This is a genomic window from Cellulosimicrobium sp. BMG9.22 (assembly GCF_059159975.1).
In genome coordinates, this window is the sequence record NZ_JBZGBY010000004.1 from 170736 (window position 1) to 225872 (window position 55137).

Below are 55137 nucleotides of genomic sequence, written 5' to 3' on the forward strand. Positions count from 1 at the left end.
TGCAGGTCGCGCTCGGTGCGGCCGTCGTCGGGCAGATGCACGACGCCCTGACCCAGGCGGCGGAGGCTGCGGAGACCCCGAAGCGCGCGCTGCGCGCGATGGTGGGTGTCTACCTCGAGATGATCGAGAGCTCGCCCAACGTCTACTACTTCGTCACGCGGACGAGCGCCGTCGCGGGCACCGAGGAGTCCGCCGCCCAGGCGGCGGCGACGGGCCAGGGGGCGAACGGGAGCACGCAGGCGCCGCTCGCCGCGTTCCTCGACTCCGTGATCGAGCTCGTCGCCGAGCCGTTCGCCCGCGCGACCGACGTCCCGCCCACCGACGCCGCCGCCTGGGCGGCGGGCGCCGTCGGCTTCGTGCGGGGCGCCGGCGAATGGTGGCTCACCCACCGCGACGGTGCGGACGTGCCCGACCGCGAGCAGCTCACCGAGCGCGTCGCCGCCTGGCTGTGGGCCGGGCCCGTCGGCGTGCTGTCCCACAACCCCGCTACCGCGTCCCGGCCGACGGACGTCCCAGCACTCGAGGAGATCTCATGACCGCCACGTCCGACCGTCCCGGCGTCCGCAGCGCGCAGGACGTGCCGCGCCTGCAGGCACCGACCTCGCGCGACGAGGCTCGCGTCGACGTCGCGCAGCTCGAGCAGGCCCTGCTCGGCCGGTGGGCCGACCTGCGTGCGTCCGCCCGCGCGACGGCGGGCGAGGAGGCCTTCTGGCGCGTCGAGGGCCAGAGCAAGGAGCAGCACCGCGAGCACGTGCTCGACCAGATGCACCTGCTCGCGGCCAAGGGCCAGGTCCTGCGCGCCTTCCCCGAGCGACTGGGCGGCATGGACGACCCGGGGGGCAACCTCGCCGGGTTCGAGGAGCTCGTGGCGGCCGACCCCTCGCTGCAGATCAAGGCCGGCGTCCAGTGGGGCCTGTTCGCCTCCGCGATCCTCCACCTGGGGACGCCCGAGCAGCAGGACCGGTTCCTCCCCGGGGCGATGGACCTCAGCGTCCCCGGCGCGTTCGCGATGACGGAGACGGGCCACGGCTCCGACGTCGCGAGCATCAGCACGACCGCGACGTTCGACCCGGAGACCGACGAGTTCGTGATCCACACGCCGTTCCGCGCGGCGTGGAAGGACTACCTCGGCAACGCGGCCGTGCACGCGACGGCCGCCGTCGTGTTCGCGCAGCTCGTCACCAAGAACGTCAACCACGGCGTGCACGCGTTCTACGTGCCGATCCGCGACCCGCAGGGCCAGCGCGACGAGCACGGCGCCCTGCCGTTCCTGCCCGGGATCGGCGGCGAGGACGACGGCCAGAAGGGTGGCCTCAACGGCGTCGACAACGGGCGCCTGCACTTCGACCACGTCCGCGTCCCCCGCACCGACCTGCTCGCGCGGTACGGCTCCGCCGCCGCCGACGGCACCTACTCGAGCCCGATCGACAGCCCCGGGCGCCGGTTCTTCACCATGCTCGGCTCGCTCGTCCAGGGCCGCGTGTCCCTCGACGGCGCCGCGGTCACCGCGTCGAAGCTCGGGCTCGCGATCGCCGTGCGGTACGCCAACGAGCGCCGGCAGTTCACGGGCGCGAGCGCGACCGAGGAGGTCGTGCTGCTCGACTACGGCACGCACAAGCGTCGCCTGATCGTCCCGATCGCGGAGACCTACGCGGCGCACTTCGCGCACGACCGCCTCCTCGACCTGTTCCACTCGGTGTTCTCCGGCGAGGAGGACACCCCGGAGCAGCGCGAAGACCTCGAGACGACGGCGGCCGCGCTCAAGGCGACGAGCACGCGGTTCGCGCTCGACACGCTCCAGGAGACGCGCGAGGCGTGCGGCGGCGCCGGCTTCCTCACCGAGAACCGCATCACGAGCCTGCACGCCGACCTCGACGTCTACGCGACGTTCGAGGGCGACAACACCGTCCTGCTGCAGCTCGTCGCCAAGCGCCTGCTCGCCGACTACGGCAAGCAGTTCAAGGGCATCACCCCGGGGCAGATGGCGCGCGTCGTCGTCGAGCGCGCGGGCGACATGGCGCTGCACCGCACGCCGCTCAAGCGCGCGGCCCAGGCGCTCGCCGACGTCGGCGACCCGCGCCGCGCCGCCGGCCACCTGCGCGACCCCGAGACGCAGCGCGCGCTGCTCAGCGACCGCGTCGAGACGATGGTCGCCGAGGTCGCGCAGGCGCTGCGCCCGGCCCAGAAGGCGGACGCGGAGACCGCGACCAACCTCTTCAACGCGCACCAGTTCGAGCTCGTCGAGGCCGCCCGCGCGCACGCCGAGCTGCTGCGCTGGGAGGCGTTCACGCAGGCGCTCGCGACGATCGAGGACGAGGGCACCCGCGACGTGCTCACCACGGTCCGGGACCTGTACGGCCTGAGCCTCGTCGAGCGTCACCTCGCGTGGTACCTGCTCAACGGGCGGCTCTCGACGCAGCGCGCGCGCACGGTGACGGGCTACCTCGACCGCCTCATCGACCGGCTGCGCCCGCACGCGCAGGACCTCGTCGACGCGTGGGGCTACGGTCCCGAGCACCTGCGTGCCAAGATCGCCTCGGGCGCCGAGAAGGTCCGCCAGGACGAGGCGCGCGACCACTACCGGCGCCTGCGCGCGAGCGGCGACGAGCCGCAGAGCGAGAAGTCGCTGCGCAAGGCGGCGAAGGGCGGGCCCCAGGCTCGCTGACGGCCCACCGTCCCCGAGACGTCCTCGACGCTGCAGGCGGAGCGGTACCGCTGTCGAGGTCAGGCCCGGGCGGCACGACGCCCACCAGCCGTCGTGCCGCCCGGGCCGTTGCCGTCCCCGGGACCCGCCGAACACGAGGTTGCTGTCGTTCTGAGGCTCAGAACGACAGCAAGGCCGTGCTCGACGGCGCGCGACGTCGTGCTCGTCGTGGTCCCGAGTCGGGTCGCTCAGGTCGGGTTGCAGCGCGCCGCCATCGTCGCGAGCAGCCCGACGTCGGGGCGCCACTGCTCGAGGTTCCACGTCTCCTTGTCGGGAGCGCCGACGGCGTGGCACACGAGCTGGTCGTGCATCGTCGGGGTGTCCGCCTCCGGCTCCGTGGTGACGACCTGCGCCCACACCAGCTCCTGGCCGGCCTGACCGGCGGCGCGCGCCCACGCGGACGCGTCGACCGCGAGCGAGCGACCGCCCTCGCGGTCACCCCAGTCGGTGCTGCGCACCGCCTGCGTGCCGAGCGACATGGCGACGTCCCACGTCGCGGTAGCGCCGTCGTCCGCAGGGTCGGTCGTCTCGTCGGCCGAGTCGGTCGTGTCGCCGGTAGTGCGGTTCGTCTCGCCGTGCGTCGTGCCGCTGCCCGACGCCGTCCCCGCCACCGGCTCGAGCGTCACCTCCGCGTGGCGCGAGTCGACGAGCTCGACGCGCACGGTCGGGTCCGCGACAGTGCCGGCGGGGCCGAAGCCGAAACCCGAGCCGGAACCGGAGTCGGTGCCGGGCTCGGTGCCGGTCGCAGCATCTCGCTCGCCGTGGCGACCGACGACGCGCGGCGCGGTGAGCCCGCCGACGGGCGCACCGCCGTCGTCCAGGACGGTGAGGGACCCGTCGTCGTGGCGCTCGAGCGATCCGCTCGCGACGGCGATCGTGGCCGCGCCCCCGGCGAGCGCGAGCGTCAGGTCGATCGCGCCCTCGTCGGCCGGGGTCACGACGACGGGCACCGTCGCGGCGCTGGTCTCGGGCGCCGTGACCTCGAGCGTCACCGGCCCCGACGTCGCCGCGACGGTCACGACGGACGGCGTGGCCGGGGCTGGCGCGGTCGGGCGCGGGCCGGTCTCGCCCGACGGCTCGGAGGGGTCCGTGGAGGCGGTGCCACCGGTCGGGGCGTCGTCCGGCGCACCGCCTGAGCAGCCCGCGAGCGCTGCCGCCGTGAGCGCCGCGGCGAGCGCGACCCGCAGGGCGCCGGCGGGTCGCGAGCCTCGGTGTCGCGTGCGCCGGCGTCGCGCGCCCGGGCGGCGGCGGCTGCTCACCGGCCGACGGGGAGCAGCCCGGCCCAGCGCCGGCCGAGGTCGACGAGGTCCACGCGGTCGAGAGCGTCGACCTCACCAGGGGTGAACCAGCCGACGTCGTCGGTCGACTCGTCCTGCTCGACGGTCAGCTCGCCGCCCACCACGTGGGCGCGGTAGACGATGCGGATGCCCTGCATCGGCCGGTCGCGGTCCTCGGGCCGGAGGCGGTCGGCCGGGGCGACGACGAAGCTGTCCACGCCGAGCAGGCCGTCGAGCTCGACGTCGTAGCCGGTCTCCTCCCGCACCTCACGGACGGCTGCGGCCTCGGGGTGCTCGCCCGGGTCGATGCCGCCTCCTGGGAGGGACCAACCGGAGCGGCCCTCCTCGCTCCAGTGCGGCAGGAGCATCCTGCCGTCCTCGCGGACGACCACAGCGTAGGCGGCGACTCGGATCTGCATGTGCCCATCCTGCCCGGGCGGCGCGCCGGAGCGCGCACGGACGACCGATGAGTACGGGTCGCGCAGGATGTCTAGGCGTCTGCACCCTGAACGCTCGAACTCCTGAGGAGCACAGCATGGCCGAGAACATGCGCACCGTCGTCGGCAACATCTCCGTCTCGTTGGACGGGCGCATCAACGGACCGGGCGGGGACCACGACATGGGGTGGGTGGGCAAGCACGCGGTGAGCGACGCCGCGTTCGGGCTCCTCCTCGACCTCATGCGCACCAGCACGACCGTCGTGCTCGGCCGCAAGAACTACGAGGGGTTCGGCGGCTACTGGCCCGCGGTCGCGGACGACGAGGGAGCGGACCCGCGCAGCCGCGAGTTCTCCCGCTGGCTGAACGACGTCGAGAAGGTCGTCGTCTCCCGGACGCTCACGACGGCGGACTGGTCCGGCGCGCGTGTGACCGCGCAGGACCCGGCCGACGTCGTCGCGCGGCTCCGCGAGCAGCCGGGCGCGGACGTGTGGGTCATGTCGAGCGCGTCCGTCCTGCGCCGTCTCGTCGCGGCCGGGCAGCTCGACCGCCTGAGCCTGCTGCTGTGCCCGGAGATCTCCGGCGGGGGTGACCTGCTGTTCGACGACGGCCTGACGCCGTCGAGCTGGCGCCTGACGGGCTCCGAGCCGACCGAGACGGGGGCGTTGCGGCTCACCTACGACCTCGAGCGCTGAGCCGAGCGCCGTCGCCCCGGACGGCAGGCGACGACCGTCGCACCCGGGTCGGCGACGGTCAGCGGTCCCGGGTGAGCGTGAACGCCGTCGTGCCGACCACGGCGAGACCGACGCCCCACCACACGAGCCCGGCGCCCGCGACCACCAGCCCGCCCACGACGAACAGCGCGATCTGCACGTCGAGGCGCCACGGCTGCGGGAGGCGGCGCTCGGCCGTGCGTGCGAGCCAGCGGCCCCACACCACGATCACCAAGCCGGGCAGGGCCACGGCGAGGATCACGGCGAGCGCGACGCCCGCCCCGCCAGACGCGGCGGAGACGCCCACCCGCCAGCCCACGACGGCGAGCAGCGCGAGGAGCGCGAGCTCGCACAGGAACGCGAGGACATCGGCCGGGCCGACGTGCTGCGCCCCGGGGGCACGGGGCGGATCGTCCGTTCGTCCGGTCATGTCGCGAACGATAGGTGCCGATCGCTGTGGCGTCGTCGTCGGCTCACTTCTCGTCGAGGTCGTCCTCGAGGCTCGCGACGTCCGTGAACCCGATCTCGCGGTGCCGCACCGCGCGGTTGTAGAGCCACGTCACGAACGAGAGCAGGATCCCGAGCGCGACGAGCGCGCCCGCGATGACGTACTGCTCCTGCTGGTCGGCGCTCCGGGCCCAGGGCCCGGCGAGGTAGGCGCACGTGAGGGCGCCGAGGACGGCGAGCCACGTCCGCGTCCGGAAGTGCGCGTGGTCCACGTGGTCGCGGCGCAGCACGAGCAGCGCGATGTTGACGACCGTGAACACGACGAGCAGGAGCAGCGACGTCGTCCCGCCGAGCAGCGCGATCGCGTTCGCGCCGCCCTCGGTCGCGGACTGGCGCACGACGTACGTGATCAGCGCGAACGCGATGGCGGTCGTCACGAGGATCGAGACCCACGGTGTGCGGCGGAACGGGTGCACCCGCCCGAAGGCGCTCGGCAGGACGCCCTGGTTCGCCATGCCGTAGAGCAGGCGCGACGCCATGAGCATGTTGATGAGCGCCGAGTTCGCGACGGCGAACATCCCGATGAACGGGAAGATCGTGTCGAACGGCAGGTTCGGGGCGCCGGCGGCGACAACCTGCGTGAGCGCGGACCCCTTCGACTCGTCGACAAGGTTGCCCACCGGCACGAGCGCGACGGCCGTGATCGAGACGAGCACGTAGATCACGCCGGTGATGGACAGGCCCGTGAGCATCATGCGGGGAAAGTCGCGCACCGGGTCCTTGCACTCCTCGGCCATGTTCACCGAGTCCTCGAACCCGACCATCGCGAAGAACGCGAGCGTCGTCGCGGCCGTGACGGCGAGGAACACGCCTTTGTCGTCCGGGCTCTCGAACACGACGACGCGTGAGAAGTCGGCGCGGCCCTGCGTCGTCGCCCACAGCCCCACGAAGATCACGAGGAGCAGGCCCGACAGCTCGACGAGCGACAGCACGACGTTGGTCTTCACGCTCTCGGAGACGCCCCGCAGGTTGACGATCGCGACGAGCGCCATGAACCCGAGCGCGATCCACAGCCGCCCCGCGCCGCCCGTCTCGAGCCCCAGCCCGAACCCGTCGGACAGGAAGCCCGCGAACGCGTTGGACGCCGTCGACGCCGACGTGATGCCCGAGCTCATGACCATGAAGGCGACGACGAACGTGATGATGTGGATGCCGAACGCCTTGTGCGTGTAGAGCGCGGCGCCCGCGGCGCTCGGATACTTCGTGACGAGCTCGAGGTAGGAGAACGCGGTGATCGTCGCGACGACGAACGCGAGCAGGAACGGCAGCCACGCCGCCCCGCCCACCTCGCCCGCGACCTGGCCGGTCAACGCGTAGACGCCCGTGCCGAGGATGTCCCCGACGATGAAGAGCAGCAGGAGCTTGGGCCCCATGACCCGCTTGAGCCCCGGCTGCTGCCGTTCCTGCGTGCCACCCGCGGTCTGGGTCATGAGAGGCTCCCTCGCGTCTCGGAGATCCCGGACCTCCATGGAACCCCTGACCACGACGTCCTGTCAGCGCGAACGGGCGCGTGTCGCGTCCTGCTCGTCGCCGGATCCCGTGCTGTCGACCGGAGACGTGCCGAACCTGGGGTTGTCCCCGGGTTCGGCGGTGTCTGGTGCGACAACCCTGGATTCGGCGTCGCCAGGGGGATGGGTCCGACGGCGGAGGACGCCGGTCGTCGTCGCGACGCCGAGCAGCAGCACCGCGCCGCCGGTCAGCTCGGCAGCGTTCGGCACCTCGCCGAGCACGAGCCATGCCGCCGCGATGCCGACGACGGGGACGAGCATCGTGAACGGCACGACGGCGGACGCCGGGTAGCGCGCGAGCAGCGTGTTCCAGATCCCGTACCCGACGAGGCTCGCGAGCCAGGCCGTGTACGCGGTGGACAGCAGCGGCGCGAGCGTGAGGTGCGTCAGGGCGTGCCCGACGGCGTCCGGACCGTCGACGAGCAGCGACAGCCCGAGCAGGGGGAGGGGGACGACGAGCGCCGACCACACCGTCATCGACAGTCCTTCGAGCCCGGGCCGTCGTCGGGCGGTCCGGTCGTCGGGTCCGGCGGTGGAAGCGGCGTCGGTGCTCGGGTTGGGGTGGCGGCGGGGGTCGGGTCCGGCGGTGGGGGCGGCGTCGGTGCTCGGGCTGGCCGCGCCGTCGCCCTGGCCTGCCGGCTGTCCGGTCCCGAGCGCGGCCTTGACGCCCTTCGCATCCGACGCCGCCCCCACCGCCTCTGCCGTCGGCTCACCAGGTCGCTTGTGGGGACGGCTACCTGAGCGGCGCATGACGACGTTCCCGATCGCCCAGGACGACGCCGCAGCGAGCGTGAGGACGAAGGCGAGGGCCGGCGTCGTCTCGCTGCGGCCGAGGCCGACGATCACGAGGCCGGCGGCGCCGACGAGGACGCCGACGAGCTGGGTGCGGGTCGGCACTTCGCGCAGGGCGGTCGCCGCGAACAGGACGGTGAGGCCGACCTGTGCCTGGAGCACGAGCGACGCGAGGCCGGCGGGCATGCCGAGCGCGAGCGCGGTGTAGAGCAGGCCGAACTGGCCGAGGCTCATGAACGTCCCGACGAGCAGGACGTCGCGCCACCGGGCGTTCGGGCGCGGCACGAGGAACACCGCCGGGACGAGCACGACGACGAAGCGGAGCGCGACGAACAGGGTCGGCGGCACGTCGCCGAGCCCGAGGTCGATGACGACGAAGTTGGCGCCCCAGATGACGGCGACGAGCACGGCGAGGAGGGACGGACGCAAGGGCATCCTCCGAGGATGCGCGACGCCATCGTGCACGTCCAGCGCACGGTCGTACACAGTTCTCGGTAGCCTGGCTGCATGATCGATCTCGCCGCCGTCGACGCGCTCCTCGCGGTGGACCGCACCGGCACGGTCCACGCCGCCGCGCGCGACCTCGGGTACACGCCGTCCGCCGTCTCGCAGCAGGTGAAGCGCCTCGAACGTGATCTCGGCGCGCGCCTGCTCGACCGCGAGGGGCGCGGCGTCGTGCTCACCGCCGCGGGCCGGAGGGTCGTGGAGGAGGGGCGTGCGCTGCGCGAGCAGGTCGAGTCCCTGCGCGCCCGCCTGCACGACGCCGGCGCCCGCCCCACGGGGACGGTCCGGCTCGGGTCGTTCTCGACGGCGGTGCGCGGCGTGGTCGCGCCGCTCGTCGCGCAGGTCCGGAAGGACGTGCCGGACCTGCGGCTCCTCGTCCAGGAGGCCGAGCCGTGGGACGCGGTCGCGGCCGTCGCGGCCGGGACGCTCGACCTCGCGCTCGTGCACCACTGGGAGGGCGTGGGCCTCGCGCTGCCGCCGAGCCTGCGCGGCGAGGAGCTGTTCCGCGACGAGGCCGACGTGCTGGTGCACGCCTCGAGCCCGCTCGCCGGCCGTGACGCGCTCACCCCGGCGGACCTGCTCGACGAGACCTGGGTCTGCACGCCCGACGGGACGATCTGCTACGAGTGGTTCTGCCACATGTTCGCCCGGCAGCCGCGCGTCCCGCGCATCGACTTCCGGTGCCTCGAGTTCGCGTCCCAGGTCGAGGTCGTCGCGCAGGGCCTCGCCGTCGCGCTCGTCCCGCGGCTCGGGCGCGGTCCGCTCCCGGCCGAGGTCGTCGCCGTGCCCGTGCGCGAACCCGTCCCCACCCGCCCCGTGACGGTCGTGTGGCGCGCGACCATGACCGACGCCCCGGCCGTGCGCTACCTGCGGGGCCGGCTGCGCGCCGTCGGGCACTGAGCTTCGCCGCCCGCCGCGCGGGCCGCCGTCCGCCGGAACTCCCCCGGGTCCCGGGCCGTTGGGTGAGGCGAGCGCACCGCGAGGAGAGGGATCGATGACCGAGCACGAGCCGACCAGGCGCCCTGTGGACCCGCGCGCCGTCACCATCGCGGGCCTGTCCACCCTCGCGTGGTACGCCGTGCCCGACGTCGTCCGGCCCCGTTGGGCACGGGCGCTCGCCAAGGCGACGATCGGCACGGCGGGCCTCGCGCTCTCGCTGACGTCGACGCGCGACGGTCGTGACGCAGGGGAGGGCGTGCGGTCCGTCCGTGACGCCGTGCGCGACGACGACCCGGACCGCGACGACACCACGTTCGTACCGGACGAGGCCGAGCCGCTGCCCGTCCGGCCCGGGGTGCTCGTCGCGGGAGCGCTCGGGGGTCTGGCGCTCGGGTCGACGCTCGTCGTCGCGGGGGAGAGGTGGGCGTACCGGCGCGGCGAGAGGCTCCGAGCCCGTGGCGCGCGGCTGCCGCACACGCGCGTCGGGCTCGCGATGGGCGCCGTCGCCGTCGCGCTCGCCCTGGTGGAGCCGTTCCTGGGCCGGGACGAGGGGCGAGTCGACCGGGTCTACCGCTCGTCGTGACCGACGGCGTCGGCGACGTCGCCCGGCGCGGTGTACTGCGCGTCGACGTCGCCGTCGAACAGGCGCCAGCAGAAGTCGTTCATCCGCGCGGCCGCGGGAGCGTGCTGGGCGAGGATGCCGGCGACCTCGGTCGGCACGTCCGGCGGGACGTCGCCGTTCGCGCACCGACGCACGTAGGCGTTGCGCGCGACAGGACCACCGTGGGCCGGCAGCGGCACCCCGCACACGGTGGTGACCAGCCAGTTCACCAGTCGCATCGCGGCGTAGTCGGCATCGTGGTCGACGTTACGAGCGACGAACTCCCGCTCGGCGTCGGACAGCTCGAACCGCGGCGACGTGGCCAGCCCGAGATCGACGAGGTAGATCTGGTCGTCGTCGGCCCGCATGTTGGCGAAGTGTCCGTCCATGTGCAGCAGCTCCCGGCTGCGCAGGAACGCAGCGGCCTCGAAGAGCTGCCGCTCGACCGTCTCCGCGTTGGCCACCGGGTCGTCCAGCCGGTCGTCGAGCCGGTCGGGGAGGTGCTCGAGGAAGAGCACGAGGCTGGAGCGCGCGTCGGCCAGCTCCTCGAACCGGGTCCGCACGGCGGGGTCGCCGCCGAACTGGGCGACGACCGCCTCGACGTCCCGGTGCTCGGACGCGACGGGAGGGCGGCCCGGCAGCACTCGCCAGTGGTGCAGCAGGGCGAAGGCGACCGACTCACCGGCGAGCACCCCCTCGGTGACGACGAGGTTCGCGGCCAGCTCGCGCCACGCTCCGAATCCGGGGCCGGCGAGGCGGTGCATGCCGTACTGGCACGACAACGGCAGGTCGAAGAGGTTCGCCGTGCTGTGCGGGTGAGCCAGCTCCCGGTCGGTGATCGGGACCCGCTTGGCGAACACCCGGACGCCGTCGACGTCGAGCACCGAGGAGCCGCCGCCCACTCCCACGGCGCCCGGTGGAGCGGCTCGGAGCAACGCTGCCAGCTCGTCGTCGTCGCGAGCGGCGAGCGCAGCCGACACGACCTCATGACGGACGCGTCGGGTGCTGAGCATCGTGCCATTGTGTCCGTCACGGAGACTGCCGCGCGCCGATCGCCGGACGGCGAGCACCGGGGTCTAGCCTCGGCTCATGCCTGAGCGCTTCGCTACCGTCGAGGAGTTCCTCGCCGCCCAGACGCCTGAACGGCGTGCCGAGGTCGAGTCGTTGCGCGGGCTCGTGCACGAGGCGGAGCCCGTGCTCACCGAGATCGTCAAGTGGAACTCGCCCGACTACACGCTCGACGGCGTCGACCGGCTCACGATCAACGCCGCCGGGAGAGGGCCGGTGCGACTCGTGCTGCACTGCGGTACCGAGCGTGCCGAGGACAAGGACGCTGCGCCGCGGTTCTCCGGTGACCCCGACGGGTTGCTCACCTGGCACTCGGACATCCGGGCGACCCTCGCCCTGCCGGTCGCCGCGGAGCTCCCGGAGCGTCGCGACGCGATCGTCGCGGTCATCCGGGCGTGGTTGGCGGAGGCGTAGCAGAAGCTCGCGCGACGGCGGCCGAACCCTTCGCTGCGCGTCGCCGGTAGACTGGGTGCGCGCCGTCGTGCGCTCCCCGCCAGCGCCCACCCGAGGGAACCGATGACCGCCCCCGCATCCCAGGCTTCTGCACGCCCTGCCGGCCGTTCCGCCGCTCGACCGACGCTCGACACCGTCGAGCACGCCGCCGCGACTCCCGACGAGGTCCAGCCGTACGCCGAGCTCGGCCTCAAGCCGGACGAGTACCAGCGCATCCGCGACATCCTGGGGCGCCGCCCCACGGCCGCGGAGCTCGCGATGTACTCCGTCATGTGGTCCGAGCACTGCTCCTACAAGTCGTCCAAGGTGCACCTGTCGACGTTCGGCAAGGCCACGACGGACGAGATGAAGAAGCACCTGCTCGTCGGCATCGGCGAGAACGCTGGCGTCGTCGACATCGGTGACGGCTGGGCCGTGACGTTCAAGGTCGAGTCGCACAACCACCCGTCGTTCGTCGAGCCCTACCAGGGCGCGGCGACGGGCGTCGGCGGCATCGTGCGCGACATCATCTCGATGGGCGCGCGCCCCGTCGCCGTCATGGACCAGCTCCGCTTCGGCGCGGTCGACCACCCGGACACGGCGCGCGTCGTGCACGGCGTGGTGTCCGGCGTCGGCGGCTACGGCAACTCGCTCGGTCTGCCGAACATCGGCGGCGAGCTCGTCTTCGACTCGTCCTACCAGGGCAACCCGCTCGTCAACGCGCTGTGCCTCGGCGTGCTGCGACACGAGGACATCCACCTCGCGAACGCGTCCGGCACCGGCAACAAGGTCATCCTCTTCGGCGCCCGCACGGGCGGCGACGGCATCGGCGGCGCCTCGATCCTCGCCTCGGAGACGTTCGAGGACGGCGTGCCCGCCAAGCGTCCGAGCGTCCAGGTGGGCGACCCCTTCATGGAGAAGGTCCTCATCGAGTGCTGCCTCGAGCTCTACGCGGCGAAGGTCGTCGAGGGCATCCAGGATCTCGGCGCGGCGGGCATCTCGTGCGCGACGTCGGAGCTCGCCTCCAACGGCGACGGCGGCATGCACGTCTGGCTCGACGACGTCCTCCTGCGCGACCCCACGCTCAACGCGGGCGAGATCCTCATGTCGGAGTCGCAGGAGCGCATGATGGCGGTCGTCGCGCCCGACAAGCTCGACGAGTTCCTCGCGATCACCGGCAGGTGGGACGTCGAGACCGCCGTCATCGGCGAGGTCAACGGCTCCGGCCGCCTGACGATCGACCACCACGGCCAGCGCATCGTCGACGTCGACCCGAAGACGGTCGCGCACGAGGGCCCGGTGTACCACCGCCCGTACGCGCGGCCGTCGTGGCAGGACGGGCTCAACGCCGACACGATCTCGGGAGCCGCCGCCGGCCGTCTTGCTCGCCCCGAGTCCGGCGACGACCTGCGCGCCACCGCGCTGCGCCTGCTCGCGTCGCCGAACCTCGCGTCGAAGGAGTGGGTGACGAACCAGTACGACCGGTTCGTGCAGGGCAACACCGCGCTCGCGCAGCCCGACGACTCGGGCGTGATCCGCGTCGACGAGTCCACGGGCCTCGGCGTCGCCCTCGCGACCGACGCGAACGGCCGCTACGGCAAGCTCGACCCGCGCACGGGCGCGCAGCTCGCGCTCGCGGAGGCGTACCGCAACGTCGCGACGACGGGCGCGCGCCCGCTCGCCGTGACCGACTGCCTCAACTTCGGCTCGCCCGAGGACCCCGACTCGATGTGGCAGCTCGTCGAGGCGATCGAGGGCCTCGCGGACGCGTGCCGCGAGCTCGGCGTCCCGGTGACGGGCGGCAACGTGTCGCTCTACAACGGCACGGGCGAGCCCGGCCAGATCGACTCGTCCATCCACCCCACCCCGGTCGTGGGCGTCCTCGGTGTGCTCGACGACGTCGCGCACGCCACGCCGTCGGGCTGGCGCGAGACGGGCGAGAGCATCTACCTGCTCGGCACGACGCGCGGCGAGCTCGACGGGTCGGCGTGGGCCGACGTCGTCCACTCCCACCTTGGTGGCGTCCCGCCCCGCGTCGACCTCGCCGCGGAGAAGGCGCTCGCCGGCGTGCTCGTCAACGCGAGCCGCGACGACCTCGTGTCGGCCGCGCACGACCTGTCCGAGGGCGGGCTCGCGCAGGGGCTGCTCGAGGCGTCGCTGCGGTTCGGCGTCGGCGCCACGGTGTCGCTCGACGCGCTCGTCGAGCGCGACGGAGTGACCCCGTTCGAGGCGCTGTTCTCGGAGTCGACGGCGCGCGCGCTCGTCGCGGTGCCGCGCGGCGAGGAGTCCAAGCTCGTCGACGCGTGCGTCGCGCGCGGCGTCCCCGTGCTGAAGATCGGCGAGACGGGCACCGAGCCCTCCGCTGCGGCGGAGTCCGGCGAGGCGCTCGAGGTCGCGGGCCTGTTCACCGTTCCGCTCAGCGAGGCGGACGTGGCCTATCGCGGCACGCTGCCGGCCATCTTCGGCTGACACCGCTCCACGACGCCCCGGTCACCGCTCTGGTGACCGGGGCGTCGTCGTCCCCGGGCTGCTGCCGGTCGCGCGGGCACGCCGAGCACGACCCTGCGCGCGGTCGACCACGGGATTGTTGTCGGAAAGCGCTCGAGAACGACAGCAACGTCGTGCTCGGCGGGTCGGTCCACCGGCACCGTGGAGTGACCCGGCCCGGTCAGCTGCGCGCGGGCTCCGGCTCCGGCGTCTCGACGTGGTGCGGGTGCCGGCGCTCGAGGGCGGCGCCCTCGACGTCGACGTCGGGCAGGATGCGGTCGAGCCAGCGGGGGAGCCACCAGGCCTTGTCGCCCACGAGGTGCATGAGCGCCGGGACGAGCAGCATGCGCACGACGAACGCGTCGACGAGCACGCCGAACGCGAGCGCGAACCCGATGGGCCGGATCATCGCGCTGTGCGAGAACACGAACCCGCCGAACACGGAGATCATGATGATCGCCGCCGCCGTCACGACGGACCGCCCGGCGCGCAGGCCCTGGACGATCGCGACGCGCGCCGGAGCCCCGTGGGCGTACGCCTCCCGCATGCCCGAGCCCAGGAAGAGCTGGTAGTCCATCGCGAGGCCGAACAGGATGCCGACGAGGATCGTGGGCAGGAAGTTGAGGATCGGGCCCGGCGTCTCGACGCCGAACACCCCCGCCAGCCAGCCCCACTGGTAGATCGCGACGACCCCGCCGAGCGCGGCGAAGTACGACAGGATGAACCCGAGCGTCGCGACGACCGGCACGAAGATCGACCGGAACACGAGGATCAGGATGATCAGCGACAGCCCGACGACGACCGCGAGGTAGACCGGCAGCGCCTGCGCGAGCTTCTCGGAGATGTCGATGTTGCCGCTCGCGGAACCTGCGACGCCGAGCGTCACCTCGCCGTCGAGCGGCTCGAGGGCACGGAGGCTGTGGACGAGCTCCTCGGTGGACTCGCTCGTCGGGCCCTCCGCGGGGACGACCTGGAACGCGGCGACCGTCCGGTCCTCGGACGTGCCGATCGGCGCGACCGCGACGACGTCGTCCTGCTCGAAGAGCTCCTCGGCGACGCGCACCTGGTACTCGAGCGCCTCCGCCTCGGTCGGCTCGCCGGGGAGGTCGGCCACGACGAGCAGGGGCCCGTTCATCCCCTCGCCGAACTGTTCGGCGATCGTGGAGTACGCGCGGTACTGCGTCGAGTCGTGCGCCTCCGACGAGCCGTCGGGAAGGTTGGTCCGCAGGTCGAGCGCCGGGATCGCGATCACGCCGAGCGCGACGATGCTCAGCAGCGCGGTCCCCACGGCACGCACCGTCGACATCGGCTGGACCGGCTTCACGGCCGGGGCGGCCGCCGTCGTGCCCGCAGCTGCGGTGCCCGACGGCGCGGCTTCGCCCGCGGCGACCGTCGCGCCGCCCGCGGTGGTCGTCTCGGCGAGCCGCGCCCGCTCGCGCTTGCTGAGGATGCGCATGCCGATCATGCCCAGCAGGGCGGGCGTCAGGGTCACGGCGATGAGCACGGCGATGGCGACGCACAGCGCGCCGACCGTGCCCATGAGCCCGAGGAACGGGATGCCGGTGATGTTGAGCGCGAGGAGCGCGATGAGCACGGTCGCGCCGGCGAACACGACCGCGTTGCCCGACGTGCCGTTCGCGAGCGCGATCGACTCGTGCACCTCGTCGCCCTGCTTGAGCTGGCGGCGGTGCCGGTTGATGATGAACAGCGAGTAGTCGATCCCGACGGCGAGCCCGAGCATGAGGCCGAGGACCGGCGTCACGGACGACATCTCGACGACACCGGACAGCGACATCGCGGCGAGCGCGCCGATCCCGACCCCGATGAGCGCGGTGAGGATGGGCAGGCCGGCACCCACGAGCGTGCCGAGCATGACGACCAGCACGACGGCGGCGACGACGAGGCCGATCGCCTCGCCCACGCCGAACACCTGCGGTACGCCCTGGGTGATGTCGGCCGAGAAGTCGGTCTGCACGCCGTCGACCGGGGCGTCGGTGAAGACGGCGACGAGGTCGTCCTTCGTCTGCTGCTCGATGCTCAGGTTCGGCTCGGTGAAGGAGACGCTCGCGACCGCGGCGCTCCCGTCCTCCGAGACCATGCGGATCTCGGACGCCATCTCGAGCAGCGGTGCCGAGAGCTCGAGCTGTGCGGACTGCTCCTCGAGCGTCGCGCTCTGGTCCTCGAGCGCGGTGAGCTGCTCCTCGATCGTCGCGGCCTGCGCGTCGAGCTGGGCGCGACCGGCGTCGAGCTGCGCCTGCTGGGCGTCGAGCTCCGGTGCGGCCTGCTCGGCGGCCCCGGCAGCCTCTGCCTGGGCACGGGCCTCGTCGAGCTGGGCCTGGCCTGCGTCGAGCTGTGCGCGGGCGGCGTCGAGCTGTGCCTGGCCTGCCTCGAGCTGGGTGCGCCCGTCCTCGATCTGCGTCCGGCCGTCGGCGATCTGGGTCCGTCCGCCCTCGACCTGGGCGGCCTGGTCGGCGAGCTCTGCCGACGTCGCGAACGGGTCGATCACCGTCTCGACGCCGTCGACCTCGCTCGCGTCGGCGACGAGGTCGGCGATCTGCGCCTGCTGCTCCGCGGTGAACGCGGAGCCGTCCTCGGTCGAGAAGACGATCGTTCCGCTCCCGCCCGAGGCCTCGGGGAGGGCGGTCTGCAGCCGCTCGGTCACCTCGGCCGTCGGGGTGCCGGGGATGGAGAAGCTGGTCGCGAGCGTGCCGCCGAACGCGGCGAAGGCCGCCCCGGCGAGCACGAGCACCGCGAGCCACGCGGCGAGGACGGTCCGTGCACGGCGGGCGCACGCGCGGCCGAGGCGGTAGAGGAGTTCAGCCATGAGGGTCCTTCGGTGGGAGGCCGGTGGTCGGTCGGGTTCTGAGCGGCGTGAGCCAGGTTCAGGCTGGGTCGGCGTAGCCGGAGCGCGTGCGGTCGACGAGCCGGTCGAGCAGCTCGGTCCACACGCGGCGCGACGCGTCGTCGTCGGCCGCGTCGGTGGCATCCCACCAGCGCCGGTGGATGACGAGGAGGCCGCTCATGAGCGCGCCGACGAGCATCTCGAGGTCGAGCCGGTCGACGTCGGGGTGGCGGCGCGCGGTCTCGGCGACGAGGCGTTCGGCGAGGTGGGTGAAGGTGCGCGCGACCATGGTCGTGACGTGCGGGCCGGGTGCGTTCGACGTGCCGCCGAGGGCGCGCGTCAGGTAGGCCATCGGACCGAGGAGGTCGGTGCCCTGGAGCGCTGCCGTGAGGTCGTCGAGCGGTGCGCGACGGAGGGCGCTCTCGTCCGTCGGTGACGCCGCGTTCGCCCCGAGGCTGTCCACGACGGCGCCCAGCACGTCCTCGCACACCTCGACCACGACGTCGTCGAGCGAGGCGAAGTGGTTGAAGATCGTGCGGCGTGCGACGTCCGCGCGGGCCGCGAGCTCGTCGACCGTGAACCGGTCGCCGCCCTTCTCCTCCATGAGCGCCGCCGCGGCGTCGACGATGGCCTGGCGGTGGCGGGCGCGCAGCGCCGCACGGCGGTCGGTCGCCGGGAGGGCGGGGGAGGCGGAGAGCACCTCACGACACTAGGTGCATCGATGCACTGAGTGCAAACTTGCCTCCGGCGAGGCCGGGTCGCATCGCGTCGACCGTGTCGCCGACCGGCACGCAGCAAGGGGAGGCGTGCCCCTGCGACGACGTGCCGTGGGTCAGGCACCGGCCGGGGCTACGACCCGGCGTCGCGCTCTGGCACCGACGAGCGCGAGCGCGAGCTGCGCGACCCAGAGCGCGACCACCGCGGGGCCGACGACGGCGCTCGCGACCTCGGCCGCGTCGTCACCCGGCGGGAGCGGGACGTCGTCGGCGCCGCGCATCCTGCCGACCCACGCGCCGAGCAGGGGTGCGAGGGCGAAGAGGCCTGCGATCGGGATCGCGGCCACGGCGAACGCGGCGATCATCAGCCCGCCGCCGGCGACCACCGCCCCGGCGAGCAGGGCCACGGGCACGAGGACGGCGGCCCAGAGCTGGCACCGAAGGCGACCGTCCTCAGCCGCGGTGCGATCGTCGTGCGCTGCCCCTGTCGTCGTGGCGCGCCACGTCCCGCGGCACCGCCGTCGTCCTGCATCGTACGGCCGCAGCGCACGGGCCCGAGGGTCTGCCGGGTGCGCCGTGGCTCGGCATGGAGCGTGGATCTAGACTGGTGGAGTCCTGTGGGTCCCCCGCGCAGAGGATCGGCTCCGATGTCGTGGCTGCTCATGATCTGGTGCGCGACGGCGTGCACGGTCGCCGCCGTGTGGTGGGTGCTGCGCGGTGCCGGACTGCGCCGTCGGGCGCCGGCTCCCGACCCGCTCGCGACGCTCGCCGTCCAGATCCGGCTCAGCGAGCTCGCGGCCGAGCTGCGGCGCATCGAGGCGGACCCGGAGGTCTTCGCCCGCGCCCACCACTACCTCGCGGTGCAGGGCGCGTACGACGCGCTGCTGCGCGAGGCGTGCCGCCTCACCGGCCTTCCCGTCGAGGACGCGCCGCTGCAGGCGGGCTTCCGCGCCGGGGACGACGAGCGGTTCCGCGAGGAGCTCGAGCTCAGCGCGCGCGGCTGGAGCTGGTGACCGGTCGCCGCTCTGGCGGCGGAGAGCGAGACGCGGGTACGAGTAGATCTGGCACAGGCGTACCGTCGAGGGTTCCGCCCGTGTCAGACGACCGCTACGTCGAGGCCGCCGTGCTCGAGCGCGTGTGCGAGCCCGACCGGCAAGGGCATCTCGTGGGGCGGCTCGCTCGTGCGGACCGAGGCGACGGGGGTGGCCGAGGGGGCGAACATGCCCACGACGCCCGCCGCCGTCGCGCTGCTCCAGGACGCGGGCGTGCTGTTCGCGCCGGGCAAGGCCGCGAACGGCGGGCGGCGTCGCGACGTCGGCCCTCGAGATGCAGCAGAACGCCTCGCGCGACGCGTGGACGTTCGAGTACACCGAGGAGCGGCTCGAGCAGATCATGACCGGCATCCACGACCGGTGCGTCGAGACCGCCGACGAGTACGGCGCGCCGGGCAACCACGTGCTCGGCGCCAACATCGCGGGCTTCACCCAGTTCGCCGACGCCATCATCGCGCTCGGGGTGATCTGAGCCGTCGTCTACCCTGTCCGACGGCCGCCGTCGTGCCTCCGTGCGACGGACGGGCCGGCCGCACCGGACGACGGGAGAGCGCAGTGACGACCACCCACACCGAGGGATCGACCCGGGACGCGCGGCGCGACGTCGCGCTCGAGCTCGCCGTGCAGGACCCGCAGGGCGTGCGGGTCGCCGCGGCCGTGGGCGCGCGCCGGGTCGAGCTGTGCGTCGGGCTCGGCGCGACGGGCGGCCTCACGCCGAGCGCCGGGCTCGTCGAGGCGGCAGTCGAGGCGGCCCGCGCGGCGGTCGTCGTGGTTCCCGGCCCGGGCACCGACGGCCGCCCGTGCGTCGAGGTGCACGTCCTCGTGAGGCCGCGCCCGGGCGGCTTCGTGCTCACGCGCGACGACCTCGACGTCCAGGTGCGCGACGTCCGCGCCGCGGTCGCGGCGGGTGCCGCGGGCGTCGTCGTCGGTGCCCTGACCGCCGACGGCGAGGTGGACGCCGACGCCCTGCGCGCGCTCGTCGCCGCTGCCGACGGCCGCGAGGTGACCTTCCACCGCGCGATCGACGTCGTCGCCGACCCGCTCGCCGCGCTCGACCGGCTCGCCGGTCTCGGCGTGGTGCGCGTGCTCACCTCCGGTGGCGCCCCGCGCAGCATCGACGGCGTGGACCGGCTGCGCGCGATGGTCGCGTACGCCCACGGCCCGCTCGGCGGAGCGGTCCAGGTCATGGCCGGCGGGGGAGTGCGGACCGAGGACGTCGGCGCGCTCGTCGCGGCCGGCGTGGACGCCGTCCATCTCTCCGCCAAGCGGGTCGTGGCCGACGACGCCGGGCCGGGGGGCGGGGGCGACTCCGGCTACGAGGTGACGGACCCGGAGGTCGCGGCGGCTGCACGCGCGGCTCTCGACGCCGCGCGCTGAGCCGCTCCGGACCGGTCATCGGGACCGTCCGTTGCGGGCATGTATCAGTTAGGTAACTTTCCTGTCGTATTCGGGAGCGGCTTGCCCGGAGTTAGTTAGTGTTCCTGCACACGCCCCAGGGCGCCACGACGAACGACGCGACGACGCGTCGTCCATGCGAAAGGACCGATGATGATTCCAAGCACGGCGCGCAAGCGTCTGCTCACGGCGGTTGCGCTCGTGACCGGCGTGACTCTCCTGGCGGCCGGCTGCTCCGGCGGCGGCAACGGCGAGGGCGACGAGGGGACGGGCGCCGAGAGCGGGCGAGTCCTCAACGTCTGGGCCGGCTCGCAGACCCCGATCGTCGCCAACTTCAACCCCTTCGCGCCCACCGTGCTGCACGGTGCGCTCGGGCCGGTCTACGAGACGCTCTTCGTCTACAACAAGGCCCAGGCGAGCGAGCCGACGCCGATGCTCGGCGAGTCGTTCGAGTGGAACGAGGACGGCACGCAGCTCACGGTGAAGATCCGCGAGGGCGTCACGTGGAACGACGGCGAGGACTTCACCGCCGACGACGTCGTGTTCTCGTTCACCAACGAGGCGTCCAAGCCCACGTACCTCACGTCGGCCGAGGCGACCGACGAGTCGACGGTCGTCCTCACGTTCGAGGGCCCCCAGTACACCAACGAGTTCGCGCTCATGGGCGCCTCGTGGATGATCCCGGAGCACGTCTGGTCGGAGAAGTCGGCCGAGGAGATGACCACCTTCACCAACGAGGAGCCGGTCGGCACCGGCCCCTACACGGTGAAGACGACGTCCGACGCGGCCTACACGCTCGTCGCCAACGAGAGCTACTGGGACGAGGGCAAGCCCGCCGTCAAGGAGGTCCGGTACCTCGGCATCGACGCGAACGCGTCGGCGGAGGACCTGCTCAAGGCCGGGGACCTCGACTGGGCCGGCATGTTCGTGCCCGACCCCGAGGGGATCGCGTCCTCCGGCGGCCCGAGCGGCTACATCAACACGCCGCAGGACCCGACGGTGCTCTACACGTGCGCCAACGCGGACCTCGGCTGCACCGGCCCGCAGACGGACGTCGCCGTGCGCCAGGCGCTCGACGTCGCGATCGACCGCGGGACCATCAACGACAAGGCGTTCGTCGGGCTCGCCGCGACGGTCTCGCCGACGTTCGCGCTCCTCGGCCGTGACGACCAGTGGATCTCGCCGGACGTCGAGAAGGAGTCGCCGCAGTCGGCCGACGCTGCCGCAGCGGGGGAGATCCTCGAGGCCGCCGGGTACACGAAGGGCGCCGACGGCATCTACGAGAAGGGCGGCCAGAAGGTCGAGCTGACCCTCACCTCCGTCGACGGCTGGACCGACTACAACGACGCCGCGAAGCTCATCGAGGAGCAGGCCAAGGCCGCAGGCATCGCCGTCACCGCGAGCACGGTGAGCTGGCAGGAGTTCTCCGACTCGCGCCAGTCCGGCAACTACCAGCTCATCATGGGCGGCATGATCGGCACCTCGGTGGCCGACCCGTTCCAGATCTACCGCGACTGGCTCTCGGGCGACTACACGCAGGCGGTCGGCACGCAGCTCGAGCCGGGCGAGTGGAACTTCTCCCGCTACGCCAACCCCGTCGTCGACGAGGCCGTGCAGGCTGCGGCCGCGACGAACGACGAGGCGGCGAAGAAGGACGCGTACGCGACGATCCAGACCGAGATCACCCGCGACCTGCCGTACATCCCGCTGGTCATCAACGCGACGCAGACCTTCTTCAACGACACGGACTACACGGGCTGGCCGACGGAGGACGACCTCTACGCCTTCCCGCCGTCGTGGGGCTCGGTCTCCGCGGGCTACGTGCTCGGCAACCTGAAGCCCGCCGAGTGACGCTCCGCTGAGCCGCACCGAGGAGGAGCCGTGATGAGCGAGGGAAGCACCCGATGAAGTACTACGCCCGGCGGATCGCGTTCTACGCGTTCACCCTGTGGGCTGCCATCTCCCTGAACTTCCTGATCCCCCGGCTCATGCCGGGCGACCCCGCCGACATCATGCTGGCCAAGATGGCCCGCAACGGCGAGGTCGCACCCGGGGTCGAGAAGACCATCCGGCTCCTCCTCGGAGCAGACACCGACCAGTCGATGTGGGACCAGTACGTGGCGTACTGGGGCAACATCCTCCGCGGGGACCTCGGCGTCTCGGTGACGAAGTTCCCGACGCCGGTCACCGAGCTCATCGGGGCCGCGCTGCCGTGGTCGATCGGCCTCCTGGGCATCGCGACGATCATCTCGTTCGTCCTCGGCATCGCGGCCGGCGCGTGGATCGGCTGGCGGCGCGGCACCTGGGTGGACAACCTCATCCCCGCCTCGACGCTGCTGCAGTCGCTCCCGTACTTCTGGGTCGCGCTGCTGCTGGCCTACCTGTTCGCCGTCGAGAACCCCGTCTTCCCCCGGATCGGCGGGTACGACGTCTTCACGTTCGACGGGCCCGAGCTGAGCTGGGCGTTCGTCGGCTCGGTGATCTACCACGGCTTCCTGCCCGCGCTCACGGTCGTGCTCTCGTCGTTCGGCGCCTGGCTGCTCGGGATGCGCAACATGATGGTCTCCACGCTGTCGGAGGACTACATCACGACCGCGGAGGCCAAGGGCCTGCGCCGGTCGCGGATCCTGCTCACCTACGCGACGCGCAACGCGGCCCTCCCGTCGATCGCGGGGTTCGGCATCTCGCTCGCGTTCGTCGTCACCGGGGCGATCGTCATGGAGCAGGTGTTCACCTACCCCGGTCTCGGCAAGCTCATGATCACCGCCGTCCAGGGCAACGACTTCGCCCTCATGCAGGGCCTGTTCCTCGTCATCACGCTCACCGTGCTGGTGGCGACGTTCTTCATGGACCTGGTCTACGGATTCATCGACCCGAGGACGCGGCACAATGGCTGACGACATCCGCGAGCAGGAGCTCACCAAGAACGCGGGCTCGGTGGTCCCGCTCGACGACACCGCCGTCGACGGACTGCCCGCCGAGGACGGCCCGCAGCCGGTCGAGAGCGCGATCGTGGAGGCGAGCGCGGTCGGGACGGCCGCACCCTTGGGCACGACGGCACGGCGGGGCTTCCGCCAGCTCCTCCCCTCGTTCTCCGTGAAGCTCGCCGTCGGCGTCGTCCTCACCCTCGGCATCACGCTGTTCGCCTTCGTCGCCCCGTTCTTCGTGCAGGACCCGCGGTTCTCGGGCAACGACGCGATGCTCCCGCCGAGCACGGAGCACCTGCTGGGCACGACGAAGCTCGGCTACGACGTCTTCGCGCAGCTCGCGTACGGCGCCAAGGGCTCGCTCATGGTCGGCCTCGTCGCCGCGACGATCGCGATCACCCTGTCGCTCGTGTTCGGGATCGTGGCCGGCTACCTCGGCGGCTGGACGGACGAGTTCCTCTCGCTGGGGACCAACGTCATGCTCGTCATCCCGGGCCTGCCGCTCATGATGGTCATCGCGATCTACGCGCAGAGCCGCAGCCTGCTGCTGGTCGCCCTCATCCTCGGCATCACCGGCTGGGCGGGGTCGGCGGTGATCCTGCGGTCCCAGGCCAGGTCCCTGCGCAACCGCGACTACGTCGCCGCGTCCCGCGTGGCCGGCGAGAAGACCTTCCGGATCGTCCTCGTCGAGATCATGCCGAACCTGCTCCCGCTGCTCGCGGCGCAGTTCCTCGGTGCGGTGATCCTCGCGATCCTCGGTGAGGCCGGCCTGTCCTTCATCGGGCTCGGGCCGAACGGCTCCATCACGTGGGGCACCATGATCATGGACGCCTACGGCGGCGGTGCGCTGAGCGCGGGCGCCTGGTGGTGGTTCGTCCCGCCGGGCCTCATGATCGCGATCTTCGGCGCCGGTCTGTCGCTCATGAACTTCGCGATCGACGAGATCATCAACCCCAAGCTGCGCAACGCGCCCGCGGCCGTGAAGAACGTGCGCAGGGCGAGCCGGGCCGGCCTCGGGATCGCGGGTCTCGACGACGCACCCGCGCCCGGTGGGTCCGCGTCGCGGGGCGGCCGGCACCGCACGGACGCCACCACGGCCCCCGACGAGCAGAAGGAGACGGTGGGAGCATGACCGCCACGACCGACGCCGGGCCGCTCACGACGCCCGAGCACGACGCCTATGTCGCGGGCCTCGAGCCGGTGCTCACTGCGCGCGGTGTGTCCATCGACTACGAGGTGACGCCGGTCGTGCACGCCGTGAAGGACGTGTCCCTCACGCTGCACCGCGGCGAGATCCTCGGCCTCGCGGGCGAGTCGGGCTGCGGCAAGACGACGCTCGCGTACGGGCTCAACCGGCTGCTCAAGCCGCCGGCGCTCATGACGTCGGGCGAGGTGACGTTCCACGACAGGGACGGCACCGACATCGACGTCGTGGCGCTCGGCGGGGACGGGCTGCGCTCGTTCCGGTGGGACAAGGTCTCGATGGTGTTCCAGGGGGCGATGAACTCGCTCAACCCGGTCATCAGCGTCCGCGCCCAGCTCGGTGACGTGCTCAAGACCCACCGTCCGGGGATGTCGAAGGCGGAACGGGCGACGCGGTCCGCGGAGCTGCTCGAGCTCGTGGGGGTCGACCCCGTGCGCCTCGACAGCTATGCGCACGAGCTCTCGGGCGGCATGCGTCAGCGCGTGATGATCGCGATGGCGCTCGCGCTCAACCCGCAGGTCATGATCATGGACGAGCCGACGACGGCGCTCGACGTGGTCGTCCAGCGCGGCATCCTGCGCGAGATCATGCGGCTGCGCGAGCAGTTCGACTTCGCCGTCGTCTTCATCACGCACGACCTCCCGATGCTCCTGGAGATCAGCGACCGCATCGCGGTCATGCTGCGGGGCGAGATCGTCGAGCTGAACACGGCCGAGAGCATCTACGAGGACGCCCGGCACCCGTACACGCGCCGGCTGCTCGGCTCGTTCCCGAGCCTGACGGGAGCCCGTGGTTCCTTCGTCCGCACGGGCGAGGGCACGGGCGAGGGCACCGGCGAGAGCCAGGGAGGAACCCCCGCATGAGCACGCTCAACGTCCGCAACCTGGTCAAGGACTTCACGATCCGCAAGGGCCTGAGGCGCACGACGCTCCGTGCCGTGAACGACGTGTCGTTCACGCTCGAGCCGGGGAAGACGATCGCCGTCGTCGGGGAGTCCGGATCGGGCAAGTCGACCGTGGCCCGCATGATCGCGAAGCTCGAGACGCCGACGTCGGGCCGCATCATGCTCGACGGCGAGCTCTCCGCGACGCGCGGACGACGTCTCGACGCCTACCGGCACGACGTGCAGATGGTCTTCCAGGACCCCTTCGCGTCGCTCAACCCGTTCCACACCGTGCAGCACCACCTCGAGCGCCCGCTGCGCATCCACAAGGTCGCGCGGACCAAGGCCGAGCTCGAGACGCACGTGCACGGTCTGCTCGAGCGCGTGAACCTCACGCCCCCGGACGTCTACGCGGCCAAGCAGCCGCACGAGATGTCGGGTGGGCAGCGGCAGCGCGTCGCGATCGCGCGGGCGCTCGCGCCGGGCGCGCGGTTCCTCGTGGCGGACGAGCCCGTGTCGATGCTCGACGTCTCGATCCGCCTCGGCGTGCTCAACCTCCTTGCGCGCCTGCAGCGCGAGGAGAACCTCGGCGTCCTCTACATCACGCACGACCTCGCGACGGCCCGGCACTTCAGCGACGAGATCCTCGTGATGTTCCGCGGCAACGTCGTGGAGCGCGGGCCGTCGGACCGGGTCATCCTCGACCCGCAGCACGAGTACACCAAGCTGCTCCTGAGCGCCGCACCCGACCCGCAGAACCACGGCCGCCTGCGCGACGAGGTCCGCGCGGAGCTCGCGGCCGCGGGCAGCGGCGACGCCGACCGCGACCGGTTCGGGACGCGGGGCCTCTGAGCGGCAGGTGAGACGGGCGCGGGCCAGGTCCGTCGGACGCCCTGGCCCGCGTCCTCCCGGCGACGCCGAGGGAGCGGATGGGTAGTGTCGGCCCCGTGCACGCCCGACACCTGCGCCTCGCGCCGCCGCCCGCCGCTCCCGCCCCGACCCCGGCGGTGACGGCCGCCTCCGCCGTCGTCGAGGCGCTCGCCGCGCTGCGCCGCGAGATGGAGATCCCCGAGGCGTTCGACGCGGACGTGCTCGCCGAGGCGGAGTCCGTCGCGGGCCGCGGTCCGCTCGGCGGCAGTGCGGACGCGGGGCGCCTCGACCTGCGCCACCTGCCGTTCCTCACGATCGACCCGCCGGGGTCGATGGACCTCGACCAGGCGCTGTACCTCGAGCGCGCCGGCGAGGCGGTCGACGGCCGTTCGGTCGACGGCGCCGCGTTCGTCGTGCACTACGCCATCGCCGACGTCGCGTCGTTCGTCGAGCCCGGCGGCCCGATCGACACCGAGGTGCACGAGCGCGGCTCGACGCTCTACGCGCCCGACGCCCGCACGCCGCTCCACCCGGCGGTCCTCTCCGAGGGGGCGGCGAGCCTGCTCCCGGACCAGGACCGCCCGGCCGCGGCCTGGCGCATCGTGCTCGACGCGCGCGGCGAGATCGTCGACGCGACGGTGCGCCGCGCCGTCGTGCGCTCGACGCAGCGCCTCACGTACGACGAGGCGCAGTCCCGGATCGACGCCGGGGGTGCCGGTGCCGAGAACGCGTCGCTGCTCCTCCTGCGCGAGATCGGCGAGCTGCGGCGCGCCCGCGAGCGCGAGCGCGGGGGAGTGTCGCTCGAGGTCCCCGAGCAGGAGATCGTCACGCACGACGACGGCACGTTCGGACTCGAGTTCCGCTCCACCCTCCCGGCGGAGGGCTGGAACGCGCAGATCTCCCTGCTCACGGGGATCGCGGCGGCGCGGATCATGCGCGCCGGGGGCGTCGGCGTCTTCCGCGCGCTGCCCGAGGCCGACCCGCGCGACCTCGCGCGCCTGCGCCGGACGGCCCGGGCGCTCGGCATCGACTGGCCGAGCGAGACGGCGTACGCCGAGCTCGTCCCGACGCTCGACTCGCGGGTCCCGCGCCACGCGGCGTTCCTCAACGAGGCGACGTCGCTGTTCCGGGGCGCGTCCTACGAGGCGTTCGGCGGCACGGACCAGGAGCCGGGCGTGCCCGACGACGCCGCGCACGCCGCGATCGCCGCCGAGTACGCGCACGTCACGGCGCCGCTGCGCCGGCTCGTCGACCGCTATGGCACCGAGGTGTGCCTCGCGCTGTGCGCCGGTGACGAGGTGCCGCGCTGGGTGCTCGACGCGCTGCCCGGCCTGCCGCGCACGATGGCCCGCACCGGCCAGCGGGCGGGGTCGTACGAGCGGGCGATCGTCGACGTCGTCGAGGCCGCGCTGCTCAGCGGGCGCGAGGGTGAGGAGTTCGACGGGGTGGTGGTCGACGTCGAGGACGACCGCGAGCGCTCGCGCCGCCTCGAGCGCGAGGGCGGCGACACGGCCGGCGCGTCCCGGCGGGGCCAGGTCGTGCTCGCGGACCCGGCCGTCCGCGCGCCGCTCGAGGGCCCCGACCTCCCGCTCGGCGACCCCGTCCGGGCGACCCTGCGAGAGGCCTCGGTGCCCGGCCGTCGCGTCCGCTTCACGGTCGGCTGACGCGTCGGCGCCCGTTCGGCCGCCGTCATCGGTCACGTCCTACCCTGGTGCCGTGCCTGCCCGACGACGCACCGACCCGACCGCCGGCCGCCTCGCCCTGGCGGCGTGGCGGGACGACCCGACCGACCGGAAGGCCGTGACGACCGCGGTGCGGTTTACGCTCGAGGAGCTCGCCGACGTCGCGCCCGGGCACGCGGTCGAGGTGCGGGTCCCGCCCGCCGGCGCCGTCCAGGCGGTCGAGGGGCCGCGCCACACGCGCGGCACCCCGCCGAACGTCGTGGAGACCGACCCGCAGACGTGGCTCGGCCTCGTGACGGGCGAGCAGACGTGGGCCGACGCCGTCGCGGACGGGCGGGTCCGAGCCTCCGGCGAGCGGTCCGACATCTCGTGGCTGCTCCCGCTCCAGGCAGCCCGCGCGCGCTGAGCCGCACCCTCCGGCGCCCGTTCCCTGCCCACAGCCGATGTGCCGGGCGGGCGTGTTACCGGTGCGTAACGTTCTGGGCCGGTGGTCTGGCGTGCCCGAGCACCGGGGGCTAGCGTCCGAGGATGACCGGCCGCCGTCCGTGCGGGCGCTCGCAGCACGACGACGTGCGGCGGCGTTCTCGCGGCGGTGACGTGGCAGCAACCGTGCGTTCATCCGGGTGCGGTGCGATGACCTGCGGAGGCAGGGCGTCGACCCCGTCCGAGGCTGTACCGGATCGATGGACTGCTCGACTGCTTGCCCGGCCGTCCGCACGAGATGAAGGAGTCAGCGTGACCGATCACCAGCACCTGCGGCGACGGAGGGTGGTGGCGAGCACGTTGACCGTGGCGCTCGCCGCGCCGTTGTCCGTCGCGGCGGCCACCGCCGCGAGCGCGGCGCCCGACGGGTCGGGTCTCGTCATCAACGAGGCCTACCTGAGCGGCGGCAGCGCGAACGCCCCGTTCACCCACAAGTTCGTCGAGCTGTACAACCCCACGCAGGCGGCGATCGACCTCTCGGGCATGTCGCTCCAGTACCGGTCCGCGACGGGCACGGCCGGCTTCACGGGCGTCACGCCGCTGTCCGGCACGGTCGCCCCCGGCGGGTACTTCCTCGTGCAGGGCGGCTCCAACGGGTCCAACGGCGCGGCGCTGCCGACGCCGGACGCGACCGGCAGCCTCAACCCGTCGGGCACGACGGGGACCGTCGCGCTCGTCCGCTCCACCTCGGCGGTCACGCTGCCCGCAGGGAACGCCGCGGGCGCCGTTGACGTCGTGGACCTCGTCGGGTACGGCACGTCGAACACGTTCGAGACCGCCCTGAGCCCTGCGCCGTCGGCCAACAACGTGCCGGCGTCGCTCCACCGGACCGGGTTCGCGGACACGGACGACAACAGCTTGGACTTCACGCTCTCGAGCACCGTCACCCCGCAGAACAGCGGCGACGGCGGCCCGGACCCGGATCCGGGCGAGCTCGTGCCGATCGCGGAGATCCAGGGCACGGGTGCCGCGAGCCCGTTCGTCGGGAAGACGGTGACGACGCGCGGCGTCGTCACCGCGACGTACCCCACCGGCGGCTACGACGGCTTCTACCTGCAGACCGAGGGCACCGGGGGCGACCTCGACGCCTCGCACACGGCGTCGGACGCGATCTTCGTCTACTCGGAGGCCGGTGCGGCCGCGGTGCAGGTGGGCGACCACGTCGAGGTCACGGGCGCGGTGTCGGAGTACTTCACGCTGACCCAGATCACCCCCGCCGCAGGCGGCTGGACGGTCCTCGACGAGGCGGCCGAGGAGGTCAAGCCCGCGAACGTCGCGTTCCCCGCGACCGACGCCGCGCGCGAGGTGCTCGAGGGCATGCTCGTGCAGCCCGCGGGCGACCACGTCGTCGCGGACAACTACGACACGAACTACTACGGGTCGTTCCTCCTCGCAGCGGGGACGGAGCCGTTCCTCCAGCCGACGTCGGCCGGTCGCCCCGGGTCCGCCGAGGCCCAGGCCGCGGTCGCGGACCGGGCGGCGCGCGGCGTCGTGCTCGACGACGGCGCGACGACGAACTTCAACAACGCGGCCAACAAGGGCATCCGGCTCCCGTACCTCACGGGCGGCGCGCCGGCGCGCGTCGGCGCGGGCGTGACGTTCACGGCGCCCGTGATCCTCGACTACCGCTTCGAGGCCTGGACCTTCCAGCCCCGGACGCACCTGCGTGCGGGCGACGGCGGCAACGCCGCCGAGGTCCAGCCGGCCACGTTCGCGAACACGCGCGAGGACGCCCCGGCCGAGGTCGGGGGCGACCTGAGCATCGCGACGTTCAACGTGCTCAACTACTTCACGACGACCGGCGACCAGCTCACGGGCTGCCAGTTCTACACGGACCGCGAGGGCAACCCGATCACGGTCCGCACGGGCTGCGACGCGCGCGGCGCCGCGAATGCCGAGAACCTCGAGCGCCAGGAGACGAAGATCGTCGCCGCGATCGACGCGCTCGACGCGGACGTCGTCGCGCTCATGGAGATCGAGAACTCCGCTCCGTTCGGCAAGGACCGCGACCAGGCGCTCTCCGACCTCGTGGGCGCGCTCAACGAGGCCGCGGGCGCCGAGGAGTGGGCGTTCGTGCCCTCTCCCGCCGCGCTGCCGACCGCCGAGGACGTCATCCGGCTCGCGTACATCTACCAGGTGGACGCGGCTGAGCCCGTCGGCGAGTCGCGGATCCTGCTCGACGACCCGGCGTTCGTCAACGCGCGCGAGCCGCTCGCGCAGGTGTTCCAGCCGACCGGTGGGATCTCGACCGGCGAAGGGTCGGCCGACGACGACGTGCTCGTCGTCGCGAACCACCTCAAGTCGAAGGGCGGCAACGACACCGCGCCCGACGACCAGAAGGACACAGGGGACGGTCAGGGCGCCTACAACCCGGCGCGCGTCGCGCAGGCCACGGCGCTCGTCGGTTTCGCGCAGGACGTCGCGGCGGACGCCGGGACCGACAAGGTCCTGCTCGCGGGCGACTTCAACGCCTACGACCAGGAGGACCCGCTCCAGGTGCTCAAGGACGCCGGGTACACGAGCCTCGGCGCGACGACGGGCGAGCAGACCTACCTCTTCGACGGGTACGTCGGGTCGCTCGACCACGTGTTCGCCTCGCCCGCCGCAGCCGCGACGGTCACGGGTGCTGACGTGTGGAACATCAACTCGGTCGAGCCGATCGCCAACGAGTACAGCCGGTACAACGACAACGCGTCGATCCTCTACGACACGACGCCGTTCCGGTCCTCCGACCACGACCCTGTGCTCGTGGGCCTCGACCTCGCGGCCGGCGCCGGGACGACCGAGATCGACCTGCTCGCGATCAACGACTTCCACGGTCGCATCGAGCCGTACGTGACGAACCGGGACACGGGCGTCGTCACGAACAACACGCTGTCGTTCGCGGGGACTGTCGAGCAGCTGCGCGCCGAGAACCCGGAGGGCACCGCGTTCCTCTCGGTCGGCGACAACATCGGCGCCTCGCTGTTCGCGTCCGCGCTCCAGCAGGACCAGCCGACGATCGACGTGCTCAACGCGCTCGAGCTCGCGACGTCCGCCGTCGGGAACCACGAGTTCGACCAGGGCTACGCGGACCTCGCCGGCCGCGTGACCGACGAGGCGGACTGGAGCTACCTCGGCGCGAACGTCTACGACAAGGGCACGACGAACCCGGCGCTGCCGGAGTACGACGTCATCGAGGTCGACGGCGTGCGGATCGGCGTCATCGGCGCCGTGACGGAGGAGACCCCGACGCTCGTCACGCCGTCGGGCATCGCGATGCTCGACTTCGGCGACCCCGTCGAGGCCGTGAACCGCGTCGCCGCCCAGCTCCAGGACGGAGACGAGGGCAACGGCGAGGCCGAGGTGCTCGTCGCGCTCTACCACGAGGGCGCGAGCGCCGGGACACCGGACGGCTCGACGCTCGAGGAGGAGGTCGCCGCGGGCGGCACCTTCGCCGAGATCGTCAACGGCACGGACGCGTCGGTCGACGCCATCTTCACCGGGCACACGCACAAGCAGTACGCGTGGGACGCGCCGGTCCCGGGTGTGGAGGGCGCGACCCGCCCGATCATCCAGACCGGCAGCTACGGCGAGAACATCGGTCACGTCACGCTCCAGGTCGACGACGCCACGAACGACGTCGTGGACTACGACGTCGTCAACGTGCCGCGCACCACGACACCGTGGGAGGAGCTCGTGGCGACGTACCCGCGCGTCCAGGCGGTCAAGGACGTCCTGGACCCGGCGCTCGCGGAGGCCGACGTCATCGGCTCCCAGCCGGTGGGCGAGGTGGCCGCCGACATCACGACCGCCTACACGGGCGGCTCGTACGTGGACGGCGTCTACGTGGGCCCCGGCCCGACGCCGACGACCGGTCGCGACGACCGTGCGTCGGAGTCCGCGCTGGGCAACCTCGTCGCCGACTCGCTGCTCGAGACGCTCGCGGACCCCGCTCGCGGGGGCGCGGACATCGGCGTCGTCAACCCGGGCGGTCTGCGCGGGGAGCTCCTCTACGGCGACGACGGCGTGATCACCTTCGCGGAGGCGAACGCCGTCCTGCCGTTCGTCAACAACCTGTGGACCGTGACCCTCACGGGCGAGCAGGTCGTGGAGCTGCTCGAGCAGCAGTGGCAGACGGACGACGACGGCAACCGGCCGCAGCGTCCCTACCTGGCACTCGGGCTCTCGGACAACGTGAGCTGGACGGCGCGCACCGCCGACCCGCTCGCCGCGCCGGGCGACAACGTGCTCTCCGTGACGATCGACGGCGAGCCGGTCGACCCCGCGGGCGAGTACCGCGTCGCGACGTTCTCGTTCCTCGCGACCGGTGGCGACAACTTCCGCGTCTTCACGGAGGGCACGGACGCGCGCGACTCGGGCCTCGTGGACCGTGACGCGTGGATCGCGTACCTGCGCGACAGCTCGGTGGAGGCGCCGATCGCGCCGTCGTTCGACCGGTCGCGCGTCGTCCTCGGTGCGCTGCCCGAGCCGGTCGCCGCGGGCGAGGACGTGAGCGTCGAGCTCTCGCACCTCGACCTCACGTCGCTGGGCTCTCCGCAGAACACCGAGGTATCGGGCTACCTGGTCCCGGCCGACGGCACGTTCGACCCGGCGATCCCGGGCGACGTCGTCGGGACGGCCACGGTGACCGACGGGGCCGCGACGCTCACGGCCACGGTTCCCGCCGACGCCGCGGAGGGCGCGTACGACCTGTGGGTCGTCGCGTCGCCGAGCGGCACGACCGCCCGGATCCCGGTCACGGTCGAGACCGCGGCACCGACCGTCGTGCTCGAGAACCTCGAGGCCTCGGCGCGGTGCCTCGGCAAGTTCGTCCACGTCGCGGTCCGCGCGACCAACGGCGAGGACGTCCCGGTCGAGGTCGTGGTCGAGACCCCGTACGGGTCGAAGCGGTTCCCGAACCTCCAGGCGGGCAAGAACGCTTACCAGTCGTTCAACACCCGGGCCACGTCGGTCGAGGGCGGGACGGTGACCGTCACCGCCACGCTCGACGGCGTGACGCAGGAGTACGAGGTCCCGTTCGAGGGCCAGACGTGCGGCTGACGCGCTAGCGCTGGCGCGCCGCGACCCGGGTCCCGTCCGACGGGCCCGGGTCGCGGCGCCTCGACCCACCCGCACGGCGTGCGCGCGCCTACGCGTCGTCGCACCGCGCCTACGCGCGCGCCCGACGCGGAGGAACGTCCCTCCGCGTCGGGCACAGCGGTCCGCGCGAGCAGAGCGACGGGTGGTGTGGGCTCTCAGGATCCGCGGGTATGGTCGTGCGCGTGAGCTCCGAGCAGTCGCCCGTGCCCGACGGCGCAGCCGCCGACACGTCCCCCGCGCCTGACGCCGTGGCGCCCGAGCAGACCCCAGCGGGCGCCCGCCCGGCGGACGAGGTCGAGATCGAGATCGAGACCGTCGTCGATCCCGTGACGGTCCGCCGCGCGCCGCGCTACGGCGCGTTCTTCACCGTGGGCGTCATCCTCGGCACGGTGCTGGGCCTCGGCATCGGCGGCGCCTGGCTGCAGTCGCCGGTCTCCGAGCCGGTGTTCAAGCCCGGTGTCTACTTCACGGTCATCGTCGTCACGTGCGCTGCGGTCGGCGCCGCCGTCGCTGGCCTGTGGGCCGTGATCGCCGACCGCCGGAGCCTACGCCGCCGCTGAATCACCTGGCACCTTCGTGGCAGGGAGAAATGGGCGCGCCCGTCAGCAGAAGCGCTGCTAACTTGCTCGGGTATGGGGGCAAGGCGAACACTTGAGCGAGGTCAGCCGCGCGTCGGAGGTCGTTGCCGAGACGTCGGCGAGCTGCCTGGTCATAGGCCGGTGACGCGCTCGTGGGCCTGGCGACTCATCCTCGCGGCACTCTTGCTCATGCTTGCTGCTCGGTCAGGGCGCCCCCGGAAGAATCCCGTGACCCCACGCGACGGCGGCTCGGGCGATCGTGCGACAGACATGCCACTCGTCCGCGTCCGACGTGCGGACGGCGAGGTAGCGGAGCTCTGCGGATCGTGCCTCGCCGCGGGGCCGCTTCGCGAGGGACGTAGAGACGCCGGGTTGTCGTTCGGCTGGGCCTTCTCACTGTCGATCGTCGGAGCATTCCTGCTCCTCATGATCGCGAATCTCACGTCCAGCACGCCGGGAGATCACGAGAAAGTCATCGACCAGACGTTCGCCGGTTGGGGAGCGTCCGGACCGCAGGCCGCGGAGGGTGACGTGCTCACGGCTCCATTCACGGTCCTCGCGGCGGTCGCCACCGTCGCCATCGCCGTGACCGTGTCCCTGAATCTCGTCGCCACGAGGGTGGGTCGGCTCGAGGAAGAGCAACGCGACAGTACGGGGGCCCTCGACGTCGAGGTCGTCCGCAAGTTGATATCCACGGACCTCCTACTACGCATCGAGCTCCTGGTGGCGGCCTCGTTCGCTGGTCTGGTCGGAGCGGTCGTCGCGTGGGAGTGGGTGAGTCCAGATACTTCACGCGTGCTCGTACTGGTCTTCTCCATGGCGCTCTACGTGTGGCTCCTTGCCGAGACCGCCTGGTGCTGGCGTGTCCGCGGAGCGGTCTCCGAAGGCATCGATCACGCGGTCGCCGCAGCACAGCAGGGTGCCTCCAGGGAATCGCTGGGCGATGCCGAGGGGATCGGGTCGAATCTCGTGTGGTGGATCGTCCTGCTGATGACCCCACCGCTCGTCCTCGCAGTGTTCGGCTTCACGACGCCAACCGAGCCCAAGCGCGAAGTCCCCTGGGAGGACTTTCTTCGCACGTCCTTCGCGAGCGGTGCCCTCGGAGTGTGCATCGCAGTCATGACCCGCGTCGCTCGATCTGTACCGCCCGCGATGGCCAAGGGCACACGGATCGTTGAGATCGGCGCCGCAGGGCTGCTGGGACTCGCGTGGGCGGCGATGGTCCTCGTGCTCATCGCTCCGTTCGGAGCAGAGCGCTCTGTCTCGGGGCGGCTCGAGGTGGTGCTCATTCTTCTGCTCGCCGTCACCGGCCCGGCACTCTTCATCGTGCGTGCGCTCGGATTCCAAGGGGTCGGGTGGCTCCGTGGTCTCGTGCGGGCGGATGTGGGTGTTGACCTGGCCGCGACGGTCAGGAGTCGTGAGAAGAGGATCCGTGGTGCCTCGCTACAGCGGCTCGTCGTCGCAGGCCTTCTGCTCGCCATCTCCCTCCTGCTCGGTCCACTGGCGGTCCTCGTCGTGGGACCGCCCGAGGGAGCCCAGGCGGGGCCGTGGTGGAGCCGCCCGCTCGGAGCGCTCATCGTCGGCTGCTTGGCTGTCTCGCTCGCACTCGTGATCAGCGCGGGTGCGTTGCTGTCGGAACGGGGGTTCGTTCGCACCTTCATGTTTGCGCTGGCGACATTCCTCAGCATCGGGGCAGGGCTGTACCCCGGCTTCCTGCTGTGGCATGACGGTGCAGCATGCGCGATCGTCATCGGGCTCGTGGTCGCAGTGGCTGGCGCTGCACTCGCCTGGGGTACCGCGGGATTCTGGCCCCGCGTCGGCTTCGGAGGTTTGGTCATCGACAGATACGACAGCCGAGTTCGCGCGGCCCAGCGTCGGGCGGGCCGTGACCAGGACGCGGCCCCGCGTCCGGCGAGGTGCGAGAGCGGCAACCCGGGTTGTGCCAATCACGACCAGGAGATGCTCAAGAACCAGGACGTCGCCGATCGGACGCGATGGGCAGATCTGCCTAGGGGTGGAAGAGGACCACGGTGGTGTCGGCGGTAGCGGTTCTCCTCGTCTTCGCGGCACTCGTCGGTGCCGCGCTGTGGCCAGTGCTGTGGCGTCGCGCGCCCGAGCGAGGTTTCCGGGCCGCGCTCGCGGCCGTCACCGTCGTGCTGATGCTGGCACTGATGCTCGTGCCGATGACGCCTCGCTCCGTCACGGTCGACGGGTCCCGGTACACGTGCATCGAGGAGCCGCTGGGCGGGCTGGACCGGGCGTCGTCGGACGCCACCGACGCGTGCGTCGACGCGAACTGGACGACCATCGTCCTCGTGCTCCTCGGGTGCGCGGTGCTCCTCGCGACCGGGCACCTCGTTCTTCGCCGACGAGCCCGCGCTGCCCGGGTGGCGGGGCCGCTCGGTGGCGACACGAGGCGGACGGGATAGCAACGAGCCCATTCTGGGAGCGATGTGCACCTCGGCTGAGGCGGTCGCGCGGAGGGCGTCAGTACTGCGGCATCTTGCCGAGCACCTTCGCGGCCACGTCGACGATGGCGTTGCACAGCGGGAGGTCGGCACGGACGTCGTCGCTCGTGGCTGGGAGCTCGTCGAGGTAGTCGCCTGCGTTGCGGGCGCGTCGAATGCGCGAATATGGGGCGAGGACCTGGCCCAGCGGTGGGTCGAGCTGGGCCCGGACTGCCTCGTGCACGCCTGTGTGTCCGGCCTTGCGGGTCGGACGGAGTCCTTGAGCGAGGAGCACGGCGGTCAGAGCCTTCCGGTTCGCGGCGTGCAGGGCGTCGTAGGCCAGCTCGACGTCGCTGTCAGCCAGGACCTCGGCCGAACGCAGGTGGGTGCGCGACCTCTCGATCAGCGCGACGGCAGACTCGAGGTTCACCGGTACGCGCTCGAGCTGCCCGGCATCGATGAGTTCGTCCACGGTCGCCCGGCCCTGCTCCCACGTGTTCATGAGGTACTCGCCGCCGGTTCACGGAGGGAGAGCTCGACCAGCGGATCGGAACGCACGCGGTCGATGAACGGCTCGCCGCGGTCGTGCCACCGCTCCGGGCTGACGTAGGTGACGTTCACCTCGCGGCCGAGCACGCTCTCCAGACCCTCGAGGGCCGTGTCGACCTCCCGACGCGAGGGTCGCCCGACGATCAGCACGTCGACGTCACCCGGTGGCCGACCAGGTACGCCGTGGTAGCGAGCCGCCCAGGAACCATGGACGAATGCGGTCTCGATACCGTCGACGCCGCGCAGTGCCTGTTCCACGACTCGGGGCGGCCCATAGGTGACCACCAACAGCTGACGGAGCGGTGCCGTCGCGGGGTTGTCGAGAGCGGGGCTCAACGTGACGGCTCGCCCGACACGATTCCCGTCCAAGAGTCCGGCCTCGAGCAGGCGCCGCACCTCACGCGAGACCGTGGCCTCGGGTTCATCGAGGATGCGAGCCAGGTCGGCGGCCGTGACGTGCTCCTGGGACGTGAGGACGTGCAGAAGTACCCGCGCCTGGAGGGCGGAGCGGAAGATCGGCAGTAGCGGAGGGGCGCCGGTTCTCACATGACGCACCATATCAGTCGTTAAACGAGTGGGTCATGCGGTGGCCCTCGCCCGTGCAGCCGCCCGCAGGATCACTCCCGCGCTTTGTGCCGCCCGCCAGCGACGAGCTCCCCGCTCAGGAGCGTGAGCCCCGGGAGCGAGGAAGCCAAGCACCGTGCCCGGACCTCGAACCCGACGCGCGTCGTGCGCGTCACGACGCCGGTCACGGCGGGCGCCGCGTCGTCCGCGCCCGCCGGCGCCCCGGCCGGGCGGGCGGACGCGCCCGGGCGCGCGACGCCGTCGGGCAGCAACCCGACGTGGATGTCGTGGGGCCGCACGAGGACGCCGCCGAGACGGGTGACCGGGCCGAGGAAGCCCATGGCGAAGTCGTTGGCGGGGCGGTCGTCGAGGTCGTCGGGCGTGCCGACCTGCTCGATGCGACGTTCGTTGACGACGACGATCTCGTCCGCGACCTCGAGCGCCTCCTCCTGGTCGTGGGTGACGAACGCGGTCGTCACGGGGATCTCGTCGCGCAGGCGGCACAGCCAGTCGCGCCGCTCCTTGCGGACCTTGGCATCGAGCGCGCCGAACGGTTCGTCGAGCAGCAGGACGCTCGGGCGGATCGCGAGGGCGCGCGCGAGCGCCATGCGCTGACGCTGACCGCCCGGGAGCTGCGACGGCAGCCGGTGGGCGAAGCTCTCGCGGTGCACGAGCCGCAGGAGCTCGTCGACACGCTCGGCGAGGACGAGCGGAAGGCCGACGACGAGGGCGCGACGGACAGCCGCAGGTCGAGCAGCGCGTTGACCAGCGCCTTGCCGGGAAAGTCGTAGCGCACGAGCAGCATCGAGATCCCGACGCCGAAGACGGTGCTGACCCTCAGCCTGCCGGACGAGATTCCAGCCGCAGCCACCCATGGCCGGCGCTTCGGCTCGGGCGGGCGTGCTGTGGGACACTGGGGTACGTGGCCCCCCGCGGAGATGGACTTCTCAACCACGACCTCATGCCCGGCGAGAAAGGCCCCCAGGACGCGTGCGGCGTCTTCGGCGTCTGGGCGCCCGGCGAGGAGGTCGCCAAGCTCGCCTACTTCGGTCTCTACGCCCTGCAGCACCGGGGGCAGGAGTCGGCCGGCATCGCCACCAGCAACGGTGAGCAGATCCTCGTCTACAAGGACATGGGACTCGTCTCCCAGGTGTTCGACGAGACGGCCCTCAACGCACTGACCGGGCACATCGCCGTCGGGCACTGCCGGTACTCCACCACGGGCGGCGTGACGTGGGAGAACGCCCAGCCGACGCTCGGGGCGACCGCCTCCGGCACGGTGGCCCTCGGGCACAACGGCAACCTCACCAACTCCGCGGAGCTCGTGAACCTCGTCGCCGAGCGCTACGGCAGCCAGCGCCGCGGCGAGCTCGCACGGGGCAACACCACCGACACCGCGCTCGTCACGGCGCTCTTCGCCGGCGACGCCGACCACACGCTCGAGGCCACCGCGCTCGAGGTGCTCCCGCGACTGCGCGGTGCCTTCTCGCTCGTGTTCATGGACGAGCGCACGCTCTACGCGGCGCGCGACCCCCAGGGCGTGCGCCCGCTCGTGCTCGGCCGGCTCGAGCGCGGCTGGGTCGTCGCGAGCGAGACGCCGGCCCTCGACATCGTCGGCGCGTCGTTCGTGCGCGAGGTCGAGCCGGGGGAGCTCATCGCGATCGACGCCGACGGGCTGCGGTCCCAGCGCTTCGCACCCATCGAGCGCGCCGGCTGCGTGTTCGAGTACGTCTACCTCGCCCGCCCGGACACGTCGATCAACGGCCGCTCCGTGCACGCGGCGCGCGTCGAGATGGGCCGTCAGCTCGCGCGTGAGCATCCGGTCGAGGCCGACCTCGTCATGCCGGTCCCCGAGTCGGGCACGCCGGCCGCCGTCGGGTACGCCGCCGAGTCGGGCATCCCGTTCGGCCAGGGCCTCACGAAGAACGCCTACGTCGGACGCACGTTCATCCAGCCGTCGGACACGCTGCGCCAGCTCGGCATCCGCCTCAAGCTCAACCCGCTGCGCGACGTCATCCGCGGCAAGCGGCTCGTCGTCGTCGACGACTCGATCGTGCGCGGCAACACCCAGCGCGCGCTCATCCGCATGCTGCGCGAGGCGGGGGCGGCGGAGGTGCACGTGCGCATCAGCTCGCCGCCCGTGAAGTGGCCGTGCTTCTACGGCATCGACTTCGCGTCGCGTGCCGAGCTCATCGCGAACGGGCTCAGCCCGGACGAGATCGGCCAGTCCCTCGGTGCCGACTCGCTCGGCTACATCTCCGCCGAGGGCATGATCGCCGCGACCGAGCAGCCGTCGTCGCAGCTCTGCACGGCCTGCTTCACCGGGAAGTACCCCATCGAGCTGCCGCCGGACGACCAGCTCGGCAAGCACCTCCTCGAGCAGGCCGAGCTCCCGCTCGGCGCGCCAGAGGACGGCCTGCGCAGCCTGTCCGTGACCTCCGGTGGGGCCGGCGCGCTCCAGCACCCCTGACCACAGCACCCACCGCACCACCGGCGTGCGCCGTGACGCGCCCGCCTCGATCCGCACAGGAGCCGACACCGTGACTGCCGACTCGCCCCAGACGGGCTTCACCTACGCCGCCGCAGGCGTCGACACCGAGGCCGGTGACAAGGCCGTCGAGCTCATGAAGGACGCCGTGCGCCGCACCCACGGGCCGCAGGTCCTTGGCGGCGTGGGCGGGTTCGCGGGCCTGTACGACTTCTCGGAGGTCGCGACCTACCGCCGGCCGCTGCTCGCGACGTCCACGGACGGCGTCGGGACGAAGGTCGCGATCGCGCAGGCGCTCGACGTGCACGACACGATCGGGTTCGACCTGGTCGGCATGGTCGTGGACGACATCGTCGTGGTCGGGGCCAAGCCGCTGTTCATGACGGACTACATCGCGTGCGGCAAGGTCGTGCCCGAGCGCATCGCGGGCATCGTGCGCGGCATCGCGGCGGCGTGCGAGGTCGCGGGCACGGCGCTCGTCGGCGGCGAGACCGCGGAGCACCCGGGGCTCCTCGGCGCGGACGAGTACGACGTCGCGGGTGCGGCCACGGGCGTCGTCGAGGCCGACGCGCTGCTCGGTCCGGACCGCGTGCGCGAGGGCGACGTGCTCGTCGCGATGGCGTCGTCGGGCCTGCACTCCAACGGCTACTCGCTCGTGCGCGCGGTGCTCAAGCACGCCGGCTGGGGCCTCGAGCGGCACGTGGACGAGCTCGGGCGCACGGTCGGCGAGGAGCTCCTCGAGCCGACGCGCGTCTATGCGAGCGACTGCCTCGCCCTCGCCGCGGACGACGCGGCGCAGGTCCACGCGTTCACCCACGTCACCGGGGGAGGCCTCGCCGCGAACCTCGCGCGCGTGCTTCCCGCCGGGCTCGTCGGCGTCGTGGACCGGGGGAGCTGGGACGTGCCGCCGGTGTTCCGCCTCGTCCGCGAGCTCGGCGGTGTGCCGCGCGGCGACCTCGAGAACACGCTCAACCTCGGCGTCGGCATGGTCGCGGTCGTCGGGTCCGACGGCGTGGACGCGGCGCTCGCACGGTGCACTGCGCTGGGCGTGCCGGCCTGGGTGCTCGGCTCCGTCGAGGCCTTCGACCCGTCGGCGCACGCCGACGTCGCCGACGGCGATCTCGTGGCCGGCACGAAGGGCGTGCAGGCCGGCGCCGTGCGCCTGATCGGTGACTACCGCGCCTGACGCGTCAACGGACGACGCCGCCGCCTGCGCGGGCAGGCGGCGGCGTCGTCGTGAAGATCAGGCGTGACCCGCGCGTGACGGGACAGGGTGGGGGGACGACCGTCAGCGGTCGTCGGACCAGCCGTTGTAGCGCTGGTCGTAGCGCTCGAGGTCCTCCGAGGACTCGGCGCCGAAGCGAGAGTCCGTCGCGACATCCGTGTGGCTGTGACCGGTGAGCTCCTGCTCGAGCGCACTGTAGTTCGTCTCGGGGCTGTAGTACTTCAGCGCGCGAGCGACCTTGGTCTGCTTTGCCTTCTGACGGCCGCGGCCCATGGCTCCGACCCCCTCAACGTAGAAGCGGAGCGGCAACGTGCTGAAGACGTGCGGCCCCGGGGTGTAGTTTCGTCTGTTCAGGGTCCAACGCTACATGGTCAGGGGCTATTCCATCTACTCGGAACCCCCTGTCGGGGCCCGGAAGTGCACACCGTCACACACTCTCCACGTCCGCCGGTCCGCAGGTGGATTCGGCAGACGAGGCGGGCGGACCGCGAGCCGCACGGGCGCCTATCCGGCCTTCCGACCATAGGGCCCCTAATTCACCCGTCCGTCAAGTCGCCCGAAATCCGCATGCTGCGACAATGGACTGTACTGCGTCGTGCTGTCGTCGTGTTCCGGGGGCCTGCCGGACCAGCGCGTACCAGGAGGAGGTGTCGTGATGTCCATGCACGGAGAGTCCGAGGTCCTGCTCACCCCTGCCGAGGTCGCCAGTCTCTTCCGCGTCGACCCCAAGACCGTCACGCGCTGGGCGAAGGCCGGCAAGCTCTCGTCGATCAGGACGCTCGGTGGGCACCGTCGCTACCGCGAGTCCGAGGTCCGTGCGCTGCTCGGCGCCGCGAGCGAGCCCGCAGAGGGCAGCGACAAGGGCTGACGGCGCGCGCCGCCGTTCAGGAGCGGCGGCGCAGCACTGCCGCCGCCACGAGCGCGACGCCCGCCACGACGGCCCCGAGCAACAGCTTGACGTTGCGCGACCGGTCGGGGTCCTCCTCGGGCAGGCCGCCCCCCGTGAGGAAGGCTCCCGTGTCGGTCGCCGCCTGCTTGGCCTGGTGCGCCGCCTGCTTCGCCTGGACCCGCGGGTCCAGGCGCGTCGTGAGCTCGTCGATGGTCCCGGCGAGCTCGGCCCGCGTCCGGGCGATGTCGTCCTCGAGCTGGCTCTGGGACATCGGAGGTGTCGTGGCCTCGGATCCGCTCACGGGCGCAGTCCTTCCTTGATGGTCGCGACGTCTTCCTTGATGCTGTCGACCGCCGTCGTCGGTGTCGGGGGGACGCCGCGCTGCAGCTGCTTGACCCCGACGAACGCGAGCGTACCGGCGACGAGGACGAGCACGAGGCCGACGATCAGGGCGGCGAGCCACAGCGGCATGACGGTCGCGAGCCCCTCCATCGCGGAGTGGAACAGGAACCCGAGGCCGTAGAGGACCAGGACCCCGCCGACGACGAGCAGCCCGATGCCGATGCCGGCGTGCTTGGCCTTGGTGGTGAGCTCGGCCTTCGCGAGCGCGATCTCCGACCGGACGAGCCGGGTCGCCTGCTCGGAGAGGCGCTCGACGAGCTGCCCGACCGTCGGCTTCTGCTCCTCGGGCGGGACGCGCCCGTCGATCCAGTCGCTCATCTCTCAAGCCCTTCCGCAGAGGATCCCAGCCCCACTCAACCGGCACCGGAGACGGCGCGCAACTCACCGCGACGGACGGAGGGGGTGGATGACGTGCGCCGACGCCCCCGGCCGACGACGCACGGGGTGCACGAACCGGCCCGCGGACGGGCGCACGCACGGGCACGCACGGGCACGACGAACAAGACCCCCGCCCGGTCTCCCTGGCGGGGGTCTTCGATGTGGCTCCGACCGGCGTCGATCCGGTGACCTTTCGATTTTCAGTCGAACGCTCTACCAACTGAGCTACAGAGCCCTGACGCGAGAGCCCGGCCGGCCGATGCCGACCGGGCTCTTCGCCTCGCGCGACCCTGACGGGACTTGAACCCGCGACCTCCGCCGTGACAGGGCGGCGCGCTAACCAACTGCGCTACAGGGCCTAGATGATCCGTGCGGTGACCCGCTTTCGAACCGAGAGGATCGTACCGTACCGATGACCCGATCCGTAAATCGGCTGGTGATCACCGGTCCCGACGCGATCCCGCGTACCCCCAACGGGATTCGAACCCGTGCTACCGCCGTGAAAGGGCGGGGTCCTAGGCCGCTAGACGATGGGGGCGAAGGAACGTCGGCCAGTGTACAGCGGGTGGTCCGTGGAGCGCGGTCGCTGCCGGCCCGGGCCGGCGACGTCGGCCGTGGACCGGCGACGACCGCGGCCGGGGGAGGATTGTCGCGTGGTGGAGATGACGAGGGACGAGTTCGAGGACGCCGTGCGCGACGGGCTGGACCTCGTCCCGCCCGACCTCGCCGCCCAGATGGACAACGTCGTCGTGCTGGTCGAGGACGACGCCCCCGACGACGACCCCGAGCTGCTCGGGCTCTACGAGGGCGTCCCGCTCACCGAGCGCGACCATCACTGGGCCGCGGGATCGCTGCCGGACCGCATCACGATCTTCCGCAACCCGACGCTCGCGATCTGCGAGACGCGCGAGGACGTCGTCGAGGAGGTCGCCATCACGGTCGTGCACGAGATCGCGCACCACTTCGGGATCGACGACGACCGGCTGCACGCGCTCGGCTGGGGCTGACCGGCGGCCCGAGGGCCGGCGGGCGGTGCCGGATAGCATCGGACCATGACGACGGGTGCGCACGTCCGGCACGCCACGCGGGCCACCGATCGGGCCGCCGCGCAGCCGCTGCACGACGGACCGCACGAGGGTGGGCACGATCACGAGGCGGTCGCGCGGCTCCTGCACGCGCTCGCCGAGCCGAGCCGTCTCGCCATCGTCCATCTCCTCTCGGGCGCCGAGCGGCGGGTCGTCGACCTCACGCGCGACCTGGGGCTCGCGCAGTCCACGGTGTCCGCGCACCTGACGACGTTGCGCGAGGTCGGGGTCGTCGCGGTCCGTCGCGAGGGCCGCTCGTCGTGGTACCGCCTCGTGCGTCCGGAGGTGGCGCACCTGCTCGCCGACGCGGAGAACGTCGCGCTCGCGCCGGCGCCGCCGTCGGGCGAGCAGCTGCCGGCCTGACGCGAGCGCGCGGTCTCCGCCCTGGACTTATCGATCGAGGGCGATATCATCGGTGAACGACGATGATTTGAGCGTCGTGTCGACCGAGGGCTGAGGAGTGCGGGATGGGTGCCGGGCACGACCACGGTGGGGGCTCCGGCGGCGTCGCGGCGCCCGACCATCGCGCGCGGCTAGCCGTTGCGTTCGGTGTCACGGCGACAGTGCTCGTGGCCCAGGCCGTCGGCGCGGTGCTGACGGGCAGCCTCGCGCTCCTCACCGACACGGCGCACATGCTCACGGACGCGACCGGCCTGCTCGTCGCGCTCGTCGCCGCGTCGCTCGCGCTCCGGCCTGCGACGAAGCAGCGGACCTGGGGCTGGCGTCGCGTCGAGGTCCTGGCGGCGCTCGCCCAGGCGACGATCCTGCTCGCCGTCGGCCTGTACGCGCTGGTCGAGGGTGTCCGGCGACTGCTGGAGCCCCCGGACGTGCCGTCGTCGGAGCTGCTCCTGTTCGGCGTCGTGGGCCTCGTGGGCAACGTCGTCGCGATCGCGGTGCTCGCCTCCGGCCGGCGCGCGAACCTCAACCTGCGCGCCGCCTTCCTGGAGGTGCTCAACGACGCGCTGGGCTCGGTCGGCGTGATCGTCGCGGCCGTCGTCATCGCGACGACGGGCTACCAGCGCGCCGACACGATCGCCGGGCTGTTCATCGCCGCCCTCATCGTCCCGCGCGCGTTCCGGCTCATGCGGGAGACGGCGGGCGTCCTCCTGGAGTTCACCCCGAAGGGACTGGACCTCGACGAGGTCCGGGCGCACATCCTCGCGCTCGACCACGTGGAGGACGTCCACGACGTGCACGCGTCGACCGTGGCGTCGGGACTGCCGACGATCTCCGCGCACGTCGTCGTGGACGACGCGTGCTTCCACGACGGGCACGCGCTCGACATCGTCGAACGCGTGCGGTCGTGCGTCGCGCACCACTTCCCCGTCTCGATCGAGCACTCGACGTTCCAGGTCGAGACCGCGAGCGTGCGCGACCGCGAATCGTACGGGCACGCCTGAGCGCCTCACGCGCCGCACTAGGCTGGCCGCCATGACGATCCTCGTGACCGGCGGAGCCGGGTACATCGGCGCGCACGTGGTGCGCCTCCTGCAGGAGCGCGGCGAGAAGGTGGTCGTGGTCGACGACCTGAGCACGGGCCGCGCCGACCGCGTCGGCGACGCCGAGCTCGTGCAGCTCGACGTCGCGTCGCCCGAGGCGGTCGACGTGCTGACCCGCACGCTCACCGAGCACGAGGTGCGCGCCGTCGTGCACTTCGCGGCGCGCAAGCAGGTCGGCGAGTCCGTGGAGAAGCCCGCCTGGTACTACCAGCAGAACGTCGGCGGGTTCACGAACCTCGTCACGGCGATGCAGGCGGCGAGCGTCGACCGGCTCGTCTTCTCCTCCTCGGCCGCGACGTACGGCATGCCGTCGGTCTCGCTCGTGGAGGAGAAGCTGCACGCGGAGCCGATCAACCCGTACGGGGAGACCAAGCTCGTCGGCGAGTGGCTGGGGCGCGCGGCCGGGCGGGCGTGGGGGCTGCGGTTCGTCGCGCTGCGGTACTTCAACGTCGCGGGCGCCGGCTGGCCCGACCTGGGCGACCCGGCCGTCCTCAACCTCGTGCCGATGGTGCTCGACCGCCTCGAGCGCGGCGAGCAGCCCAAGATCTTCGGGGACGACTACCCGACGCCCGACGGCACGTGCCTCCGCGACTACATCCACGTGCTCGACCTCGCGCACGCCCACCTCGCGGCGCTCGGGTACCTCGACGCCGACGAGCGCCCGTTCGACGTCTTCAACGTCGGGACCGGCCAGGGCTCCTCGGTGCGCGAGGTCATCGACGAGATCGGGCGCGTGAGCGGCCTCGACGTCACTCCCGAGGTCCTGCCGCGCCGTGCGGGCGACCCGCCGCAGCTCGTCGGCGACCCGCGCCGCATCAACGAGCTGTTCGGCTGGCACGCGACGAACGGGCTGCCGGAGATCATCTCCTCGGCCTGGGAGGCGTGGCAGGCCGGACCTCGGCGGATCGACGTCGGCCCCTGAGCGGGAGCGGTTCCGACGCACGTCGGACGCCTGCGCAGATGTGAGCGGCGCCACTCTGTGAGACCCTGATGCTCAGCATGCTGAGTATCGTCGAGGAAGGCCTCGACGCAGGGAGACGGGATGGTGGCGTGAACCGCGAGAACGACCCGGTACGGCTGTACGACCTGACGGCCGCGCGGACGAGCCGGGTGGTGCTCTCGGCCTACTCGACCTCGTTCGGCCTCGGCGCGCGCCTGCTCGACCCGCAGACCCGCGACGGCATCCATGCCGTGTACGGCCTCGTGCGGATCGCCGACGAGGTCGTGGACACCCGTCGTGGCGACGGCGCGGCGCAGCTCCTCGACGAGCTCGAGGCGGAGACGTCCCGGGCGCTCGAGCGAGGGTGGTCCACGAACCTCGTCGTGCACTCGTTCGCGCGGACGGCGCGCCGCTGCGGGATCGGGCACGCCGAGGTCGACCCGTTCTTCGACTCGATGCGTACGGATCTCACGGTGCGCGTGCACGACCGCGAGAGCTACGAGCGCTACGTCTACGGCTCGGCCGAGGTCGTCGGACTCATGTGCCTCGCCGTGTTCCTCAACGCCCACCGCCGGCGGGGGGAACCCCTGCGGGTCGCCGAGCCGTGGGTCGTCGCCGGAGCGCAGGCGCTCGGCGCCGCCTTCCAGAAGATCAACTTCCTGCGCGACCTGCGCACCGACCACGACGAGCTCGGGCGGCGCTACCTGCCCGGCGTCGAGCCGGACCGTCTGTGCCGGCGCGACGTCGACGACTTCTGCCGCGAGGTGCGGACCGACCTCGCGACCGCCCGCGCGGCGCTGCCCGGCCTTCCCGTGCGCGCGCGGATCGCCGTCGCGGCGACCCTCGCGGTCTACGAGCGCCTGCTGGCACGGCTCGCGGCGACCGCCCCGGCGGACATCCTCGACGCCCGGGTACGCGTCCCCGACCCCGTCAAGGTGGCGTTGGCGGCACGGGCGGCGGGCGGCCAGCTGGTCGGCCAGCTCGCGTCCGCGCGCCGCGCGGCGCCGAGCTCTCGGACGAACGCGCGGGTGGTGGTGTGAGGGCGTCGCGCGTCGTCGTCGTCGGGGGAGGGATCGCCGGGCTCGCGACGGCCGCGCTGCTCGCGCGCGGCGGCGCCGCCGTGACGCTGCTCGAGCGCCACGACACCCTCGGTGGTCGTGCGGGCACCCTCGAGGTCGACGGGTTCCGGTTCGACACCGGGCCGTCCTGGTACTTCATGCCCGAGGTCTTCGAGCACTTCTTCGCGCTCCTCGGCGAGAGCCTGGAGGACCACCTCGATCTCGTGCGCCTCGACCCGGCGTACCGGGTGTTCTTCGAGTCCGACCCCGACGACGGCTCGCACACCGCGCCGCTCGACGTCGTGGCGGACCGTGCCGCGAACGCGGCCCGCTTCGACGCGCTCGAGCCGGGGGCGGGCGCACGGATGGGCGCCTACGCCGACGAGGCGAGCGAGGCGTACCGGCTCGCGCTCGACCATTTCCTCTACACGACGTTCGAGCGTCCGGAGCGCGCGCTCTCGCCGGCGGTGCTCCGCCGCCTGCCGCGCCTGGCCGGGCTGCTGCGCGAGTCGCTGGCCGACCGGACCGCCCGGACCGTCGACGACGCACGGCTGCGCCAGGTCCTCGGCTACCACGCGGTGTTCCTCGGGTCCTCGCCCTACCGCGCGCCCGCGCTCTATTCCCTCATGAGCCACCTCGACCTCGTCGACGGCGTGCGCTACCCGCGCGGCGGCATGTACACCGTGATCGAGGCGATCGCCGCGCTCGCGCGCGACGAGGGTGTGGACCTCCGGACCGGCGCGGACGTCGTCGGGATCGAGGTGCAGCCCGGTGCCCGACGGCGCGGGCGGACCACGGGCGTGCGGCTCGCCTCGGGCGAGGTGGTCCCCGCCGACGTCGTCGTGGCCGCCACCGACCGGCACCACACCGAGACGGCGCTCCTCGCCCCCGAGTGGTCCGACCGCCCCGCCCCGTGGTGGGAGGACAAGGGGCCGGGCATCTCCGCGCTGCTCGTCCTGGCCGGGGTCCGGGGCGAGCTGCCCGAGCTCGCGCACCACTCGCTGTTCTTCGCGCGCGACTGGCCCGGCAACTTCGAGGCGGTGCTCGGCCGGGACGCGGGGAGCGACGTGCGCGGGCTGCGCGTGCCCGAACCGGCGTCGCTCTACGTGTCGCGGACCTCGGCGACGGACGGGCCGTCGTCGGACCGGCCCGCGGCACCCCCGGGCCACGAGAACCTGTTCCTCCTCGTCCCCTTCCCGGCCGATCCCGCGCTGGGCGCGGACGAGCCGTCGCAGCGGACGATCGAGGCGCTCGCGGACCGCTACCTCGCGCAGGTGGGCGCGTGGGCGGGGATCGACGACCTGCCGGGCCGGGTCGTCACGCGGCGTGTCCTCGGCCCGGCGCACTTTGCGGACGAGCTGTCGGCGTGGCGGGGGAGCGCGCTCGGGATGGAGCACACGCTGCGGCAGTCCGCGTTGTGGCGGCCCGGCAACGCGTCGCGCCGCGTCGACGGGCTGTACCACGCGGGCAGTGGCACGATCCCCGGTGTGGGTCTGCCGATGTGCCTCATCAGCGCGGAGCTCGTCGCGAAGCGGCTGCTCGGCGAGACCTCTGCACGCCCGCTGCCCGCGCCGTTGCGCCCCGGGTTCCTCGCGGCGAGCCGACGTCCCGGACGCCTGCGGCCCGGTGGCCCGGTGCGGGCGGGAGTCCGGCGATGACCGGCCTCGCCTACCTCGGCGCGCTCTGCGTGTCCCTGGGCGGGATCGCGGTCGTCGACCGGCGGTTCGGGCTCGCGTTCTGGCACGACTGGCGGCGGGCCGCGCTCACGGTCGGCCTCGGCGTCGTCGGCTTCCTCGCGTGGGACGTCGCGGGCCTGGCCCTCGGCATCTTCGCGCGCGGCGAGAGCCCGTGGATGACCGGCCTCCTCCTCGCGCCCGACCTCCCGGTCGAGGAGGCGGTGTTCCTCACGCTGCTGTGCTACGTCGCGCTCGTGGTGTGGCGCTGGTTCGAGCGCGTGGTGCGGGCCCGGCGCGACGTGGCCGCGCGGACCACGACCCCGGCCGCGGGTGCGCCCCGGAACCGGGAGGGCCGATGACGAACATCGTGCTCAACGTCCTCGTGCTCGCGGTGCTGGTCGCCGTGTCCTGGCGCGTGCTGCGCCGGCTCTCGGCGAGCGCGCTCGTGCGGACCGCCGTCGTGCTGTGCGTGCTCACGCTCGTGTTCGACACCCTGATGATCGCGGCCGACCTGTACGTCTACGACCCCGACAAGATCATCGGTCTCTACCTGTGGGGGGCGCCGGTCGAGGACTTCGCCTACGCGATCGCCGCCGCGCTCGGCATGCCCGTGCTCTGGACGGTGCTCGGTGACCGACGGCGGGCGCCCGGCGCGGAGCCCGCGACACGCGCCGGGGGCGGCGACGGGGAGGTGCGGTGAAGGAGGTTCTCGCCGCGTCGCGTCCGTTCTCGTGGGTCAACACCGCCTACCCCTTCGCGGCCGCGTACCTCGTCGCGACCGGTGGCAGGGTCGACCTCGCGCTCGTCGTCGGGACGCTCTACTTCCTCGGGCCGTACAACCTGCTCATGTACGGCGTCAACGACGTGTTCGACTACGAGAGCGACCTGCGCAACCCGCGCAAGGGCGGGATCGAGGGCGCGCTCGCGGACCCCGCCACCGCGCGGGCGACCCACCGGCGCATCCTCGTCGCGTGCGTCGTGACGAACGTGCCGTTCCTCGTCGCGCTCCTCGCGCTCGGGGATGTCCTCGCGGGCGTCGTGCTCGCGCTCGTGGTGCTCGGCGTCGTCGCGTACTCGGCACCCGGCCTGCGGTTCAAGGAGCGCCCGTTCCTCGACTCGTTCACCTCGGCGGTGCACTTCGTCGGCCCGCTCCTGTACGCGCTCGTGCTCGTGGACGCCGACCTCGGCTCCCGGACCGTGTGGCCCGTGCTCGTCGGGTTCGTGCTGTGGGGCATGGCGTCGCACGCGTTCGGCGCGGTCCAGGACGTGCGCGCGGACCGCGAGGGCGGCATCGCGTCCGTCGCGACGGCGGTCGGCGCCCACGCGACCGTGCTCGCGGCGGCCGCGGCCTACGTGGCGGCGGCGGCCGTGCTCGCCCTCGTCCCGTGGCCGGGGGTGCTCGCCGCGCTGCTGCCGCTCCCGTACGCGGCGAACGTGCTGCGGTTCCGCGACGTGCACGACGACGACTGCGAGCGCGCGAACGCGGGCTGGCGCACGTTCCTGTGGCTCAACCTCGTCACGGGATTCCTCGTGACGATGCTGCTCCTCGCGGTCACCCTCGCCTGACGGCCCGGCGTCCCGGAGCTGACGACGGCCCCGGTCCGCGAGGTCGTCGCGGTGCCGGGGCCGTCGTGACCGGGAGGTGGCCGATGCTCAGGAGATGTCGCCGTACTCCCAGTGCCACGGCTCGTTCTTCGAGCCGCCGGCGCGCGCCCACTCGGGGTTGTCCCAGCCGTAGGCCGGCGCGTTGGCGCGCATCCACTCGTACTGCGCGGTGCCGTAGCCCTGGATGCCGCCACCGAGGTCGAGCGCGAGCGCCCAGCCGTGGTTCGACATGCCGGGCGGCGCGGCGAAGTACCCGCGCGAGGCCTTGACCGCGACCTGCGAGGAGTACGAGCGGTACGAGTCCGTCACGGAGAAGTTCACGCCGAACGCCTCGCGGTACTTCACGTTGAGCGCCTCGATCTGGTGCGCGGCGTCGCAGCGGAGCTGCTCGCCGGGCGCGAACGACAGCTCGCACAGCGCGCTCGCGGGGATCTCGCCGTTGCCGTAGCCGGCGGTGGACGCCGCCCACTGGGCGAGCTGCGCGGCGACCTCCTCGGCCGACGGCGGCCCTGGCACGACCTGGACGGCGACACCCGCGCGGGCGGCGTCGAGCAGCGTGCTCAGCTCCGTCGTCAGCGCGGCGATCTCTTCGGTCGTCGGTGCGGGCGCCTCGGCCGTCGTGGCTCCCGCCGCAGGCTCCGCGGTCGCGTCCGTGGCGGTCGGGGAGGGCGTGGCGGCGGTCGGGTCGGCCGCCGCTGCGGCGTCGTCCCCGGTCGCCGGGACGTCGTCCGCAGCGGTGGCCTGGTCGTCGGCGTTCTCGCCCGCGGGCCGACCGGTGTCCGTCGCGGTCCCGGTGACGTCCTCGGCGTCCTGTCCGTCGGCCGCGCCCGTGAGCGACGGCACGGGCGCGGTGAGGTCGGCGAGGGGCGTGCGCGCCGTCGAACGGCTCGCACGCTCCGAGGTGCGCTCGGCGAGCGGAGCGGGGTCGGCCGCGAGCGCGGCGACACCGTCCGGCTCGCTCGCGGTGTCCTCCGGGCTCGTCGTCTCGTCGTCCGCGGGCTCCGGGGCGAGCGCTGCGCCGCCCGAGAGGGCGCCGGGGGTCGTGGCGTCGGTCGTGGTGCCGGCCGCGGTGACGGCCTCGCTGAGGCGGGCGCGCGTCTGCTCCAGCTGGGCGACCTGCTCGGGCGTGAGCGCCGCCGCGCCCTCGCCCGCCATGTACTCGGCGCGCACGAGCACGTCGCTCGCTGCCTCGACGGTCGCGGGGTCGGCCGGGACGACCGGGGTCCCGAGCGAGGGGGTGCCGAACGCCGTGCTACCGGCCCCCGTGGCGGTCGTGGTGCCGCTCGCGGAGACGTCGGAGGACGTCGACGGACCGAGGGAGGCGGTCGCCACGCCCGCGGCGGCGCCGTCGGTGAGGGCGGCCGCGGCGGTGGTCGCGGTGAGCGCGACGGTCGCGACGGCCGCGCCGACGCCGAACGCGGAGCGTCGGGCGCGGTGCACGTCGCGGGGCGACTCACGCGGCAGCTCGCGGGGCACGGCGCGAAGAGCGCTGTGGGCGCCCCGGCGGGCGGCGGTGGTCAGGACGGAGGTGAGCGAGGCCCGGCTCGCGGAGTGGCGCCCCATCTAGCGCGCCTCGCCGGGAGCGGCGAGCCGCGTGTCGGGCAGGGTCGTGAGCTGTGCAGTGGTCAAGGCGGACGATCCGATCATCGGGTCGTGGTCGCGGACGGCGAGGCGCGGCAGCGCTTCCATCCCTGGTCCACCGGCGCGGGACGAAGCGCTGGTGTGACCACGACGGCGTGCGGTCGAGGCGGGACGCACGGGCCCTCGCACCACGACGCCGGCAGGCCTGGTCGCACGGTGGACCACGGAAGCCTGTCGGCTGTTCCATCTTCAACTAGACATGTGTCCAACCCGGCACCGTTCCGGGGTGAAGCCTCGCGAATGGCGTGGAGAGCGTGTGGCCGGAGCGTGAAGACGGTACGTCTCACACGTCCTGCGCACCGCCGTCGCCGGCGCTCGCGGCGACGAGCGCGAGCAGGGCGCGGGCGTAGGCGTCCGCGGCGTCCGCCGCCGCGAAGGTGGCGACGTCGTCGAGCACCTCGGTGTGCACGACGTACCCATCAGGGGTCCGTTCGAGCCGGCGGAAGGTGCCGCCGAGGAGCTCGCGCAGCTGGTCCTCGAGCGGGTGCCACAGCGCGTCCTCGATCGCGACGGAGTCGAGCGCCCACTCCGTGGTGCCGTTGAAGCCGAGCACGACCCCGGTGTCGAACTCGTGCGGCTCGATCGTCATGTCGCTGACCGTGAAGACGTCGCCGGCGGCCCCGGTCGCGACGAGGCGGAAGCGGTCGCCGGAGACGGGCGACCACCGCAACCCGGCGTCGCGCAGGGCGAGGGCGAGCTCCCACGAGATCATGCGGGCCACGCTAGGCCTGCGACGGGCGTCGCGCGCGCCGCGCCGTCGGCCACGGCCCTGCATAGCCTGGAGCGATGGAACCGGAGCTCGAGACCACGACCGACGTCCTCGTGACCCTCGCCGCGGCCGCCGGCGGGATCCTCGTGGCGTTCGCGCTCGGCACCGTGGTCTCGGCGATCGTGCGGCGGGCGGGCCGTCGCAGCGAGCTCGCGCGCGACCTGTCGCGGCGGCTGCGACGTCCGGACCGTGCGGTCCTGATGGTGGTGGCGGTGTGGGTCGCGGTGCGTCTCACGACCGACGGCGGGACGCCGTGGCTGCCCCTGGTCGAGCACCTGCTGCTCATCGCACTCATCGTCGTCGCGGCATGGTGGGTCGGGGCGATCGCGTTCGTCCTCGAGGACTCGGCGCTCCAGCGCTACCGCATGGACACCGAGGACAACCGGCACGCGCGCCGCGTGCGGACGCAGATCACGGTCCTGCGCCGGCTCACCGTCGCGGTGATCGTCGTGTGCGCGATCGCCGGCGTCCTGCTCACGTTCCCGGAGGCGCGCACGGCGGGAGCGAGCCTCCTCGCCTCGGCCGGACTCATCTCGATCGTCGCGGGCCTCGCGGCCCAGACCTCGCTCGCGAACGTCTTCGCCGGCATGCAGATCGCGTTCACCGACGCGATCCGTGTCGACGACGTCGTCGTGCTCGAGGGCGAGTGGGGGCGGATCGAGGAGATCACGATGACCTACGTCGTGGTGCACCTGTGGGACGACCGCCGCCTCATCATGCCGTCCACCTACTTCGCGACGACGCCGTTCCAGAACTGGACCCGTCGCGCGGCCGACCTGCTGGGGACGGTCGAGCTGGACCTCGACTTCGAGGTGCCGGTGGGCGAGATGCGCGCCGAGCTCAAGCGGCTGCTCGGCCTCACGGACCTGTGGGACGAACGCGTCGGCATCCTCCAGGTGACCGACGCGGTCGGCGGCCTCGTGCGCGTACGCGCCCTCGTCAGCGCGCGCGACGCGCCCACGTTGTTCGACCTGCGCTGCTTCGTGCGCGAGGGGCTCGTCGACTGGCTCCAGCGCGCGGCGCCCCAGGGTCTCCCACGCACGCGCCTCGAGGGTGCGGCGTCGGCGCCGCCCGAGGACGTGGCCGTGGCGCCGCCCGACGACGCCGGGCGGGCACCGGACGAGGCACCCGTCGCGCCCGCCCGGCCCCCGCGACTGCCCCCGGACCGCGGCGCGCGCCGAGCGGACGCGCCCGTCGTGGTCGGCACCGTCCGCCGGGCGGGTCGCGGTGCCGGTGCGGCGCCGAGCGACGACCCGACGCGGCTCGTCGGCGTCGTCGCGTCGCCCGGGCCGTCCGACCGCCCGGCCACGGACGGCGGGACCAGGGTGCTGCCCGTCGTCGGGCCGGACGGGCCTCGGGACGAGAGCGTGCCCGAGGCGGCGGAGTCCGCGTTCTTCAGCGGGAGCGCGGAGGGCGAGGAGCGGTCGCGCACGTTCGCGGGCCCGGGCCAGGACGTCATCGACGAGCGCGAGCGCACGGCCGAGCACGGCGTCGTGCAGGACGAGGACGGCCACGGCGACGCACCCGACGCCGCCGAGCACGGGGACGGCGACCGCCGAGCACGGGACTGACGACCGGGGTCGACCCGGTCGACGATCCCGGGCTCGCCGGTCGGCGCGGTGCGTCAGGGGAGGTCGGGGATCTCGACTGCGGTGTCCCAGTAGGGCGCGACGAGCAGCGTCGCGGTGGCCCAGCCGCGCGTGAGCAGACCGGCGTCGGAGTCGGGCTCGGAGTGCCGCTCGGTGCCCGAGTACTGCAGGACGAGGTGCCGCTCGCCGTCCTCGTGGATGTTCGCCTGCACGAGGCCGAACGTCGCGAGCGGCGCCTGGCGCAGGCCGCGGAGCCGGTCGGGCGGGACGTCGGGCACGTTGACGTTCACGGTCCGGCGCGCGGCGGGGGTCAGGTCGCGCGGGACCGCGTCGAGCCACCCGAGGACGTGGTCGGTGACGAGCCGCGCCGTCTCCCAGTGCCGCGGCTCGGCGGCATCGACCGAGACCGCGATCGACCGGATCCCGTGCGTCATCGCCGAGAGCGCCGCACCGACCGTGCCGGAGTGCAGGATCGCGTTGCCCGTGTTCGCGCCCTTGTTGACCCCGGAGAGCACGAGGTCCGGCTTCGGGCCGAACCCGCCGAAGGCCGCGACGAACGCGATGAGCGCGGGGGCGGCACGCACCGCGAAGGAGTCGACGCCGTCGGGCAGGCCGGGAGCCTGCCGTGCCTCGACCGCGAGCCGGCCGTC

General features: G+C 72.9%; 54 protein-coding genes, 3 tRNA genes and 1 pseudogene (2 of these 58 running past the window's edge). 35 read left to right on the plus strand and 23 right to left on the minus strand.

The window, feature by feature from the left end; translation table 11 throughout:
• Positions 1–536: the 3' portion of a TetR/AcrR family transcriptional regulator gene (locus AC4H2H_RS04970; RefSeq protein ID WP_494369707.1), read on the plus strand. The gene continues 238 nt to the left of window position 1, outside the view; the window shows 536 of its 774 coding nt (coding positions 239–774); its start codon lies off the left edge, out of view; it ends in the stop codon at positions 534–536.
• A complete protein-coding gene (locus AC4H2H_RS04975; protein ID WP_494369708.1) occupies positions 533–2665 on the plus strand; it encodes an acyl-CoA dehydrogenase family protein in 2133 nt (710 codons plus the stop codon). The genes AC4H2H_RS04970 and AC4H2H_RS04975 overlap by 4 nt, the downstream gene beginning before the upstream one ends.
• 227 nt (positions 2666–2892) lie before the next feature.
• On the opposite strand, the gene AC4H2H_RS04980 is transcribed toward AC4H2H_RS04975, so the two are convergent.
• Positions 2893–3963 (minus strand): DUF2599 domain-containing protein, encoded by a 1071-nt coding sequence (locus AC4H2H_RS04980; RefSeq protein ID WP_494369709.1) that lies wholly within the window; start codon positions 3961–3963, stop codon positions 2893–2895.
• Positions 3960–4400 carry an NUDIX hydrolase gene (locus AC4H2H_RS04985; protein ID WP_494369710.1) on the minus strand — a complete coding sequence of 147 codons (441 nt, stop codon included), beginning with the start codon at positions 4398–4400 and terminating at the stop codon, positions 3960–3962. The genes AC4H2H_RS04980 and AC4H2H_RS04985 overlap by 4 nt, the downstream gene beginning before the upstream one ends.
• Before the next feature lie 116 nt (positions 4401–4516).
• Here AC4H2H_RS04985 and AC4H2H_RS04990 point away from each other — a divergent pair, with 116 nt between their 5' ends.
• Entirely contained in the window at positions 4517–5113 is a 597-nt protein-coding gene (locus AC4H2H_RS04990) for a dihydrofolate reductase family protein (protein ID WP_494369711.1), read from the plus strand.
• 58 nt (positions 5114–5171) lie between these two features.
• Here AC4H2H_RS04990 and AC4H2H_RS04995 read toward each other — a convergent pair whose 3' ends face one another.
• From AC4H2H_RS04995 to AC4H2H_RS05005, 3 genes are all read right to left on the minus strand, one after another.
• Positions 5172–5561 carry a YrdB family protein gene (locus AC4H2H_RS04995; protein WP_494369712.1) on the minus strand — a complete coding sequence of 130 codons (390 nt, stop codon included), beginning with the start codon at positions 5559–5561 and terminating at the stop codon, positions 5172–5174.
• A gap of 43 nt (positions 5562–5604) precedes the next feature.
• A complete protein-coding gene (locus AC4H2H_RS05000) occupies positions 5605–7068 on the minus strand; it encodes an APC family permease (RefSeq protein WP_494369713.1) in 1464 nt (487 codons plus the stop codon).
• Between the two features lie 63 nt (positions 7069–7131).
• Positions 7132–8373 (minus strand): EamA family transporter, encoded by a 1242-nt coding sequence (locus AC4H2H_RS05005; RefSeq protein WP_494369714.1) that lies wholly within the window; start codon positions 8371–8373, stop codon positions 7132–7134.
• Positions 8374–8445: 72 nt separating this feature from the next.
• Here AC4H2H_RS05005 and AC4H2H_RS05010 point away from each other — a divergent pair, with 72 nt between their 5' ends.
• Complete coding sequence (locus AC4H2H_RS05010; protein WP_494369715.1) at positions 8446–9342, plus strand: LysR family transcriptional regulator; 897 nt, start codon at positions 8446–8448, stop codon at positions 9340–9342.
• A gap of 94 nt (positions 9343–9436) precedes the next feature.
• The gene (locus AC4H2H_RS05015) at positions 9437–9964 is read left to right on the plus strand and encodes a hypothetical protein (protein WP_494369716.1); all 528 of its coding nucleotides are present in this window, start codon (positions 9437–9439) and stop codon (positions 9962–9964) included.
• Here the strand turns inward: AC4H2H_RS05015 and AC4H2H_RS05020 are convergent.
• Complete coding sequence (locus AC4H2H_RS05020; RefSeq protein ID WP_494369717.1) at positions 9949–10995, minus strand: serine/threonine protein phosphatase; 1047 nt, start codon at positions 10993–10995, stop codon at positions 9949–9951. The two genes, AC4H2H_RS05015 and AC4H2H_RS05020, sit on opposite strands and share 16 nt — an antisense overlap.
• A gap of 76 nt (positions 10996–11071) precedes the next feature.
• On the opposite strand from AC4H2H_RS05020, the gene AC4H2H_RS05025 reads away from it, so the two are divergent.
• Together AC4H2H_RS05025 and purL are read left to right on the plus strand one after the other, a co-directional pair.
• Positions 11072–11464, plus strand: coding sequence for a DUF1801 domain-containing protein (locus tag AC4H2H_RS05025; protein WP_494369718.1), 393 nt, complete (start codon positions 11072–11074; stop codon positions 11462–11464).
• Positions 11465–11566: 102 nt separating this feature from the next.
• The gene (gene purL, locus AC4H2H_RS05030; RefSeq protein ID WP_494369719.1) at positions 11567–13951 is read left to right on the plus strand and encodes a phosphoribosylformylglycinamidine synthase subunit PurL; all 2385 of its coding nucleotides are present in this window, start codon (positions 11567–11569) and stop codon (positions 13949–13951) included.
• Between the two features lie 199 nt (positions 13952–14150).
• Here purL and AC4H2H_RS05035 read toward each other — a convergent pair whose 3' ends face one another.
• From AC4H2H_RS05035 to AC4H2H_RS05045, 3 genes are all read right to left on the minus strand, one after another.
• Entirely contained in the window at positions 14151–16793 is a 2643-nt protein-coding gene (locus AC4H2H_RS05035) for an MMPL family transporter (protein WP_494369720.1), read from the minus strand.
• A gap of 58 nt (positions 16794–16851) precedes the next feature.
• Positions 16852–17511 (minus strand): TetR/AcrR family transcriptional regulator, encoded by a 660-nt coding sequence (locus tag AC4H2H_RS05040; RefSeq protein WP_494369721.1) that lies wholly within the window; start codon positions 17509–17511, stop codon positions 16852–16854.
• A gap of 132 nt (positions 17512–17643) precedes the next feature.
• A complete protein-coding gene (locus AC4H2H_RS05045) occupies positions 17644–17934 on the minus strand; it encodes a hypothetical protein (protein WP_494369722.1) in 291 nt (96 codons plus the stop codon).
• Between the two features lie 240 nt (positions 17935–18174).
• Here AC4H2H_RS05045 and AC4H2H_RS05050 point away from each other — a divergent pair, with 240 nt between their 5' ends.
• The gene (locus AC4H2H_RS05050; protein WP_494369723.1) at positions 18175–18540 is read left to right on the plus strand and encodes a hypothetical protein; all 366 of its coding nucleotides are present in this window, start codon (positions 18175–18177) and stop codon (positions 18538–18540) included.
• An 83-nt stretch (positions 18541–18623) separates the two neighbouring features.
• Here the strand turns inward: AC4H2H_RS05050 and AC4H2H_RS05055 are convergent, their stop codons facing one another.
• A complete protein-coding gene (locus tag AC4H2H_RS05055) occupies positions 18624–18812 on the minus strand; it encodes a hypothetical protein (RefSeq protein WP_494369769.1) in 189 nt (62 codons plus the stop codon).
• Between AC4H2H_RS05055 and AC4H2H_RS05060 the strand changes: the two are divergent.
• From AC4H2H_RS05060 to AC4H2H_RS05120, 13 genes and pseudogenes are all read left to right on the plus strand, one after another.
• A pseudogene (locus AC4H2H_RS05060) lies at positions 18727–19051 on the plus strand (NADP-specific glutamate dehydrogenase); the annotation flags it as partial. The gene AC4H2H_RS05055 and the pseudogene AC4H2H_RS05060 overlap by 86 nt on opposite strands.
• A gap of 83 nt (positions 19052–19134) precedes the next feature.
• On the plus strand, positions 19135–19956 hold the full coding sequence (locus tag AC4H2H_RS05065; RefSeq protein ID WP_494369724.1) for a copper homeostasis protein CutC: 822 nt from the start codon (positions 19135–19137) through the stop codon (positions 19954–19956).
• A gap of 171 nt (positions 19957–20127) precedes the next feature.
• A complete protein-coding gene (locus AC4H2H_RS05070; RefSeq protein WP_494369725.1) occupies positions 20128–21825 on the plus strand; it encodes an ABC transporter substrate-binding protein in 1698 nt (565 codons plus the stop codon).
• 53 nt (positions 21826–21878) lie between these two features.
• Positions 21879–22871: an ABC transporter permease gene (locus tag AC4H2H_RS05075; RefSeq protein ID WP_494369726.1), complete on the plus strand. Its 993-nt coding sequence runs from the start codon at positions 21879–21881 to the stop codon at positions 22869–22871.
• The gene (locus AC4H2H_RS05080) at positions 22864–24033 is read left to right on the plus strand and encodes an ABC transporter permease (RefSeq protein ID WP_494369727.1); all 1170 of its coding nucleotides are present in this window, start codon (positions 22864–22866) and stop codon (positions 24031–24033) included. The genes AC4H2H_RS05075 and AC4H2H_RS05080 overlap by 8 nt, the downstream gene beginning before the upstream one ends.
• Positions 24030–24968 (plus strand): ABC transporter ATP-binding protein, encoded by a 939-nt coding sequence (locus AC4H2H_RS05085; protein WP_494369728.1) that lies wholly within the window; start codon positions 24030–24032, stop codon positions 24966–24968. The genes AC4H2H_RS05080 and AC4H2H_RS05085 overlap by 4 nt, the downstream gene beginning before the upstream one ends.
• Positions 24965–25840: an ABC transporter ATP-binding protein gene (locus AC4H2H_RS05090; RefSeq protein ID WP_494369729.1), complete on the plus strand. Its 876-nt coding sequence runs from the start codon at positions 24965–24967 to the stop codon at positions 25838–25840. Before AC4H2H_RS05085 ends, AC4H2H_RS05090 begins: the two co-directional genes overlap by 4 nt.
• 95 nt (positions 25841–25935) lie before the next feature.
• Entirely contained in the window at positions 25936–27522 is a 1587-nt protein-coding gene (locus AC4H2H_RS05095) for an RNB domain-containing ribonuclease (RefSeq protein ID WP_494369730.1), read from the plus strand.
• 52 nt (positions 27523–27574) lie between these two features.
• Positions 27575–27946 carry a sterol carrier family protein gene (locus AC4H2H_RS05100; protein WP_494369731.1) on the plus strand — a complete coding sequence of 124 codons (372 nt, stop codon included), beginning with the start codon at positions 27575–27577 and terminating at the stop codon, positions 27944–27946.
• A 329-nt stretch (positions 27947–28275) separates the two neighbouring features.
• Positions 28276–33066, plus strand: a complete 4791-nt coding sequence (locus AC4H2H_RS05105; RefSeq protein ID WP_494369732.1) for an ExeM/NucH family extracellular endonuclease — start codon at positions 28276–28278, stop codon at positions 33064–33066.
• Positions 33067–33287: 221 nt separating this feature from the next.
• The gene (locus AC4H2H_RS05110) at positions 33288–33665 is read left to right on the plus strand and encodes a histidine kinase (protein ID WP_494369733.1); all 378 of its coding nucleotides are present in this window, start codon (positions 33288–33290) and stop codon (positions 33663–33665) included.
• Positions 33666–33953: 288 nt separating this feature from the next.
• Complete coding sequence (locus AC4H2H_RS05115; RefSeq protein WP_494369734.1) at positions 33954–35729, plus strand: hypothetical protein; 1776 nt, start codon at positions 33954–33956, stop codon at positions 35727–35729.
• Positions 35717–36112 carry a hypothetical protein gene (locus AC4H2H_RS05120; protein WP_494369735.1) on the plus strand — a complete coding sequence of 132 codons (396 nt, stop codon included), beginning with the start codon at positions 35717–35719 and terminating at the stop codon, positions 36110–36112. Before AC4H2H_RS05115 ends, AC4H2H_RS05120 begins: the two co-directional genes overlap by 13 nt.
• Positions 36113–36170: 58 nt before the next feature.
• Here the strand turns inward: AC4H2H_RS05120 and AC4H2H_RS05125 are convergent, their stop codons facing one another.
• From AC4H2H_RS05125 to AC4H2H_RS05135, 3 genes are read right to left on the minus strand one after another with little or no spacing between them, the layout of a single operon-like run.
• The gene (locus tag AC4H2H_RS05125) at positions 36171–36632 is read right to left on the minus strand and encodes a HEPN domain-containing protein (protein ID WP_494369736.1); all 462 of its coding nucleotides are present in this window, start codon (positions 36630–36632) and stop codon (positions 36171–36173) included.
• Positions 36629–37237: a winged helix-turn-helix domain-containing protein gene (locus AC4H2H_RS05130; RefSeq protein WP_494369737.1), complete on the minus strand. Its 609-nt coding sequence runs from the start codon at positions 37235–37237 to the stop codon at positions 36629–36631. Before AC4H2H_RS05130 ends, AC4H2H_RS05125 begins: the two co-directional genes overlap by 4 nt.
• A gap of 59 nt (positions 37238–37296) precedes the next feature.
• A complete protein-coding gene (locus AC4H2H_RS05135) occupies positions 37297–37914 on the minus strand; it encodes a sulfate/molybdate ABC transporter ATP-binding protein (protein WP_494369738.1) in 618 nt (205 codons plus the stop codon).
• On the opposite strand from AC4H2H_RS05135, the gene AC4H2H_RS05140 reads away from it, so the two are divergent.
• The 3 genes from AC4H2H_RS05140 to purM all read left to right on the plus strand — a co-directional run bounded on the left by AC4H2H_RS05140 (position 37909) and on the right by purM (position 40917).
• Entirely contained in the window at positions 37909–38034 is a 126-nt protein-coding gene (locus AC4H2H_RS05140; RefSeq protein WP_494369739.1) for a hypothetical protein, read from the plus strand. The two genes, AC4H2H_RS05135 and AC4H2H_RS05140, sit on opposite strands and share 6 nt — an antisense overlap.
• 131 nt (positions 38035–38165) lie before the next feature.
• Complete coding sequence (gene purF / locus AC4H2H_RS05145; protein WP_494369740.1) at positions 38166–39713, plus strand: amidophosphoribosyltransferase; 1548 nt, start codon at positions 38166–38168, stop codon at positions 39711–39713.
• Between the two features lie 70 nt (positions 39714–39783).
• Positions 39784–40917 (plus strand): phosphoribosylformylglycinamidine cyclo-ligase, encoded by a 1134-nt coding sequence (purM, locus tag AC4H2H_RS05150; protein ID WP_494369741.1) that lies wholly within the window; start codon positions 39784–39786, stop codon positions 40915–40917.
• A gap of 102 nt (positions 40918–41019) precedes the next feature.
• Here the strand turns inward: purM and AC4H2H_RS05155 are convergent, their stop codons facing one another.
• The gene (locus AC4H2H_RS05155; RefSeq protein WP_483775484.1) at positions 41020–41229 is read right to left on the minus strand and encodes a DUF3073 domain-containing protein; all 210 of its coding nucleotides are present in this window, start codon (positions 41227–41229) and stop codon (positions 41020–41022) included.
• Between the two features lie 382 nt (positions 41230–41611).
• Here AC4H2H_RS05155 and AC4H2H_RS05160 point away from each other — a divergent pair, with 382 nt between their 5' ends.
• Positions 41612–41824 carry a BldC family transcriptional regulator gene (locus AC4H2H_RS05160; RefSeq protein ID WP_483775485.1) on the plus strand — a complete coding sequence of 71 codons (213 nt, stop codon included), beginning with the start codon at positions 41612–41614 and terminating at the stop codon, positions 41822–41824.
• Between the two features lie 16 nt (positions 41825–41840).
• Here AC4H2H_RS05160 and AC4H2H_RS05165 read toward each other — a convergent pair whose 3' ends face one another.
• The 5 genes from AC4H2H_RS05165 to AC4H2H_RS05185 all read right to left on the minus strand — a co-directional run bounded on the left by AC4H2H_RS05165 (position 41841) and on the right by AC4H2H_RS05185 (position 43163).
• Positions 41841–42146 carry a DUF3618 domain-containing protein gene (locus tag AC4H2H_RS05165; protein ID WP_494369742.1) on the minus strand — a complete coding sequence of 102 codons (306 nt, stop codon included), beginning with the start codon at positions 42144–42146 and terminating at the stop codon, positions 41841–41843.
• Positions 42143–42565: a phage holin family protein gene (locus tag AC4H2H_RS05170; protein ID WP_494369743.1), complete on the minus strand. Its 423-nt coding sequence runs from the start codon at positions 42563–42565 to the stop codon at positions 42143–42145. Before AC4H2H_RS05170 ends, AC4H2H_RS05165 begins: the two co-directional genes overlap by 4 nt.
• A gap of 222 nt (positions 42566–42787) precedes the next feature.
• A tRNA-Phe gene (locus AC4H2H_RS05175) sits at positions 42788–42860 on the minus strand.
• A 50-nt stretch (positions 42861–42910) separates the two neighbouring features.
• Positions 42911–42984: transfer RNA gene (locus AC4H2H_RS05180), tRNA-Asp, on the minus strand.
• Positions 42985–43090: 106 nt separating this feature from the next.
• A tRNA-Glu gene (locus tag AC4H2H_RS05185) sits at positions 43091–43163 on the minus strand.
• 124 nt (positions 43164–43287) lie between these two features.
• On the opposite strand from AC4H2H_RS05185, the gene AC4H2H_RS05190 reads away from it, so the two are divergent.
• The 9 genes from AC4H2H_RS05190 (at position 43288) to AC4H2H_RS05230 (ending at position 50449) form a co-directional block, all read left to right on the plus strand.
• Positions 43288–43632: a metallopeptidase family protein gene (locus AC4H2H_RS05190; protein WP_494369768.1), complete on the plus strand. Its 345-nt coding sequence runs from the start codon at positions 43288–43290 to the stop codon at positions 43630–43632.
• Positions 43633–43677: 45 nt separating this feature from the next.
• Positions 43678–44073 (plus strand): ArsR/SmtB family transcription factor, encoded by a 396-nt coding sequence (locus AC4H2H_RS05195; protein ID WP_494369744.1) that lies wholly within the window; start codon positions 43678–43680, stop codon positions 44071–44073.
• 104 nt (positions 44074–44177) lie between these two features.
• Complete coding sequence (locus AC4H2H_RS05200) at positions 44178–45110, plus strand: cation diffusion facilitator family transporter (protein ID WP_494369745.1); 933 nt, start codon at positions 44178–44180, stop codon at positions 45108–45110.
• A 31-nt stretch (positions 45111–45141) separates the two neighbouring features.
• Positions 45142–46131, plus strand: a complete 990-nt coding sequence (gene galE, locus AC4H2H_RS05205; protein ID WP_494369746.1) for a UDP-glucose 4-epimerase GalE — start codon at positions 45142–45144, stop codon at positions 46129–46131.
• A 128-nt stretch (positions 46132–46259) separates the two neighbouring features.
• Positions 46260–47189 carry a phytoene/squalene synthase family protein gene (locus AC4H2H_RS05210; protein WP_494369747.1) on the plus strand — a complete coding sequence of 310 codons (930 nt, stop codon included), beginning with the start codon at positions 46260–46262 and terminating at the stop codon, positions 47187–47189.
• Entirely contained in the window at positions 47186–48865 is a 1680-nt protein-coding gene (crtI, locus tag AC4H2H_RS05215; protein WP_494369748.1) for a phytoene desaturase family protein, read from the plus strand. The genes AC4H2H_RS05210 and crtI overlap by 4 nt, the downstream gene beginning before the upstream one ends.
• Positions 48862–49242, plus strand: a complete 381-nt coding sequence (locus AC4H2H_RS05220; RefSeq protein WP_494369749.1) for a lycopene cyclase domain-containing protein — start codon at positions 48862–48864, stop codon at positions 49240–49242. The genes crtI and AC4H2H_RS05220 overlap by 4 nt, the downstream gene beginning before the upstream one ends.
• Entirely contained in the window at positions 49239–49583 is a 345-nt protein-coding gene (locus AC4H2H_RS05225) for a lycopene cyclase domain-containing protein (protein ID WP_494369750.1), read from the plus strand. Before AC4H2H_RS05220 ends, AC4H2H_RS05225 begins: the two co-directional genes overlap by 4 nt.
• Complete coding sequence (locus AC4H2H_RS05230) at positions 49580–50449, plus strand: prenyltransferase (RefSeq protein WP_494369751.1); 870 nt, start codon at positions 49580–49582, stop codon at positions 50447–50449. Before AC4H2H_RS05225 ends, AC4H2H_RS05230 begins: the two co-directional genes overlap by 4 nt.
• An 87-nt stretch (positions 50450–50536) precedes the next feature.
• Here AC4H2H_RS05230 and AC4H2H_RS05235 read toward each other — a convergent pair whose 3' ends face one another.
• From AC4H2H_RS05235 to AC4H2H_RS05245, 3 genes are all read right to left on the minus strand, one after another.
• A complete protein-coding gene (locus tag AC4H2H_RS05235; RefSeq protein ID WP_494369752.1) occupies positions 50537–52051 on the minus strand; it encodes a M15 family metallopeptidase in 1515 nt (504 codons plus the stop codon).
• Positions 52052–52177: a hypothetical protein gene (locus AC4H2H_RS05240; protein WP_494369753.1), complete on the minus strand. Its 126-nt coding sequence runs from the start codon at positions 52175–52177 to the stop codon at positions 52052–52054.
• 235 nt (positions 52178–52412) lie between these two features.
• Positions 52413–52841, minus strand: coding sequence for a hypothetical protein (locus tag AC4H2H_RS05245; protein ID WP_494369754.1), 429 nt, complete (start codon positions 52839–52841; stop codon positions 52413–52415).
• Positions 52842–52915: 74 nt separating this feature from the next.
• Here AC4H2H_RS05245 and AC4H2H_RS05250 point away from each other — a divergent pair, with 74 nt between their 5' ends.
• Complete coding sequence (locus tag AC4H2H_RS05250) at positions 52916–54469, plus strand: mechanosensitive ion channel family protein (protein WP_494369755.1); 1554 nt, start codon at positions 52916–52918, stop codon at positions 54467–54469.
• A gap of 53 nt (positions 54470–54522) precedes the next feature.
• Here AC4H2H_RS05250 and surE read toward each other — a convergent pair whose 3' ends face one another.
• Positions 54523–55137, minus strand: the 3' portion of a protein-coding gene (gene surE / locus AC4H2H_RS05255) for a 5'/3'-nucleotidase SurE (RefSeq protein ID WP_494369756.1). The gene runs 153 nt beyond the window's last position; 615 of the gene's 768 nt are visible here — the last part of the coding sequence; its start codon lies beyond the right edge, outside the window — the gene reads right to left on this strand; the stop codon is at positions 54523–54525.

Bases quoted from the DNA above. Each gene is read 5' to 3' on its own strand.
- AC4H2H_RS04975 (WP_494369708.1), top strand. From the start codon at position 533: ATGACCGCCACGTCCGACCGTCCCGGCGTCCGCAGCGCGCAGGACGTG.
- AC4H2H_RS04985 (WP_494369710.1), bottom strand. From the start codon at position 4,400: ATGCAGATCCGAGTCGCCGCCTACGCTGTGGTCGTCCGCGAGGACGGC.
- AC4H2H_RS04990 (WP_494369711.1), top strand. From the start codon at position 4,517: ATGGCCGAGAACATGCGCACCGTCGTCGGCAACATCTCCGTCTCGTTG.
- AC4H2H_RS04995 (WP_494369712.1), bottom strand. From the start codon at position 5,561: ATGACCGGACGAACGGACGATCCGCCCCGTGCCCCCGGGGCGCAGCAC.
- AC4H2H_RS05000 (WP_494369713.1), bottom strand. From the start codon at position 7,068: ATGACCCAGACCGCGGGTGGCACGCAGGAACGGCAGCAGCCGGGGCTC.
- AC4H2H_RS05005 (WP_494369714.1), bottom strand. From the start codon at position 8,373: ATGCCCTTGCGTCCGTCCCTCCTCGCCGTGCTCGTCGCCGTCATCTGG.
- AC4H2H_RS05010 (WP_494369715.1), top strand. From the start codon at position 8,446: ATGATCGATCTCGCCGCCGTCGACGCGCTCCTCGCGGTGGACCGCACC.
- AC4H2H_RS05015 (WP_494369716.1), top strand. From the start codon at position 9,437: ATGACCGAGCACGAGCCGACCAGGCGCCCTGTGGACCCGCGCGCCGTC.
- AC4H2H_RS05020 (WP_494369717.1), bottom strand. From the start codon at position 10,995: ATGCTCAGCACCCGACGCGTCCGTCATGAGGTCGTGTCGGCTGCGCTC.
- AC4H2H_RS05025 (WP_494369718.1), top strand. From the start codon at position 11,072: ATGCCTGAGCGCTTCGCTACCGTCGAGGAGTTCCTCGCCGCCCAGACG.
- purL (WP_494369719.1), top strand. From the start codon at position 11,567: ATGACCGCCCCCGCATCCCAGGCTTCTGCACGCCCTGCCGGCCGTTCC.
- AC4H2H_RS05035 (WP_494369720.1), bottom strand. From the start codon at position 16,793: ATGGCTGAACTCCTCTACCGCCTCGGCCGCGCGTGCGCCCGCCGTGCA.
- AC4H2H_RS05050 (WP_494369723.1), top strand. From the start codon at position 18,175: ATGTCGTGGCTGCTCATGATCTGGTGCGCGACGGCGTGCACGGTCGCC.
- AC4H2H_RS05070 (WP_494369725.1), top strand. From the start codon at position 20,128: ATGATTCCAAGCACGGCGCGCAAGCGTCTGCTCACGGCGGTTGCGCTC.
- AC4H2H_RS05075 (WP_494369726.1), top strand. From the start codon at position 21,879: ATGAAGTACTACGCCCGGCGGATCGCGTTCTACGCGTTCACCCTGTGG.
- AC4H2H_RS05080 (WP_494369727.1), top strand. From the start codon at position 22,864: ATGGCTGACGACATCCGCGAGCAGGAGCTCACCAAGAACGCGGGCTCG.
- AC4H2H_RS05085 (WP_494369728.1), top strand. From the start codon at position 24,030: ATGACCGCCACGACCGACGCCGGGCCGCTCACGACGCCCGAGCACGAC.
- AC4H2H_RS05090 (WP_494369729.1), top strand. From the start codon at position 24,965: ATGAGCACGCTCAACGTCCGCAACCTGGTCAAGGACTTCACGATCCGC.
- AC4H2H_RS05115 (WP_494369734.1), top strand. From the start codon at position 33,954: ATGCCACTCGTCCGCGTCCGACGTGCGGACGGCGAGGTAGCGGAGCTC.
- AC4H2H_RS05125 (WP_494369736.1), bottom strand. From the start codon at position 36,632: ATGAACACGTGGGAGCAGGGCCGGGCGACCGTGGACGAACTCATCGAT.
- AC4H2H_RS05130 (WP_494369737.1), bottom strand. From the start codon at position 37,237: ATGGTGCGTCATGTGAGAACCGGCGCCCCTCCGCTACTGCCGATCTTC.
- AC4H2H_RS05155 (WP_483775484.1), bottom strand. From the start codon at position 41,229: ATGGGCCGCGGCCGTCAGAAGGCAAAGCAGACCAAGGTCGCTCGCGCG.
- AC4H2H_RS05160 (WP_483775485.1), top strand. From the start codon at position 41,612: ATGTCCATGCACGGAGAGTCCGAGGTCCTGCTCACCCCTGCCGAGGTC.
- AC4H2H_RS05170 (WP_494369743.1), bottom strand. From the start codon at position 42,565: ATGAGCGACTGGATCGACGGGCGCGTCCCGCCCGAGGAGCAGAAGCCG.
- AC4H2H_RS05190 (WP_494369768.1), top strand. From the start codon at position 43,288: ATGACGAGGGACGAGTTCGAGGACGCCGTGCGCGACGGGCTGGACCTC.
- AC4H2H_RS05195 (WP_494369744.1), top strand. From the start codon at position 43,678: ATGACGACGGGTGCGCACGTCCGGCACGCCACGCGGGCCACCGATCGG.
- AC4H2H_RS05200 (WP_494369745.1), top strand. From the start codon at position 44,178: ATGGGTGCCGGGCACGACCACGGTGGGGGCTCCGGCGGCGTCGCGGCG.
- galE (WP_494369746.1), top strand. From the start codon at position 45,142: ATGACGATCCTCGTGACCGGCGGAGCCGGGTACATCGGCGCGCACGTG.
- AC4H2H_RS05220 (WP_494369749.1), top strand. From the start codon at position 48,862: ATGACCGGCCTCGCCTACCTCGGCGCGCTCTGCGTGTCCCTGGGCGGG.
- AC4H2H_RS05225 (WP_494369750.1), top strand. From the start codon at position 49,239: ATGACGAACATCGTGCTCAACGTCCTCGTGCTCGCGGTGCTGGTCGCC.
- AC4H2H_RS05235 (WP_494369752.1), bottom strand. From the start codon at position 52,051: ATGGGGCGCCACTCCGCGAGCCGGGCCTCGCTCACCTCCGTCCTGACC.
- AC4H2H_RS05240 (WP_494369753.1), bottom strand. From the start codon at position 52,177: ATGGAAGCGCTGCCGCGCCTCGCCGTCCGCGACCACGACCCGATGATC.
- AC4H2H_RS05245 (WP_494369754.1), bottom strand. From the start codon at position 52,841: ATGATCTCGTGGGAGCTCGCCCTCGCCCTGCGCGACGCCGGGTTGCGG.
- AC4H2H_RS05250 (WP_494369755.1), top strand. From the start codon at position 52,916: ATGGAACCGGAGCTCGAGACCACGACCGACGTCCTCGTGACCCTCGCC.